The organism is Pseudocitrobacter sp. RIT415 (genome assembly GCF_003057695.2).
Classification (GTDB): Bacteria; Pseudomonadota; Gammaproteobacteria; order Enterobacterales; family Enterobacteriaceae; genus Pseudocitrobacter; species Pseudocitrobacter faecalis.
The window spans coordinates 1-56,130 of the sequence record NZ_QBJC02000017.1; the positions used below are offsets into that span (position 1 = coordinate 1).

The 56,130-nt window shown below is 53.4% G+C and carries 57 protein-coding genes, 1 pseudogene and 1 other annotated feature (1 of these 59 only partly in view); of the genes and pseudogenes, 28 read left to right on the forward strand and 30 right to left on the reverse strand.

Annotated features, from left to right (window positions below):
- Positions 1-11 precede the first annotated feature (11 nt).
- On the forward strand, positions 12-338 hold the full coding sequence (locus tag DBY68_RS16110) for a DUF1493 family protein (RefSeq protein ID WP_108475777.1): 327 nt from the start codon (positions 12-14) through the stop codon (positions 336-338).
- A gap of 62 nt (positions 339-400) precedes the next feature.
- Here DBY68_RS16110 and pncA read toward each other — a convergent pair whose 3' ends face one another.
- Genes pncA through sppA form a run of 3 tightly spaced genes read right to left on the reverse strand, consistent with a single transcriptional unit; the run spans position 401 to position 3,973 of the window.
- Positions 401-1,042 (reverse strand): bifunctional nicotinamidase/pyrazinamidase, encoded by a 642-nt coding sequence (gene pncA, locus DBY68_RS16115; RefSeq protein ID WP_108475671.1) that lies wholly within the window; start codon positions 1,040-1,042, stop codon positions 401-403.
- A gap of 9 nt (positions 1,043-1,051) precedes the next feature.
- On the reverse strand, positions 1,052-2,068 hold the full coding sequence (gene ansA, locus DBY68_RS16120) for an asparaginase (RefSeq protein ID WP_108475670.1): 1,017 nt from the start codon (positions 2,066-2,068) through the stop codon (positions 1,052-1,054).
- Between the two features lie 51 nt (positions 2,069-2,119).
- Positions 2,120-3,973: a signal peptide peptidase SppA gene (gene sppA, locus DBY68_RS16125; RefSeq protein ID WP_108475669.1), complete on the reverse strand. Its 1,854-nt coding sequence runs from the start codon at positions 3,971-3,973 to the stop codon at positions 2,120-2,122.
- Between the two features lie 164 nt (positions 3,974-4,137).
- On the opposite strand from sppA, the gene DBY68_RS16135 reads away from it, so the two are divergent.
- Positions 4,138-4,689, forward strand: coding sequence for an NAD(P)H nitroreductase (locus tag DBY68_RS16135; protein ID WP_108475668.1), 552 nt, complete (start codon positions 4,138-4,140; stop codon positions 4,687-4,689).
- Between the two features lie 41 nt (positions 4,690-4,730).
- Here DBY68_RS16135 and phoC read toward each other — a convergent pair whose 3' ends face one another.
- Entirely contained in the window at positions 4,731-5,480 is a 750-nt protein-coding gene (gene phoC, locus DBY68_RS16140) for an acid phosphatase PhoC (RefSeq protein ID WP_108475667.1), read from the reverse strand.
- 223 nt (positions 5,481-5,703) lie between these two features.
- Between phoC and selD the strand changes: the two genes are divergently transcribed.
- A complete protein-coding gene (gene selD / locus DBY68_RS16145; RefSeq protein ID WP_108475666.1) occupies positions 5,704-6,747 on the forward strand; it encodes a selenide, water dikinase SelD in 1,044 nt (347 codons plus the stop codon).
- Positions 6,748-6,751: 4 nt separating this feature from the next.
- On the forward strand, positions 6,752-8,710 hold the full coding sequence (locus DBY68_RS16150) for a DNA topoisomerase III (RefSeq protein WP_108475665.1): 1,959 nt from the start codon (positions 6,752-6,754) through the stop codon (positions 8,708-8,710).
- Between the two features lie 147 nt (positions 8,711-8,857).
- On the opposite strand, the gene gdhA is transcribed toward DBY68_RS16150, so the two are convergent.
- The gene (gene gdhA / locus DBY68_RS16155) at positions 8,858-10,201 is read right to left on the reverse strand and encodes an NADP-specific glutamate dehydrogenase (protein WP_108475664.1); all 1,344 of its coding nucleotides are present in this window, start codon (positions 10,199-10,201) and stop codon (positions 8,858-8,860) included.
- 240 nt (positions 10,202-10,441) lie between these two features.
- Here gdhA and DBY68_RS16160 point away from each other — a divergent pair, with 240 nt between their 5' ends.
- A complete protein-coding gene (locus DBY68_RS16160) occupies positions 10,442-10,705 on the forward strand; it encodes a DUF1496 domain-containing protein (protein WP_108475663.1) in 264 nt (87 codons plus the stop codon).
- Here DBY68_RS16160 and DBY68_RS16165 read toward each other — a convergent pair.
- On the reverse strand, positions 10,680-11,081 hold the full coding sequence (locus DBY68_RS16165) for a pyrimidine (deoxy)nucleoside triphosphate diphosphatase (RefSeq protein WP_108475662.1): 402 nt from the start codon (positions 11,079-11,081) through the stop codon (positions 10,680-10,682). The two genes, DBY68_RS16160 and DBY68_RS16165, sit on opposite strands and share 26 nt — an antisense overlap.
- 78 nt (positions 11,082-11,159) lie before the next feature.
- Between DBY68_RS16165 and DBY68_RS16170 the strand changes: the two genes are divergently transcribed.
- Both DBY68_RS16170 and DBY68_RS16175 read left to right on the forward strand, forming a co-directional pair.
- A complete protein-coding gene (locus tag DBY68_RS16170; RefSeq protein WP_108475661.1) occupies positions 11,160-11,726 on the forward strand; it encodes a carboxymuconolactone decarboxylase family protein in 567 nt (188 codons plus the stop codon).
- Positions 11,719-12,351, forward strand: coding sequence for a CDP-alcohol phosphatidyltransferase family protein (locus tag DBY68_RS16175; RefSeq protein ID WP_108475660.1), 633 nt, complete (start codon positions 11,719-11,721; stop codon positions 12,349-12,351). The genes DBY68_RS16170 and DBY68_RS16175 overlap by 8 nt, the downstream gene beginning before the upstream one ends.
- On the opposite strand, the gene DBY68_RS16180 is transcribed toward DBY68_RS16175, so the two are convergent.
- From DBY68_RS16180 to xthA, 7 genes are all read right to left on the reverse strand, one after another.
- Positions 12,348-13,652 carry a sulfurtransferase gene (locus DBY68_RS16180; protein WP_108475775.1) on the reverse strand — a complete coding sequence of 435 codons (1,305 nt, stop codon included), beginning with the start codon at positions 13,650-13,652 and terminating at the stop codon, positions 12,348-12,350. The two genes, DBY68_RS16175 and DBY68_RS16180, sit on opposite strands and share 4 nt — an antisense overlap.
- A 117-nt stretch (positions 13,653-13,769) precedes the next feature.
- Positions 13,770-14,411, reverse strand: a complete 642-nt coding sequence (locus tag DBY68_RS16185; protein ID WP_108475659.1) for an ATP-binding cassette domain-containing protein — start codon at positions 14,409-14,411, stop codon at positions 13,770-13,772.
- On the reverse strand, positions 14,411-15,943 hold the full coding sequence (locus DBY68_RS16190) for a thiamine ABC transporter permease (protein WP_108475658.1): 1,533 nt from the start codon (positions 15,941-15,943) through the stop codon (positions 14,411-14,413). The genes DBY68_RS16185 and DBY68_RS16190 overlap by 1 nt, the downstream gene beginning before the upstream one ends.
- The gene (locus DBY68_RS16195; protein ID WP_108475657.1) at positions 15,916-17,097 is read right to left on the reverse strand and encodes an ABC transporter substrate-binding protein; all 1,182 of its coding nucleotides are present in this window, start codon (positions 17,095-17,097) and stop codon (positions 15,916-15,918) included. The genes DBY68_RS16190 and DBY68_RS16195 overlap by 28 nt, the downstream gene beginning before the upstream one ends.
- An 18-nt stretch (positions 17,098-17,115) precedes the next feature.
- Complete coding sequence (locus DBY68_RS16200; RefSeq protein WP_108475656.1) at positions 17,116-17,808, reverse strand: TVP38/TMEM64 family protein; 693 nt, start codon at positions 17,806-17,808, stop codon at positions 17,116-17,118.
- Entirely contained in the window at positions 17,801-18,487 is a 687-nt protein-coding gene (locus DBY68_RS16205; RefSeq protein WP_108475774.1) for a TVP38/TMEM64 family protein, read from the reverse strand. The genes DBY68_RS16200 and DBY68_RS16205 overlap by 8 nt, the downstream gene beginning before the upstream one ends.
- 147 nt (positions 18,488-18,634) lie before the next feature.
- Positions 18,635-19,441 (reverse strand): exodeoxyribonuclease III, encoded by an 807-nt coding sequence (gene xthA, locus DBY68_RS16210; RefSeq protein WP_108475655.1) that lies wholly within the window; start codon positions 19,439-19,441, stop codon positions 18,635-18,637.
- Between the two features lie 310 nt (positions 19,442-19,751).
- Here xthA and DBY68_RS16215 point away from each other — a divergent pair, with 310 nt between their 5' ends.
- The 7 genes from DBY68_RS16215 (at position 19,752) to spy (ending at position 27,178) form a co-directional block, all read left to right on the forward strand.
- Positions 19,752-19,904, forward strand: coding sequence for a Hok/Gef family protein (locus DBY68_RS16215; RefSeq protein WP_015964762.1), 153 nt, complete (start codon positions 19,752-19,754; stop codon positions 19,902-19,904).
- A gap of 433 nt (positions 19,905-20,337) precedes the next feature.
- Positions 20,338-21,558, forward strand: coding sequence for an aspartate aminotransferase family protein (locus DBY68_RS16220; RefSeq protein WP_108475654.1), 1,221 nt, complete (start codon positions 20,338-20,340; stop codon positions 21,556-21,558).
- On the forward strand, positions 21,555-22,589 hold the full coding sequence (gene astA / locus DBY68_RS16225; RefSeq protein WP_108475653.1) for an arginine N-succinyltransferase: 1,035 nt from the start codon (positions 21,555-21,557) through the stop codon (positions 22,587-22,589). Before DBY68_RS16220 ends, astA begins: the two co-directional genes overlap by 4 nt.
- The gene (gene astD, locus DBY68_RS16230; RefSeq protein WP_108475652.1) at positions 22,586-24,064 is read left to right on the forward strand and encodes a succinylglutamate-semialdehyde dehydrogenase; all 1,479 of its coding nucleotides are present in this window, start codon (positions 22,586-22,588) and stop codon (positions 24,062-24,064) included. The genes astA and astD overlap by 4 nt, the downstream gene beginning before the upstream one ends.
- Positions 24,061-25,386, forward strand: coding sequence for an N-succinylarginine dihydrolase (astB, locus tag DBY68_RS16235; RefSeq protein ID WP_108475651.1), 1,326 nt, complete (start codon positions 24,061-24,063; stop codon positions 25,384-25,386). Before astD ends, astB begins: the two co-directional genes overlap by 4 nt.
- A gap of 9 nt (positions 25,387-25,395) precedes the next feature.
- Positions 25,396-26,367, forward strand: coding sequence for a succinylglutamate desuccinylase (gene astE, locus DBY68_RS16240; RefSeq protein ID WP_108475650.1), 972 nt, complete (start codon positions 25,396-25,398; stop codon positions 26,365-26,367).
- Positions 26,368-26,686: 319 nt separating this feature from the next.
- Positions 26,687-27,178: an ATP-independent periplasmic protein-refolding chaperone Spy gene (gene spy / locus DBY68_RS16245; RefSeq protein ID WP_189623261.1), complete on the forward strand. Its 492-nt coding sequence runs from the start codon at positions 26,687-26,689 to the stop codon at positions 27,176-27,178.
- Between the two features lie 78 nt (positions 27,179-27,256).
- Here spy and nadE read toward each other — a convergent pair whose 3' ends face one another.
- Positions 27,257-28,084, reverse strand: a complete 828-nt coding sequence (gene nadE / locus DBY68_RS16250; protein WP_108475648.1) for an ammonia-dependent NAD(+) synthetase — start codon at positions 28,082-28,084, stop codon at positions 27,257-27,259.
- A 233-nt stretch (positions 28,085-28,317) separates the two neighbouring features.
- Here nadE and osmE point away from each other — a divergent pair, with 233 nt between their 5' ends.
- From osmE to chbG, 7 genes are all read left to right on the forward strand, one after another.
- Positions 28,318-28,659 (forward strand): osmotically-inducible lipoprotein OsmE, encoded by a 342-nt coding sequence (osmE, locus tag DBY68_RS16255; RefSeq protein WP_108475647.1) that lies wholly within the window; start codon positions 28,318-28,320, stop codon positions 28,657-28,659.
- A 285-nt stretch (positions 28,660-28,944) separates the two neighbouring features.
- Positions 28,945-29,265, forward strand: coding sequence for a PTS sugar transporter subunit IIB (locus DBY68_RS16260; protein WP_108475646.1), 321 nt, complete (start codon positions 28,945-28,947; stop codon positions 29,263-29,265).
- 78 nt (positions 29,266-29,343) lie between these two features.
- Positions 29,344-30,702 (forward strand): PTS N,N'-diacetylchitobiose transporter subunit IIC, encoded by a 1,359-nt coding sequence (gene chbC / locus DBY68_RS16265; protein ID WP_108475645.1) that lies wholly within the window; start codon positions 29,344-29,346, stop codon positions 30,700-30,702.
- Positions 30,703-30,750: 48 nt separating this feature from the next.
- The gene (gene chbA / locus DBY68_RS16270; RefSeq protein ID WP_015964750.1) at positions 30,751-31,098 is read left to right on the forward strand and encodes a PTS N,N'-diacetylchitobiose transporter subunit IIA; all 348 of its coding nucleotides are present in this window, start codon (positions 30,751-30,753) and stop codon (positions 31,096-31,098) included.
- 12 nt (positions 31,099-31,110) lie between these two features.
- Positions 31,111-31,950: a transcriptional regulator ChbR gene (gene chbR / locus DBY68_RS16275; RefSeq protein ID WP_255415258.1), complete on the forward strand. Its 840-nt coding sequence runs from the start codon at positions 31,111-31,113 to the stop codon at positions 31,948-31,950.
- A gap of 111 nt (positions 31,951-32,061) precedes the next feature.
- On the forward strand, positions 32,062-33,408 hold the full coding sequence (locus DBY68_RS16280; RefSeq protein WP_108475643.1) for a 6-phospho-beta-glucosidase: 1,347 nt from the start codon (positions 32,062-32,064) through the stop codon (positions 33,406-33,408).
- Positions 33,409-33,419: 11 nt separating this feature from the next.
- Positions 33,420-34,175: a chitin disaccharide deacetylase gene (chbG, locus tag DBY68_RS16285; protein ID WP_108475642.1), complete on the forward strand. Its 756-nt coding sequence runs from the start codon at positions 33,420-33,422 to the stop codon at positions 34,173-34,175.
- 59 nt (positions 34,176-34,234) lie between these two features.
- Here the strand turns inward: chbG and katE are convergent, their stop codons facing one another.
- Positions 34,235-36,493, reverse strand: a complete 2,259-nt coding sequence (gene katE, locus DBY68_RS16290; RefSeq protein WP_108475641.1) for a catalase HPII — start codon at positions 36,491-36,493, stop codon at positions 34,235-34,237.
- A gap of 249 nt (positions 36,494-36,742) precedes the next feature.
- Here katE and cedA point away from each other — a divergent pair, with 249 nt between their 5' ends.
- Positions 36,743-36,997, forward strand: coding sequence for a cell division activator CedA (gene cedA, locus DBY68_RS16295; RefSeq protein WP_108475640.1), 255 nt, complete (start codon positions 36,743-36,745; stop codon positions 36,995-36,997).
- A 142-nt stretch (positions 36,998-37,139) separates the two neighbouring features.
- On the opposite strand, the gene DBY68_RS16300 is transcribed toward cedA, so the two are convergent.
- The 4 genes from DBY68_RS16300 to hxpB all read right to left on the reverse strand — a co-directional run bounded on the left by DBY68_RS16300 (position 37,140) and on the right by hxpB (position 40,926).
- Positions 37,140-38,531, reverse strand: a complete 1,392-nt coding sequence (locus DBY68_RS16300) for an L-cystine transporter (RefSeq protein WP_015964744.1) — start codon at positions 38,529-38,531, stop codon at positions 37,140-37,142.
- Between the two features lie 131 nt (positions 38,532-38,662).
- On the reverse strand, positions 38,663-39,253 hold the full coding sequence (locus DBY68_RS16305) for a metal-dependent hydrolase (protein WP_108475639.1): 591 nt from the start codon (positions 39,251-39,253) through the stop codon (positions 38,663-38,665).
- Between the two features lie 90 nt (positions 39,254-39,343).
- Positions 39,344-40,105 (reverse strand): 2-dehydro-3-deoxy-D-gluconate 5-dehydrogenase KduD, encoded by a 762-nt coding sequence (kduD, locus tag DBY68_RS16310; protein ID WP_108475638.1) that lies wholly within the window; start codon positions 40,103-40,105, stop codon positions 39,344-39,346.
- A 152-nt stretch (positions 40,106-40,257) separates the two neighbouring features.
- Positions 40,258-40,926 carry a hexitol phosphatase HxpB gene (gene hxpB / locus DBY68_RS16315; protein WP_108475637.1) on the reverse strand — a complete coding sequence of 223 codons (669 nt, stop codon included), beginning with the start codon at positions 40,924-40,926 and terminating at the stop codon, positions 40,258-40,260.
- A gap of 145 nt (positions 40,927-41,071) precedes the next feature.
- Between hxpB and DBY68_RS16320 the strand changes: the two genes are divergently transcribed.
- Entirely contained in the window at positions 41,072-41,608 is a 537-nt protein-coding gene (locus tag DBY68_RS16320) for a YniB family protein (RefSeq protein WP_108475636.1), read from the forward strand.
- Positions 41,609-41,644: 36 nt separating this feature from the next.
- Here DBY68_RS16320 and yciA read toward each other — a convergent pair whose 3' ends face one another.
- On the reverse strand, positions 41,645-42,043 hold the full coding sequence (gene yciA / locus DBY68_RS16325; RefSeq protein WP_108475635.1) for an acyl-CoA thioester hydrolase YciA: 399 nt from the start codon (positions 42,041-42,043) through the stop codon (positions 41,645-41,647).
- 214 nt (positions 42,044-42,257) lie between these two features.
- Here yciA and uraH point away from each other — a divergent pair, with 214 nt between their 5' ends.
- Complete coding sequence (uraH, locus tag DBY68_RS16330; RefSeq protein WP_108475634.1) at positions 42,258-42,668, forward strand: hydroxyisourate hydrolase; 411 nt, start codon at positions 42,258-42,260, stop codon at positions 42,666-42,668.
- 255 nt (positions 42,669-42,923) lie between these two features.
- Here uraH and DBY68_RS16335 read toward each other — a convergent pair whose 3' ends face one another.
- From DBY68_RS16335 to DBY68_RS16345, 3 genes are all read right to left on the reverse strand, one after another.
- The gene (locus DBY68_RS16335) at positions 42,924-43,460 is read right to left on the reverse strand and encodes a septation protein A (RefSeq protein ID WP_108475633.1); all 537 of its coding nucleotides are present in this window, start codon (positions 43,458-43,460) and stop codon (positions 42,924-42,926) included.
- 55 nt (positions 43,461-43,515) lie between these two features.
- A complete protein-coding gene (locus DBY68_RS16340) occupies positions 43,516-44,259 on the reverse strand; it encodes a YciC family protein (protein WP_108475632.1) in 744 nt (247 codons plus the stop codon).
- Positions 44,260-44,407: 148 nt separating this feature from the next.
- On the reverse strand, positions 44,408-44,812 hold the full coding sequence (locus tag DBY68_RS16345) for a YkgJ family cysteine cluster protein (RefSeq protein ID WP_108475631.1): 405 nt from the start codon (positions 44,810-44,812) through the stop codon (positions 44,408-44,410).
- Between the two features lie 275 nt (positions 44,813-45,087).
- Here DBY68_RS16345 and ompW point away from each other — a divergent pair, with 275 nt between their 5' ends.
- Positions 45,088-45,723, forward strand: a complete 636-nt coding sequence (ompW, locus tag DBY68_RS16355) for an outer membrane protein OmpW (RefSeq protein ID WP_108475630.1) — start codon at positions 45,088-45,090, stop codon at positions 45,721-45,723.
- 68 nt (positions 45,724-45,791) lie between these two features.
- Here ompW and DBY68_RS22920 read toward each other — a convergent pair whose 3' ends face one another.
- Positions 45,792-45,950 carry a hypothetical protein gene (locus DBY68_RS22920; RefSeq protein WP_158529120.1) on the reverse strand — a complete coding sequence of 53 codons (159 nt, stop codon included), beginning with the start codon at positions 45,948-45,950 and terminating at the stop codon, positions 45,792-45,794.
- A 552-nt stretch (positions 45,951-46,502) separates the two neighbouring features.
- Here DBY68_RS22920 and DBY68_RS16360 point away from each other — a divergent pair.
- Positions 46,503-47,399 (forward strand): diguanylate cyclase, encoded by an 897-nt coding sequence (locus tag DBY68_RS16360; protein WP_108475629.1) that lies wholly within the window; start codon positions 46,503-46,505, stop codon positions 47,397-47,399.
- Positions 47,400-47,614: 215 nt separating this feature from the next.
- Here DBY68_RS16360 and DBY68_RS23225 read toward each other — a convergent pair.
- From DBY68_RS23225 to DBY68_RS16385, 6 genes and pseudogenes are all read right to left on the reverse strand, one after another.
- A pseudogene (locus DBY68_RS23225) lies at positions 47,615-47,716 on the reverse strand (hypothetical protein); the annotation flags it as partial.
- Positions 47,717-47,839: 123 nt separating this feature from the next.
- Positions 47,840-48,649, reverse strand: a complete 810-nt coding sequence (gene trpA, locus DBY68_RS16365) for a tryptophan synthase subunit alpha (RefSeq protein ID WP_108475628.1) — start codon at positions 48,647-48,649, stop codon at positions 47,840-47,842.
- Complete coding sequence (gene trpB / locus DBY68_RS16370; RefSeq protein WP_108475627.1) at positions 48,649-49,842, reverse strand: tryptophan synthase subunit beta; 1,194 nt, start codon at positions 49,840-49,842, stop codon at positions 48,649-48,651. The genes trpA and trpB overlap by 1 nt, the downstream gene beginning before the upstream one ends.
- A gap of 18 nt (positions 49,843-49,860) precedes the next feature.
- Complete coding sequence (trpCF, locus tag DBY68_RS16375) at positions 49,861-51,219, reverse strand: bifunctional indole-3-glycerol-phosphate synthase TrpC/phosphoribosylanthranilate isomerase TrpF (protein ID WP_108475626.1); 1,359 nt, start codon at positions 51,217-51,219, stop codon at positions 49,861-49,863.
- A 3-nt stretch (positions 51,220-51,222) separates the two neighbouring features.
- On the reverse strand, positions 51,223-52,818 hold the full coding sequence (gene trpD, locus DBY68_RS16380; RefSeq protein ID WP_015964659.1) for a bifunctional anthranilate synthase glutamate amidotransferase component TrpG/anthranilate phosphoribosyltransferase TrpD: 1,596 nt from the start codon (positions 52,816-52,818) through the stop codon (positions 51,223-51,225).
- The gene (locus DBY68_RS16385) at positions 52,818-54,380 is read right to left on the reverse strand and encodes an anthranilate synthase component 1 (protein WP_108475625.1); all 1,563 of its coding nucleotides are present in this window, start codon (positions 54,378-54,380) and stop codon (positions 52,818-52,820) included. The genes trpD and DBY68_RS16385 overlap by 1 nt, the downstream gene beginning before the upstream one ends.
- A gap of 34 nt (positions 54,381-54,414) precedes the next feature.
- Positions 54,415-54,509 (reverse strand) — a sequence feature (Trp leader region).
- 163 nt (positions 54,510-54,672) lie between these two features.
- Here DBY68_RS16385 and rnm point away from each other — a divergent pair.
- Together rnm and DBY68_RS16395 are read left to right on the forward strand one after the other, a co-directional pair.
- Entirely contained in the window at positions 54,673-55,554 is an 882-nt protein-coding gene (rnm, locus tag DBY68_RS16390) for an RNase AM (RefSeq protein ID WP_108475624.1), read from the forward strand.
- A protein-coding gene (locus DBY68_RS16395; RefSeq protein WP_108475623.1) for an L-threonylcarbamoyladenylate synthase crosses the window boundary here: on the forward strand, positions 55,551-56,130 show its 5' portion. It continues 41 nt past the right edge of the window; the window shows 580 of its 621 coding nt (coding positions 1-580); the start codon lies at positions 55,551-55,553; its stop codon lies beyond the right edge, outside the window. Before rnm ends, DBY68_RS16395 begins: the two co-directional genes overlap by 4 nt.

A 56,130-nucleotide genomic window follows, 5' to 3' on the forward strand; every position in this document is an offset into this window, starting at 1 on the left:
ACGTATTTTTAATGAGGAATTTTGAGCTTGAGATAATAAACTTTATCGATCAGGGATATAATGCGAAAAGATATTATCTCTTTGGTGATAAAAAAGAGTTAAGACTCACTACCAATATCAGGGATGACCTAAACCTTGTTTATGAGGATTGTGTTGAGTTGATGGAGGAGTATTTCGAACGCTGGGCTGTTGATCCTAATGGATTTGAAATTCTGGATTATTTTAATCCGGAGTATTTAGGTTCAAAAGAACGCGATCCTCATATCCCATTGACAATAGAAATGTTAATAGAAAGCGCGAAAGCGGGTCGTTGGTTGTACGGTAGTAAACAATTTTAATAAATTTATAAGTTTGGTTATAGGAAGAATGCCGTATGAATCTATCACATACGGCATTTCTGTTACCCCTGCGTCTCTTCCCAGTCTGCCAGCGTATACAACGTTGCGCCTGCCGCCGCCATCTCCATAAACGCCTGGTTGCTGTCCTGTGGCTGAATATTCACGCCGCGACAGCCGTCGGTTATCACATTCACCCGATACCCGAGCTTCAGCGCATCCAGTACGGTGAACTTCACGCAGTAGTCGGTTGCCAGGCCGAGCACAATCAGCTCGCTGATCTCATGATGACGCAACCACGCATCCAGCGCCGTATTCTGGCGATGGCCGTTGTCAAAGAATGCGCTGTAACTGTCGATATTGACGTTTTCGCCTTTGTGAAACACCGCATCAATAGACTTCTGCGCCAACAGCGGGTGCAATTCAGCACCTTCGCTGTGTTGCACGCAGTGATCGGGCCAGAAGGTTTGCGGTAGGCCGTCGAGTTGACCTTGCGTGTAGGGCTCTACGCCGTGCTGGCTGGCAAAGCTACCGTGATTGGCCGGATGCCAGTCCTGGCTGGCAACTACGGCTTCACCACGCGCTTTGCACCAGGTTATCAGCGTATTGGCGACATCAACCGTGCTATCGCCTTCGGCAACGGCCAGCGCGCCACCGGCGCAGAAATCATTTTGCAGGTCAACCAGTAACAGTGCTCGTGCTTTCATGAAGACTCCTTAGTCGTCTGGCGTCAGCTCACCGCGCAGGTTTTGCTGCATGGCGCTACGGATGGCGTCGGCGTCAAGGTTCTGGCTTAACAGATAGTGCAGTTTGGTCAGCGTGGCTTCGACGGTCATATCCGCGCCGCCAATCACGCCTGCGTGGGCGAGGGCGTTGCCGGTAGCGTAGCCACCCATGTTGACCTTGCCCGACATACACTGTGTCAGGTTAATCACCACGATGCCGCGCTGGCTGGCTTCGGTCAGCTCTTTTAAAAACTCGCCGTTTTGCGGTGCGTTGCCGACGCCGTATGAACGCAGAATCAGCGCTTTTACCGGCTGGCGCAGGAAGTTACGCACCACGTCAGCGGAAATGCCCGGATAAATGGTCACCACGCCAATCGGCTGAGGGGTAATCGGATGGACGATCAATTCACCCGAAGTACTCGGCGCGGGTGGTGTCCCCAGACGGCGGATATGAATTCCCGCTTCCAGCAGTGGTGCCAGGTTGGGCGATGCGAAGGCATCAAAACCATCCGCATGCGCTTTGGTGGTACGGTTACCGCGATAGAGGCGATTATTGAAAAACAGCGAGACTTCGTTAATCGGGTAGTTCGCTGCGACGTACAGAGCATTCAGCAGGTTAATCTGTCCATCCGAACGTAGCTCGGCAAGCGGGATTTGTGACCCTGTCACAATGACCGGTTTGCCCAGATTTTCCAGCATGAACGACAGCGCCGAGGCGGTGAAAGCCATGGTATCCGTGCCGTGGAGGATCACAAAGCCATCATAGTCATCGTAGTGCGCTTTGATATCGTCGGCGATGTGCTGCCAGTCTTCCGGCGTCATATCGGAAGAATCCATCAGCGGCTGATATTCATGGATAGTGAAATCAGGCATCTCCGGACGATGGAATTCCGGCATCAGCGCCAGCTGGCGCTGTAGATGACCAGAGACAGGAATGTAGCCGTGTTCGGAACGCTGCATCCCGATAGTACCGCCAGTGTAGGCGACGTAAATGGATTTTTTTTGCATGGTGTCGTTTGAGTAAGCGAAAGAAAATCCCCTCCGTAGAGGGGATTATAATTATCGTATATTGGCGCAGGTCAGGCAAAACGCATAGCGATTTTGCGGGTCATTGAAAGCGGCCAACTTATCGGTTTCCGCTTTCACCTCTTTGGCGGCTGAGGCGAGCGGCGCAGGCAGATACGCCTGCAACGCCTGCGGCAGTGACGCGCGTACCGAGCCAGAAACGCTATCCATCACCATATCGAAGAATGTCGGTTCAGACTGATAGTAGTCGATGTGCCACGTTTTCAGTTTCGCCAGCTCTGCGGCTTTTGCAACAGCATCATCGAAATCGCCGAGGCTGTCGACCAGACCGTTAGCTTTCGCGTCCTGGCCGGTCCACACGTGGCCCTGTGCGATTTTATCGATCTGCTCCGGCGTGCTGTGACGTGACTGCGCGACCAGCGTGATAAAGCGCTTGTAACCGTTCTCGATGGTCAGTTGCATCATCTGCTGCACTTCTGGCGGCAGCGTTTTGGTCATCGACACATCTGCCAGCGGCGAAGTGGCAACGCCATCCGTGTGCACGCCGATGGAATCCAGCGAGTTTTCCACGGTGTTGATCACGCCGAAGATGCCGATAGAGCCAGTCAGTGTGCTCGGGTTTGCCACGATGTAGCTTGCCGGGGTGGAGATCCAGTAACCCCCGGAAGCCGCCATACCGCCCATCGACACCACCACCGGTTTCCCGGCATCTTTCGCCGCAGCCAGTTCCGCACGGATCACTTCGGAGGCGCTGACGCTGCCGCCAGGGCTGTTGACGCGCAGAACAATCGCTTTCACTTTCGGGTCGAGACGCGCATCGCGGATTTGCGCGGCTGTTGTATCGCCGCCGACGTTCCCCGGCGTTTCTTCACCGTCCATAATCGCGCCATTGGCAAAGACGACGGCAATGCTGGAACCCGTATCTGCCGGTGTTTTCAGCGCATAATCGTAGATGCTGACAGCACGATAGTTTTTATCGGCTTTGCTCCAGCCAAACGCTTTGGTCAGCGCTTTTTCGATCTCGGCGCTGCTGCCCAGAGAATCAACCAGTTTGCTGTCCAGCGCGTATTTTGCCGTATCGCCATCGACTTTGTTCAAGCCATCAAGCATTGCCTGCGCGCCAGGGAAGACCTGTTGCGCGGTGATTTTGCGGTTTGCCGCCACTGTATTGAGGTAGTTTTGCCACAGCTCGCCAATCCAGCGGCTATCGGCTTCACGCGCAGCAGGCGACATATCATCGCGAATAAACGGCTCAACGGCGGATTTATAGGTACCGACGCGGAACACATGTGTAGAGACTTTCAGCTTCTCAAGCAGAGATTTGTAGTAGAGACCGTTAGTGGCAAAACCGTGCAGGTCAACGACGCCCTGCGGCGAGAGCCAGATTTTATTGGCAAAGCTCGCGAGGTAATACTGCCCCTGGCTGTAGCTGTCGCCCACCGCGTAAACGGGTTTACCGCTGTCGCGAAACTCGCGCAGCGCTTTGCCAATATACTGCATCGACGGCTGATCGCCCCCGGCGAAGTTCTTGAGATCCAGCACGATACCGGTGATATTGCGGTCATCTTTTGCCTGACGGATGGCCTGGACGATATCGAACAGGGAGTTTTCCTGTAAACGATCGGAACTTGCGCCAAAAAGCTGGCGGCCAATCACGCCCAGCTTACTGCTGGTGGAAGGCTTATCGACGATCACGCCGCTGATGTCCATCAACAACGCGCCCCGCGTGCTGTTGCTTTCAGGCGTGCTGCTAAGCTGCATCCAGATCCCCACGCCAACCAGCACGAGGAAAATAAAGAACAGATTCAGCACCAGTTCGCGGGCAAAATTGAGTAATCGCCACGTCCATTTAAAGAATCCGGCGATAAAACGCCATAGGGTTCGCATGTTTTCTCCCTGATAAAGACAGTAAACGGTTCACCGAAAGCGGTGAAACATCTGGCTATCCTAATTACAGCGCCGCCCGTTGTCAGCAGGAATCGCCATCGACGCTGTAACAAATTCCCTGCGCATGTTAATTTTGTGAAAAATAACATGACAGGAGCGAATCAATGGACGCACTTGAATTACTGGTAAATCGCCGTAGCGCCTCCCGCCTGGCTGACCCTGCGCCAGCCGGTGAGCAACTGGAAAATATCCTCCGTGCCGGGATGCGTGCCCCGGATCACGGAACGCTGCAACCATGGCAGTTTTTTATCATCGAGGGAGAAGGCCGTGAGCGCTTCAGCCAGTTGCTGGAAAAAGGCGCGATTGACGCGGGCAGCGATGAGAAAGCGATTGAAAAAGCACGCAATGCGCCATTCCGTGCGCCGCTGATTATCGCGGTAGTGGCGAAGTGTCAGCCACATCATAAAGTGCCGAAATGGGAACAGGAGATGTCGGCGGGCTGCGCGGTGATGGCGATGCAGATGGCGGCGGTTGCGCAGGGTTTTAACGGTATCTGGCGTAGCGGCGCGTTAACCGATAGTGCCGTAGTGCGCGAAGGTCTGAAGTGCGGGGAACACGACAAAATTGTCGGTTTTCTCTACTTAGGTACACCACAACTGAAAGCGTCAACCACGGTGTCGGTGCCGGATACCGCCCCCTTTGTGGTGCGTTTCTGACAAACATACAGCCCGGCGGAAGAACCACCGGGCTTTTTTCTTTAAGACTTATGTTGTTTAGCGAATTCATCTTTCGCTTTTTGCAACTGCTGCTGGAATGCCGGGTTGGTGTGCAGCGTGGCAACAACGGCAGAACCGACAATGCGCGCGGCATCAACGTCGCTCTGCCAGTGATAACCGCATATCACGCGGCTTTCACCCAGCTCATATCCACGTTTTAAAATCTCGTTCTGACGAGCCGGATTAATCTCTGCCAGCACCAGCGCGGTGGCCCAGCCGATAGAGGTATGGCCAGACGGATAAGAACCGTTTTTCGACAGCTTATCCTGCTCGGTGGTGTTACAGGTCGGTACGCCATAGAAAGCGAACGGACGAATGCGCATGTATTTCTCTTTTGCACCACGGGTTGCGAGGTCGCCCGCATCTTCAATCATGTTGGTCAGCAGTTTGTGTAACTGCGGCGCATCTTTTTCAGTGATCGGTGACCCAAATGCGCCGGAGAAGGCGTTTGCCACACCGCCGCCACTCAGGTTGGCATCTTCCACGGCCAGCTTCCCGCGTTCGGTATTACGCAGCAGGCGACCCTGCTCATACATCGCCTGATCGTTCAGGAACGCAATGCTCCCTACGGCTGGCGGAGGTGGCAGCAGAGCGAGGCTATCAATGGCTTGCGCATTTTTCAGGTAGTAAAGATCGGGTTTAGTGGTGGCGTCGTTCCCGGCCGGAGCAAGAGCAAAAGCGCTGGACGTAAAAAGCGTTGCCAGGCAAAGGGCGATAATGCGTTTTTTCATCGATATTTCCTTGTGATTTTTATCCTGATGTGCAGGTTTTGACATTGTTATATTCATGCCACTAATTAGTAGAAGGAAAAACGCGGTAAGAAAAATTGCCCTGTGTCGCAAAACGGACAATTGCTTGCGAAGTGAGCAGTAGTGAGCGATTTCGGAGTGACGGACTTACCACGCCGCCGTTTGGGCGCTACCATAGTGGGATTGGCAAAATCAGGAGATGTCCATGAGCGAGCAAGCCATTCGTTTAACACAGTACAGCCACGGAGCCGGTTGCGGTTGTAAAATTTCCCCGAAAGTGTTGGAAACCATCCTGCACAGCGAGCAGGCGAAGTTTGTCGACCCGAACCTGCTTGTCGGCAATGAAACCCGCGATGACGCGGCGGTGTACGACCTCGGCAACGGTACATCGATAATCAGCACCACCGATTTCTTCATGCCGATCGTTGATAACCCGTTCGATTTTGGCCGTATCGCAGCCACCAACGCCATCAGCGATATCTTCGCGATGGGCGGTAAACCGATTATGGCGATTGCGATTCTCGGCTGGCCCATCAACACGCTGGCACCGGAAATCGCGCGCGACGTGATTGAAGGCGGACGTTTCGCGTGTCAACAAGCGGGTATCGCCCTGGCGGGGGGGCACTCCATTGATGCACCGGAGCCTATTTTCGGCCTGGCGGTGACGGGGGTGGTGCCAACCGAGCGCGTGAAGAAAAACAGCACCGCGCAGGCGGGCTGCAAACTGTTCCTCACCAAACCGCTGGGTATTGGCGTACTCACCACCGCCGAGAAAAAGTCGCTGCTGAAACCTGAACATCAGGGGCTGGCGACGGAAGTGATGTGCCAGATGAATCTGGCGGGTGCGGCATTCGCTAACATTGACGGCGTCAAAGCGATGACCGACGTTACCGGTTTTGGTCTGCTGGGCCACCTCAGTGAAATGTGTCAGGGCGCAGGCGTACAGGCGCAGGTGAACTTTGCCGACGTGCCAAAACTGCCTGGCGTGGAAGAATACATCGCGCAGGGCGCGGTGCCGGGAGGTACCGGGCGCAATTTCGCCAGTTATGGTCACCTGATGGGCGAGATGCCGGATGAATGGCGTTCGCTGCTGTGCGATCCGCAAACCTCTGGCGGCCTGCTGCTGGCGGTCACACCGGATGCCGAGCAAGAAGTGCAGGCTGCTGCGGCAGAATTCGGCATTACCTTAACCGCCATTGGTTCTTTGGTTGAGGCCCGAGCGGGTCGTCCGATGATTGAGATCCGCTAAACCGATGCGCCTGTTTATTGCGGAAAAACCGAGCCTGGCGCGTGCCATTGCCGATGTCTTGCCGAAACCCCACCGAAAGGGCGACGGTTATATCGAATGTGGCAACGGTCAGGTGGTGACCTGGTGTATTGGCCATCTCCTCGAACAGGCGCAGCCGGACGCGTATGACAGCCGTTATGCGCGCTGGAATTTGCAGGATTTGCCGATAGTCCCGGAGAAGTGGCAGCTTCAGCCGCGTCCTTCGGTGACAAAGCAGCTCAACGTCATTAAGCGTTTTTTGCACGAAGCCAGTGAAGTCATTCACGCCGGAGACCCCGACAGAGAAGGGCAACTGCTGGTGGATGAAGTGCTGGACTACCTCTCACTGGCTCCCGAAAAGCGCCAGCAGGTACAACGCTGTTTAATCAACGACCTCAACCCGCAGGCGGTGGAACGGGCGATTACGCGTCTGCGCGCCAACAGCGACTTCATCCCGCTGTGCGTCTCCGCGCTGGCTCGCGCCCGCGCCGACTGGCTATACGGCATCAACATGACCCGCGCTTACACTATTTTAGGACGTAACGCCGGGTATAACGGTGTACTCTCCGTGGGGCGGGTGCAAACGCCAGTGCTGGGGCTGGTGGTGCGCCGCGATGAAGAGATAGAAAACTTTGTCGCCAAAGATTTCTTCGAAGTGAAAGCGCATATCGTCACTCCGAAGGACGAGCGTTTCACCGCCGTCTGGCAGCCAAGCGAAGCCTGCGAGCCTTATCAGGACGAAGAGGGACGACTGCTGCATCGCGCGCTGGCCGATCACGTGGTCAAGCGTATTGAAGGCCAACCAGCAATTGTTACGGCCTATAACGATAAACGGGAATCAGAATCGGCCCCGCTGCCGTTTTCGCTGTCTGCGTTGCAGATTGAAGCCGCAAAACGCTTTGGGTTGAGCGCACAGAACGTCCTCGATATTTGTCAGAAGTTATATGAAACCCACAAGCTGATTACCTACCCGCGTTCGGATAGCCGCTATTTGCCGGAGGAGCACTTCGCCGGGCGACATGCGGTGCTGAATGCGATTGGCGTCCACGCGCCGGATCTCCTGCCGCAACCGGTGGTGAACCCGGACACGCGCAACCGCTGCTGGGATGACAAAAAGGTTGATGCGCACCACGCCATTATTCCCACCGCGCGTGCCAGCAACGTTAACCTGACGGAGAATGAATCAAAAATTTACACCCTGGTGGCGCGTCAGTACTTGATGCAGTTCTGCCCGGACGCAGTATTCCGTAAATGCCAGATTGACCTCGACATCGCCAACGGTAAATTTATCGCTAAGGCACGTTTTCTTGCGGAAGCAGGCTGGCGCACGCTGCTGGGCGGAAAAGAGCGCGATGAAGAGAACGACGGTACGCCGTTACCCGTGGTTGCGAAAAGCGATGAACTGCTGTGCGAAAAAGGCGAAGTGGTGGAACGGCAAACTCAGCCGCCACGTCATTTTACCGATGCAACGCTGTTGTCGGCGATGACCGGGATCGCGCGTTTTGTGCAGGACAAAGATCTGAAAAAGATCCTGCGTGCCACCGATGGTCTGGGCACCGAAGCGACGCGCGCCGGGATTATCGAACTGCTGTTTAAACGCGGCTTCCTGACAAAAAAAGGGCGCTATATTCACTCGACTGACGCAGGTAAAGCGCTGTTCCACTCCCTGCCAGAAATGGCGACACGGCCAGACATGACGGCGCATTGGGAATCGATTCTGACGCAAATCAGCGAGAAACAGTGCCGCTATCAGGACTTTATGCAGCCACTGGTGGGCACATTGTATCAACTGATTGATCAGGCTCGCAGCACGCCCGTGAGACGTTTCCGCGGCATTGTTGCGCCGGGCAGTGGAAGTGGCGATAAGAAAAAGAGCGCCCCGCGTAAACGTAGCGCGAAAAAAAGCCCACCATCGGATGAGGCGGGCAGTGGGGCGGTGGCGTAAGCGGAGGGTGCCGTGTTCAATGAATGGCACCCGTCTGTAGGCCTGATAAGCGAAGCGCATCAGGCATTTTCACCGGACTCTTGCCGGGGGCGCTACGCTTGCCCGGCCTACAAGGACATACAATTTCAATGAATTGCACGCCTCTGCTTAAATCACCCCCTGCGACAACATCGCATCCGCAACTTTAACGAAGCCCGCGATGTTAGCGCCGCGCACATAGTTGGTTTGCTTGCTTTCGCCGCCGTGCTCAACGCAGGCGTGATGGATGTCCAGCATGATGTGGTGCAGGCGCGCATCAACTTTCTCCGCTTTCCAGCCCATCCGTGCGGCGTTCTGCGCCATCTCAAGGCCGGAGGTGGCGACTCCACCCGCGTTCGCCGCTTTACCCGGGGCAAACAGCACACCCGCTTCGAGGAACAATTCAGTGGCTTCAATGGTCGTTGGCATATTCGCGCCTTCGGCGACCGCTTTGGCGCCGTTGGCAACCAGCACGCGAGCGGCATCGGTATCCAGCTCATTCTGCGTGGCGCACGGCAGGGCGATATCAACCGGTACGGACCACGGTTGCTGACCTTCCAGATACACCAGACCAAATTCTCGCGCGTAATCGGCCACGCGACCGTCACGGCTGGCTTTGATTTCAATCAGGCGCGCCAGTTTTTCTTTGGTAAAGCCGCTTTCGTCCACCACGGTACCGCTGGAGTCGGAGGCGGTAACCACGCGTGCCCCAAACTCCATCGCTTTCTCAATCGCGTATTGCGCCACGTTGCCTGAGCCAGAAACCGAAACGCGCATACCCTCAAAGCTCAGACCGTGGCGTTTGAGCATAGCTTCGGTGAAGTAGACCAGACCGTAGCCGGTGGCTTCCGGACGAATCAGGCTGCCGCCGAATGAAAGCCCTTTGCCGGTAAACACGCAGGCGGTGTTGTTGGAGAGTTTTTTCATCATCCCGGCCATAAAGCCGACTTCACGCCCGCCCACGCCGATATCGCCCGCCGGGACGTCGGTATCTGCGCCAAGGTGGCGATAGAGCTCAGTCATCAGCGCCTGACAGAAACGCATCACTTCGCCTTCGCTTTTGCCTTTCGGGTCGAAATCGCTGCCGCCTTTCCCTCCGCCCATCGGCAGAGTAGTAAGGGCATTTTTGAAGGTCTGTTCGAAACCGAGGAACTTGAGGATAGAGAGGTTAACGGAAGGGTGGAAGCGCATACCGCCCTTATATGGCCCAATAGCGGAGCTGAACTGTACGCGCCATGCGCGATTCACCTGTACCTGATTGCGATCGTCCACCCAAACCACGCGGAACTGGATCACGCGCTCTGGTTCAACCAGCCTTTCAAGCAGCGAGAGGCGACGATATTGCGGGTTCTGTTCCAGAAATGGCCATAAGGTGGTCATGACTTCGCGTACGGCCTGAGAGAATTCTGTCTGGTGTGGGTCGCGTTGCTGAACGTGGGCAAGGAAGTTTTCCAGAGAGCCAACCTGATCCATAAGTATAAGTTCCTCTTATCGTTAATGATGTATGTGCTTGTTGTGATTTATGTTTTAACGTCGTGATGCTTTTTGACTATATCATTACGTTGCTAACTTTTGACAAGCAAAATTGAGCCTGAAAGGAAAATTAATACGCCGCGGTGGGTCATAATAAAAACCGATAGGCGTTTACACTTAAGGAAAGGAGCAAGCGGGTCGATATACAGGTATACAGAAGCCGATAACAGGAGCTCGACGATGAAAATGCAATGGCTGGCAGGAGTACTGGTTGTGATGGCGGGGGCGGCATTCGCGCGCCCGCAGGTAGAGGTCAATGTGCCGCCAGAGGTCTTCAGTACCCAGGGACAACAACGACAAAACTGTAGCCAGTGCTGCGTCTATCAAAATGAATATTATTCTGAAGGTGCGGTGATTAAAACGGACGGCGGTTTACTGCAATGCCAGCGTGACGAAAAAACCATCAGCACCAACCCGCTTATCTGGCAACGCGTGAAATCATAAATGCTTCGAGCAGCGGAATGTCTGCAGGTGCGAGAGAGTAATTGAAAGCCTCTTCCGGAAAACACCACGTCAGCGCACTGTGCTCGTGAGCGACGATTTCGCCAGTGTAAACCGGGACGTGCCAGGCGTGCAGGTGAATGATTCGCCCGGAGACTTCTCGCTGATGGCTGGCGATGTAGCGAGCGGGCTGCGCTTCAATACCTAATTCTTCACGTAACTCGCGGATCAGCGCTTGCGGCTGACTCTCGCCTTGCTCGACTTTGCCCCCGGCAAATTCCCACATTCCTGCCTGATCGGCATGGGGTGGACGCTGGGCAAGCAAAATTTTCCCGTTTTGTTCAATAATGGCAGCAACAACATCGATGGTTTTCAGCATGGCGGTCAAAGATCCTGTGAATGTATTACCATAATATCCTTGCCTTTCGTTTCGCTAAAGCCTTGCCGGAGTTTTCGGGTGAAAAACAAACCATTCTGGGTGCAACCGCTGACATCATTGCCGCTGAGCCTCAAACCGATTGCCGCCATGCAGCAAAAACATTACGGAGCTGTGCTGAATCCCACGCGCTGGTGGGGGCGTATGCCACGCCTGTTTTGGCTGGTGGCGCTGTTTGTTGGCTATCTTGAGCGAAAAAAAGCACGGCTCGACCCTGGGCTGCGGGCGCTATTGATGACGCGCGTGTCCCAACAGTGCGAATGCGCATTCTGTATTGATGCCAATAGTCTACGGCTGGCGCAGCGAAGCGGCGCGATGGCGAAAGTGCAGGAAGTGGCGCAATGGCGTGATTCCGCACTGTTCAGCCCGGCGGAGCGCGTCGCGCTGGCCTATGCGGAAGCCGTTACTGCAACGCCTCCGATAGTCACCGCGGCAGAAAAAGAGTCGTTACAACGTCACTTTAATGATGCGCAAATTACGGAAATGACCGCACTGATCGCTTTTCAGAATCTCTCGGCGCGATTCAACGCCGCGCTGGATATCCCTTCTCAGGGATTATGTACCCCAACAGGAAAACCGCATGCTTGACCGACATCTTCACCCTCGACTGAAACCCTGGCTTCATCGGGCGGCGAGCGCGTTGGATCGCCCGTTAGTCACGCCCGATGGCGTCACGCTGGTTGGTTTTGCCATTGGCGTGCTGGCGCTGCCGTTTCTGGCGCTAGGGTGGTACGGCGCGGCTCTGGCGGCGATTATCCTTAACCGTCTGTGCGACGGGCTCGACGGTGCGCTGGCGCGGCGGCGCGGTTTAACCGATGCGGGCGGATTCCTCGACATCGCGCTCGATTTCCTCTTTTATGCGTTAGTACCGTTTGGTTTTGTTCTTGCGGACCCATTGAATAACGCTATAGCGGGCGCATGGCTGTTGTTTTCGTTTATTGGGACGGGTAGCAGCTTTCTGGGCTTTGCCGCGCTGGCGGCAAAATACAGTATTGATAACCCCGGCTATGCGCACAAATCGTTTTATTATCTCGGTGGTCTGACGGAAGGCAGTGAAACGATGGCATTCTTTGTACTTTGCTGCCTGTTCCCGGCGTACTTTTCCTGGCTGGCGTGGATTTTCGGCGCGCTGTGCTGGCTGACAACCTTTAATCGGGTATGGGGCGGGTATGTGACGCTGAGAGCGTGTCAGCGTCACAGAGAGAAAAATTAACGCACGCTGTCCGGTTTGCGTTCGCCCGTCGCGACCGGGTTTTTCGGGTTCGCGCTCCATTCGTACCAGCCGCCGTCGTAGACCGCAACGTTTTGCCAGCCCATGGCGCGGGCGTACATAAAGGTTTCAGATGCGCGCCAGCCGGTGCCGCAGTAAAACGCAACGTGCTGTTCAGGCAGGATATTCCAGCTTTTCCACATTTCCGCAATATCATCCGCGCTACGCATGGTGCCGTCGGGGTTGTGGAAATCTTCCATATGCGTGGAGTCGCTGCCCGCATGGCCCCATCGTGCGCCAGCGATATCGCCTTTTGGCTTGATATAGCTATAACCGCTGGTGGTGCCGATAAATTCCGGCCAGGAACGAATGCTGACCAACGACGCGTCTTTACGGTTGAGCAGGCTGCGTGCTTGCTCCATATCCAGCATGAGCTGTGGTTGCGCCGGTATAGTGACGCCAAAGTCTGGCTCCGGTTTTACTTTTGTGGCGGTGCCCCGTTCCACGGGCAGCCCCGAATCAGACCAGGTTTTCCAGCCACCGTCGAGCAGACGCACATCTTTAACCCCGGCGTAGAGCATGATTTGCGCCACGCGCGCGGCGGCGTAAACATCGCGCCCGTAGAGAATGACCGTGGTGTCGTGTCGAATGCCGTGTTTCGCCAGCATCGCTTTCAACTGTTCGTCGGAGACTTTATTCCACAACGGCTCGCTTTCGACCTCGTTGGTGTCGATGTACCCCGCGCCTGGAATGTGGCTGAGCAGATAAAGTTTTGGCGCACCCCAACCGGCCTCCAGGACTTTCCAGTCACCTGCTGGTTTTGCCGTCACGGGTTTGTTTGTCTGCAGATCGCGAAGCCACTGCGGGTAGACCAGTTGTTCAAAGTGAGGAAGTCGCTGTAGGCGATTTTGCTGTTGCAGTGCGTCGCTTAAACGTGAAATCTGCGTGTAACCGATTTTCTCTAAACGTTCAGCAACAGCCTGATTGTCTTTATCGCTGCCGTACAGTGCGATTGCGGTCTCTTTTTTCAGCTTATGCTGCTGCGCCCAGGCGGCAAGCTGCTCGTCGCTCATCGACGAAAGCCAGTTGGCCGACAGGTTCAGTGCCATCGGTTCGTGACCCTGCGGGCCATTGGCGCTTTGCGGCCAGCCGTTGTAGAACGCGCTCATCCGCGTATCAATAGCCACACCGTTTTGCTGCAGCAGGTGAGAGAAGCTCAGCGTTTTCGCCATATCAGCAGCCAAAACCGAGGTGGAAAGTCCAAGCGCGAGGGCCAGCAAAGAGAGTTGAGAAACACGTTTCATCGAATCGCCCGACATATAAAAAATGGAACGCCATTTTGAACGTCTCCCTGCGGAAATACTTTGCGTTAACGCAGTATTATCGCGCCTGAACAGTTTTCATGATGAAATATCACGCCGCTAAACAGTCTGATGCCAGCGCATCATATCCAGGCTTGGCATATTTTCAGGCGCATCTGCCGGATCGTGTGTGACCAGAATAGTCGGGATATTTTGCGCGCGAATCGTGTCAAATACCCACTGACGAAAGGAGACGCGCAAGGCGCTGTCCAGCCGGCTGAAGGGTTCGTCAAACAGGAGCGCGTCGGGCTGAGCCAGCAGCGCGCGCAACAGTGCGACACGCGCGCGCTGCCCGCCAGACAATGTTGCCGGATCGCGGGCATAAAAATCGCTCAGCCCGGCCTGTGCCAGAGCACGAAAAACGGCGGCTTTGCGCTGATGACCACGCATTGAGGCCGGGAGCGCCAGCTGCAGATTGTGGCCCACGCTCAGGTGATCAAACAGCAGCGCGTCCTGAAACAGAATCCCGATGCGTCGCCGTTCAGTAGGCAGTTGTTCAATGCGTGAGCCGTTCAACCACAGTTCGCCGCTGGCCTGAAATGCCGGGGAAAGCGCGCCAATCATCCACGAAAACAGCGTTGATTTTCCACAGCCAGAAGGCCCCATCAATGTGACTATTTCGCCTGGCTGAACGCTAAAAGAAACATTGCGCAGTAGCGGTTGTTGTCCTTTCGTCAGCGTGACGTTGTTTATCTGCAACATTAGCGTAGCCCCTGTCGATAATGGCCAATCGTGCGCGCCAGTATCGCCGTGAAGGTGAAAAACAGTACCGGCAATATGAGCTGCCAGAGCCCCTGAGTGGCAAGCTGCGCTGAAGCACTGCCGCTGGAAAGCGCCACCGCTTCTGTCGTGAGCGTCGGTATGCGTCCGGCGCCCAGCCACTGAGTGGGTAAATATTGCGCGATGCTGACTGAAAATCCGACCGCCAGCGCGGAGAGCAGCGGTTTGATAATCAGCGGACATTTGATTTGCAAAAAAATGCGCGTCTGCTGCCAGCCGAGGGTACGGGCAATCAACACCTGACGCGAGTCGATACGCTGCCAGGCCGGGCGAAGGATAAACAACATCCACGGAATGACCCACAGCAGATGCCCCCACAGTACGGTGGAAAATTGCCCATCCAGCCAGCCATATAACGCAATCTCATACTGTCCCGCCGCTAACGGCAGGGCGGGCAGAATAAGCGGCAACCACAGACAGCGCGTCAGGGCCGATGGCCCCCATTCCAGCCATAGCAGACAAAGCGCAGCACCCAGCAATGAAGCCCATAACGCCAGCCAGACACTGTTACTGAAGACGAGACCATCCGGCAGCGTAGCCCTGGCAAGTAGCACAAGCGTCAGGGTAGAAAATAATCCACTCAGTGGGATGAGCTGGCTTGCTATTGTTCCGCTCAGCAACGAGGTTTGCACGTGGCGACGGCCATGAAGCCCGGGGAAGAAACGCTGCCCTGTATGCCACAGTAGATACGCGCTAAGCGCCAGAACTGCCAGCAGCATCAGCAGTACAATGCAGGTAAGCTGACCTTTAATTTGTGCCGTTTCGTCTCCCTGATTGAGCCATTGCCACGCCAGGACGGCAAGAGTTGGTGGATTACCGGGGCCGAGTACGATTGCCACATCGACCACAGAGAGTGTCCATGCGGTCGTCGCCAGCAGGGCCATGCTCAGTGCGGGCATAAGGGTGGGCAGAATCAGATATCGCAGGCATTGTCCTCGACTGTAGCCAAGACTGCGGAGCACGATAAGCTGTTCACCGAGCTGCTTTTCACCTAACGCCGCCCAGCTAACCCAGAGCAGAAATGCACTCTCTTTGACCGCCAGTACCAGTCCCAACCCGACACCATAACGATCCGGGAGCGCATGCAAAACGGGGATTAAACGGTAGATAACGCCACCTTCAGCAAATAACAGGAGGGCACTGGTGGCAAAGGCAACATGTGGTAGCGCCAACAGCAACGGCAGACGAGCTGCAAGTCGTTCCCAGCCGGAGGAAGGCCATAGCGCGGTAATCATTATCAGTGTCAGGGTAAGCGCACCGCCTACAGCGATAAACGAAGAAATAAGTGTGGCGCTTAAGGCCTGGCTGAACTGGGGCTCATCCATTAAAAGATGCCAGTTCTCAGGTATAAACGCCGGGCGCAGAAAGGCAACCGCAGGAAACAGCGGCAGGTAGATAAGCAGCATCGCGCCGCAACACAGGGCGCTTAATGCGTACCGTAGCGGCGTAGCCATTCCTGCTCCAGTGCATTAACCCATGCAGCATGCGGCTCTGCCAGAACAGGAGGCAGATCAGCAGGGACGTGAGCCAAAAGCGCATCGCGTTGTGGGCCGTTAAGCTTGTCCGGGGCCAGCACCGTGGGATCACCCCACACCTCTGGATCGGCTTTGCGCAGTTGCGCTTCAGGCGACAGCAGGAAATTCGCCACGACCTGCGCCGCCGCGCTGGCGCGCGCGTTCGCCGGGATTGTCACAAAATGGACGTTACCCAGCATCCCGGCCTGAAACCCAAAGCCATAGCTGTCGTCCGGAAGCTCGCCGGTGGCGATTTTTTGCTGGGCATGCGAAGGATTGAACGTCAGCGATAAACGCAGCGTCCCGTTCGCCAGCATGGCATCCATTCGCGCGGGAGTCGGCGGAAAATCGCGTCCGTTACGCCACAGCAGCGGGTGAAGTTCGTCGAGATAGCGCCAGAGCGGGGCGGTAACCTGCGCGAAGTGACTCCCCTGCGGCGGTTGTTTGAGTATGTCGGGTTCGGGAGAGAGAGAAATCAATAACTGTTCAAGCAGCGCCGTCCCGGTGAAGTCTGGCGGACGCGGGTAGCTGACGGTTCCCGGATTCTGTTTTGCATATGCCAGCAGTGCCTGAGGCGACAACAGCGGTTGTGGCGTCTGCGAACGGCGAGCAATAAACGTCAATTGAGCACTGCCCCATGGTGACTCCGCGCCCTCTACCGGTACGGAAAAATCCTCTCGCACCGGTTTTTGGGTATCAACGTACTGCCAGTTGGGCAGCTGTTCGGCCCAGCCTGTACGCAGCAGGCCGCCTTCTTTCAGGGTACGGAAATTTTCCCCATTCACCCACAGGAGATCCACCGATCCGCCTGTGGTGCGCCCGGCTTTGGCTTCCGTCTGAATGCGTTTGACCGTATCGGCCGCATCGGCAATATGCACTATTCGTAGGTTTATGGCGTAATCACGTTTGACCTCGCCGCTGACCCAATCCAGATAGTGGTTGACTGCCGCATCCCCGCCCCATGCGTTAAACCAAACCGTCTGACCTTTCGCTTCTTGTTCGATACTCTGCCAACGAGCATCACCGGCATTGGCGAGTTGAGGTGCCAGCATTAGCATTCCCAGGCACAGCAGGTGGCAGCGCAGATCACGCATAATTTCTCCTGAATCGTATTAATGTTCGTTTTTTTGCCGGGCCAGCCACAGGCTCTTCACCATGATAATCAGCACGCTCAACGCAAAAAGAATAGACAAACCCGTGACAAACCAAAAGGTTCCGCCAGTGAGCATGCTGCCCACCAGGGAGTAGACGACGGTAGCGGGAAGCTGACCCAGTCCTGTTGCCAAAAAGAAGTCGCGAAAGCGTATGGCGGTGAGGCCTGCGGCATAGCTAATGGGATCGAAGGGAACAAAAGGAAGTAGCCGGCAAATAAGAATGGTGTGTTTGCCGTAGCGGGCAAAAAAACCATCCATGCTTTCAAGCACGCGTTTCCCGGTGAGCTTTTCGACCGCTTCACGCCCAAGGACGCGGGCAAGATAGAAGCACAATGTCGCTCCGGCCATGGCGCTGCTCCACGAGAGCAATCCGCCCCAGAACGCACCAAAAAGAGACGCATTGGCAAAGGTGAGGATAAACGCCGGGAGCGGGGCGATGATGGCCTGCAAAATCATCAGGAAGAATGATACGAGCGCCGCCTGAGGGCCCCACGCTCGTATAAAGTGTTCTATGCCCTGTTGGTCAAGTGACGCGAGAGCGGCTACTCCGTGATTGATGAACAACTTAACGGGGGGAATAAAGGCCCATGCCAGCACGACGATAATCGCCAGCATGATAATCCCTGCACGGCACCGACGGAGGTTACTCATGGTGATTCTCCCGGCGCAAATCAATTTTCCGGTAGCGCGCGTAGCGCTTCGCCGCCTGTATCACGATAAACAACACCCCTCCCGCAAGGCACAGCTTTGCCATAAAGAGGGCCGTTAATCCCTGGGTGACAAGTTCATTAGCCATCAGCGTATAGATGAATATTCCCGGCAATGTTGTCACTGCGGAGATCACTGTATAGCGCCAGAAAGGGATGGCCGTCAGACCATAGGCATAATTTTGGATGTTATAGGGAAACAGTGGAATCAACCGCGTCAGAATTAAGTAATCGCTGCCGCTGCGCCTGATCCCTTTTTCAATAGTCTGAAAGACGGCAGTATGGCCGAGATATTTCAGTAAGAGGTCTCGCCCCATCCAGCGGGCAACTAAAAAGGAGAGCGCCGAGGCGAGTGTTGCCGCAACCAGCGACAACAGCGTGCCTGTCACGGTGCCAAATACCAGCCCGCCGACGATCACCAATAAACTGCCCGGAAGCAGGAAAAGTGTGGCAAGAGTGAATAAGACCACGTAAAGCGTGTAGCCGCGCACGCCGTGTTGCTGAACCGCGGCCTGTAAACGTGATAAATCGCTAAGCAGTGAAAATAATCCGCAGGAGTGCAGCAGATAGCAAACCACACCGAAGAATATAAAGGCGAGAATGAACTTACTCTCTGCCTGAATTAACACTTCTTTCGCATGAGGTTTCCCTGAGTTGACGAGTAAGAAAAGAGGCGCGACGGTATAATAAATCAAGATAAACAACAAAGTGTAAGTGTGGGTTTGTTGATTTGTCGCAAAAGAAACGCTCCCCGTAGGGAGCGTTTGAACTTACTCTTTAAACGTTGCCCAAACAGGCGCATGGTCAGAAGGTTTTTCCATACTGCGGATTTCGTAATCAATCCCTGTTTCAATGCAGCGTTCCGCCAGCGGGGGGCTCGCCAGCAGCAGGTCAATGCGCAGGCCACGGTTATCATCAAAGCCTTTAGAACGGTAATCGAACCACGAGAAGCGGTCGCTGGTTTCCGGGTTGGCATGGCGGAAGGTATCGACCAACCCCCAGTTCAGCAGACGTCCCATCCACTCGCGCTCTTCCGGCAGGAAGGAACATTTACCGGTACGCAGCCAGCGTTTACGATTCTCCTCGCCGATGCCAATGTCCAGGTCCGTCGGGCTGATGTTCATGTCGCCCATAATCAGCACCGGATTGCTACTTTTCAGCTCATTCTCCAGGTAATCCTGCAGATCCTGATAAAACTTCGCTTTCGCCGGGAATTTAGTTTCGTGGTCACGACTTTCGCCCTGTGGGAAGTAACCGTTGATAACGGTGACATTCCCAAGCGGCGACGGGATCTCAGCGATGATCAGACGACGTTGCGCTTCTTCGTTATCGTTGGGAAAACCACGGCGCACGGCAATGGGCGTCTCTTTCGTCAGCAGGGCAACACCGTAGTGGCCTTTCTGCCCGTGATAGAAAATGTTGTAACCCAGTTTTGCTACCTCTTCGAGAGGGAACATATCGTCGTGAACTTTTGTCTCCTGCAAGCCGATGACATCAGGTTGATGTTTCTCAACGATGGCTTCCAGTTGATGGGGGCGTGCGCGCAGGCCGTTGATATTAAAAGAGACAAATTTCATAGTCGCTGCCACTTTGCAAGGTGAATTGTAACGGAATGGTACCAGAAATGGTGGCTTACGTGAACGATTCGTCAGAATTTGCGAGGCGCTACGAGGAACCTGCAATTGGTCGCCAAAAAGCCGAAAAGCGGGTCGATTTTGTCGGGGGATGAGCAGAGAATTCGCGTGGGTGCTTGAGGCTTTCTGGCTTCAGGCAATCGATGAGGTTCAGAAGGACGAAAGCCCCAGGAAGATGTTTAAAATCAACCTGAGGCTAGCTTCCGAACCCAACAATTCGGATGTTAGTCTCTTCTTTGCATGGAGGCAAGACATGCTGACGAAATACGCCCTTGTGGCAATCATAGTGCTATGCATAACGGCACTCGGATTCACGCTGATGGTACGAGACTCGTTATGTGAGCTGAGTATTCGGGAGCGTGGTATGGAGTTTAAGGCCATTCTCGCTTACGAACCGAAGAAGTAGCCTGACGCGCGGGGAGCACTCCCCGCGTTTCGGATGGCTGGGTTTAGCATTCAATGCACCCAATTTTCTTCATATCAGCCCATGCTCCGCAGCGTAATAGAGCAAAATCTGCACCACAATGACGCCTCTGGCCCCCAAATGGCGCATAAAAGTACGATAAATTTCGTAATGGATCACAATTCCAGAATTATATTTTATTAATGCATAATCGTTCGAATGATATCTCTGGAATCATCGATTGAATGTGTTTTATTCACTATTTATGCAAAAATAGTGAATAGTGGCTGCCTTTAACTTATTGATATTACAGAATCCTCTTCAGGTTATGCATTTTTGCCGCTGGCTGGCACAAACCGTGCAATCTACATTTACAGCGCAAACACCTATATTCATTAACATAAATGAAACCTTTCATTTACCAGAAGAGGTCGCTATGTCTCAGTCAATTACCCGTCAGGATTTCGATCAGTGGATGATGCCGGTTTACGCGCCGGCACCGTTTATTCCGGTGCGTGGCGAGGGATCACGCCTGTGGGATCAGCAGGGGAAGGAGTATATCGACTTTGCGGGGGGGATTGCGGTTAATGCATTGGGGCATGCGCATCCGGCGATGATTCAGGCGCTCACTGAACAGGCAACTAAGTTCTGGCATACGGGTAATGGCTACACCAATGAACCTGCCCTGCGTCTGGCGAAACAGCTGATTGATGCCACGTTTGCCGACCGGGTATTTTTCTGTAACTCGGGGGCGGAGGCTAACGAAGCCGCGCTGAAGCTGGCGCGCAAATATGCGCACGATAAGTTTGGCAGTCATAAAAGTGGCATTGTCGCGTTCAAAAATGCCTTCCATGGCCGCACGCTTTTCACCGTCTCGGCGGGCGGGCAGCCTGCCTATTCTCAGGATTTCGCGCCGCTGCCGCCGGACATTCGTCACGCGGTGTATAACGATCTGGCGTCCGCCAGCGCACTTATTGATGACGGCACCTGCGCGGTGATCGTCGAACCGATGCAGGGAGAAGGCGGCGTGGTGCCTGCCGATCCGGCGTTTTTACGCGGCCTGCGCGAACTGTGCGATCGCCACGACGCGTTGCTGATTTTTGATGAGGTGCAAACCGGCGTGGGCCGCACGGGCGAACTGTACGCGTATATGCACTACGGCGTGACGCCCGATCTGCTGACTACCGCGAAAGCGCTGGGTGGCGGTTTCCCGGTGGGCGCATTGTTGGCAAAAGAAACCTACGCCAGCGTGATGACCGTGGGAACCCACGGGACGACCTACGGCGGTAACCCTTTAGCCAGCGCGGTAGCGGGCGCGGTCTTTTCCATCATTAATACTCCGCAGGTACTCAACGGCGTGAAGCAGCGTCAGCAGTGGTTTAACGAGCGCTTATTGTCGATAAACGCGCGCTACAGCCTGTTTAACGAGATTCGGGGCCTGGGGCTGTTGATCGGCTGTGAGCTGAAAGCGGCGTATGCGGGGAAAGCGAAACAGATCAGTCAGCTGGCTGCGGAAGAGGGGCTGATGGTGCTGATCGCGGGGGCTAACGTCGTGCGCTTTGCGCCAGCGCTGATTATCACAGAAGAAGAGGTGACCCACGGACTTGACCGTTTTGAACGGGCCTGTGAACGTTTTCTGGCAGGAGTTTCGCCATGATGATTATCCGTCCAATCGAACGCGATGACCTGCCTGGCCTGTTACGATTAGCGGGAGAGACGGGCGGGGGGCTGACCTCTCTTCCCGCCGATGAATCTACTCTGTCGGCGCGCATCAATCGGTCATTGGCCACCTGGCGGGGTCAGCTTCCGCGCAGTGAGCAGGGTTACGTTTTTGTGCTTGAAGAGAGCGATAGCGGCAACATCGTGGGCATTTGCGCCATCGAGGTGGCGGTGGGATTGAACGATCCCTGGTACAACTACCGGGTCGGTACGCTGGTGCATGCCTCGAAGGAGCTGAATGTCTACAACGCGTTGCCAACCCTCTTTTTAAGTAACGATCACACTGGCAGTAGTGAACTTTGCTCGCTGTTCCTTGAACCTGAGTGGCGTAAAGAGAATAACGGTTACCTGTTATCGAAAGCGCGGTTTCTATTTATGGCCGCCTTCCGCGATCGTTTCAGCGAAAAAGTGGTCGCTGAGATGCGCGGTGTGATTGATGAACACGGCTACTCGCCCTTTTGGGATGCGTTGGGAAAACGCTTTTTCTCCATGGATTTCTCTCGAGCGGATTATCTGTGCGGCACGGGACAGAAGGCGTTTATTGCTGAATTGATGCCGAAGCATCCTATCTATACCGATTTTTTGTCCGACGAGGCGCGAGCGGTGATCGGCCAGGTCCATCCGCAGACCGCGCCTGCACGTAAGGTGCTGGAAAAAGAGGGTTTTCGCTACCGCGACTACGTCGATATCTTCGATGGCGGCCCGACGCTTGAGTGCGATCTCGACCGCATCCGGGCGATTCGCAAAAGTCGTCTGGTGACGGTGGCGGAAGGTCAGCCAGCCCCAGGCGAACGGCCCGTTTGTCTGGTTGCCAACGAACAGTACCAACATTTCCGCGCCATGCTGGTGGCGGCGGATCCCCATTGCGACAAGCTGTTACTCAACGCACAACAGCTTGATGCCCTGAAATGTCGCGCTGGTGATAACGTTCGCCTGGTGCGCCTTTGCCCGGAGGAGAAAAAAATATGAGTTTATGGATTGGTGGTGAATGGCTTAACGGGCTCGGCCAGGCGCGGGAGAAAACCAACCCGGTCACCCAGCAGACGCTATGGCAGGGGCGGGATGCCGATCCCGCTCAGGTTGCGCAGGCGGTCGCCGCTGCGCGTGCTGCGTTTCCTGGCTGGGCGCGTGAACCGTTTGAATTACGTCAACGTATTGCCGAAACCTTTGCTCAGTTGCTTGAAAGCCGTAAAGCGTCGCTCACCGAGGTTATCGCCAGCGAAACGGGCAAGCCGCGATGGGAAGCGGCCACAGAAGTGGCGGCGATGATCAATAAAATCGCTATCTCCGTTCGGGCGTACCACAGCCGCACCGGCGAGCAACATACGGATATGCCGGACGGCGCGGCGACGCTGCGTCATCGCCCGCACGGCGTGCTGGCGGTATTCGGCCCCTATAACTTTCCCGGGCATTTACCGAACGGGCATATCGTCCCGGCGCTGCTGGCGGGGAATACAGTGGTTTTTAAACCCAGCGAGCAGACGCCGCTGAGTGGTGAAGTGGTGATGAAATTATGGCAGGAAGCCGGGCTGCCTGCAGGCGTGCTGAATCTTGTGCAGGGTGGACGAGAAACCGGAGAAGCCTTAAGCAGCGATCCGGGTATTGATGGGCTGCTTTTTACCGGCAGCTCCCACACCGGTTTTCACCTGCATCGCCAGCTGGCGGGGCAGCCGCAGAAAATTCTTGCCCTTGAAATGGGCGGCAATAACCCACTGATTGTTGATGAGCCGGAGGATATTGATGCGGCGGTACATCTGACGATCCAGTCGGCGTTTATTACCGCCGGGCAGCGTTGTACCTGTGCGCGACGCCTGCTGGTGAGTCGCGGCGATCGTGGCGATGCGTTTTTACGCCGGCTGGTGACTGTAGCACAACGTATTATTCCCGGTGCATGGGATGCTGAGCCCCAGCCCTTTATGGGCGGCTTAATTTCGCCGCAGGCGGCACAAATGGTGCATCAGGCGTGGTTGCAGCATGTCGCCAACGGTGGCGTCACGTTGCTGGAGCCGCGTTTATTGCAAAGCGGCACGTCGTTGCTCACGCCAGGCATTGTTGACCTTACGGAGGTGAGTGCAGTGCCCGATGAAGAGGTTTTTGGCCCGTTATTGTGCGTGTGGCGCTATGACAATTTCGACGAAGCGATAGCCCTTGCCAACCACACCCGTTATGGGCTGGCAAGTGGATTAATCTCGCCCGACCGGGAAAAATTCGACCGCCTGCTGCTGGAGGCGCGTGCGGGAATTGTGAACTGGAATAAACCGCTCACCGGTGCCGCAAGCACCGCGCCATTTGGTGGCGCGGGAGCCTCGGGTAATCATCGGCCGGGTGCATGGTACGCTGCAGATTACTGCGCCTGGCCAATGGCAAGCCTGGAATCGCCGACTATCGCGTTGCCGCAAAACCTGAACCCTGGGCTTGATTTCAGCCAGGAGAGCGCATCATGAATGCCTGGGAGGTCAATTTTGATGGCCTGCCGGGCCTGACGCACCATTACGCCGGTTTATCTTTTGGCAATGAAGCCTCGACGCGCAATCAGTTTCAGATCTCGAACCCGCAGCGCGCAGCGAAACAGGGGCTGCTGAAAATGAAAGCGCTGGCGGATGCGGGATTTAAGCAGGGGATCATTCCTCCGCAGGCGCGCCCCAACGTCAGCGTGTTACGCCAACTGGGGTTCGACGGCAGCGATGAGCAGGTGGTGGCGAAAGTTGCCGCGCAGGCGCCACAACTGTTAAGTGCGGCCAGTTCCGCGTCATCCATGTGGGTCGCGAATGCGGCGACGGTGGCACCTTCAGCGGATACGTTGGATGGACGCGTGCACCTTACCGTGGCCAACCTGAACAATAAATTTCATCGCGCGACGGAAGCGCCCACCACAGAAGCGCTGCTGCGTGCGATCTTCATGGATGAAAACCGTTTCGTTGTACATCGGGCACTTCCTCAGGTGGCGATGTTCGGCGATGAGGGCGCGGCAAACCACAACCGTTTGGGTAGCGACTACGGCCAACCGGGTCTACAGCTATTTGTCTATGGGCGCGATGCGTGCCAGGAAACGCAGCCACAGCGGTATCCAGCGCGTCAGACCCTCGCGGCCAGCGAAGCCGTGGCGCGTCTGAATCAGGTCAACCCCAACCAGGTGCTGTTCGCGCAGCAAAACCCGGCGGTTATCGATCAGGGCGTTTTTCACAATGATGTTATCGCCGTGAGTAACCGTCAGGTGCTGTTGTGCCACGAGCAAGCGTTCATTAACCAGTCTGCGTTAATGACAGAACTGGCGCGCCGCGTACCCGGTTTTACGCCCATTGAAGTGCCGACATCGCGCGTGACGGTCGGCGATGCGGTCGCCACTTATCTGTTTAACAGTCAGTTATTGTCGAAACCGGATGGCAGTATGCTGTTAGTGCTACCGGCGGAATGCGAGACGAATCCGCGCGTCTGGCGCTATCTGAACGAATTACTGGAGCAGGATAACCCGATTAGCGAGCTGAAGGTTTTTGATTTACGAGAAAGCATGGCTAACGGCGGCGGCCCGGCGTGTTTACGCCTGCGCGTGGTGCTGACGGAGGAGGAGTATCACGCGGTGAATCCGGCGGTGTTGATGAATGACACCCTGTTTGCCACGCTCAATAACTGGGTTGACCGCTATTATCGCGATCGCCTGACCCAGGCCGACCTCGCTGACCCGCAGCTTTTACGGGAAGGGCGCGAAGCGCTGGATCGGTTGACGCAAATTCTGCAACTGGGATCGGTCTATGACTTCCAGCAATAAGGAGACGCCATGCAGCATTTTTTACCGCTAACGCTTGCGGGCACGCAGCCAGAGAGTGTACAGGGAGAGGGGCCATCATTTTACTGGCGTTGGCGTGGGGCGGGAATGCTTGAGCTGACACCTTACCAACCGTGTCGACGCGCGCTGGTGATTTCAGCAGGCATCCACGGTAACGAAACCGCGCCGGTAGAAATGGTTGATGCATTGCTTGCCGGGTTGCTGGCCGGAAATATTGTTCTGCGCTGGCGGCTGCTGGTGATTCTGGGGAACCCGCCCGCGCTGCGTAATAATCGACGTTACCTGCATAGTGATATGAACCGCATGTTTGGTGAGCGCTGGCAGCAGTTTCCACCTTCCGATGAAACGGCCAGAGTGGTGGAACTTGAGCAGGCGATGACGGCGTTTTACAACACCCATCCCGCCGACAGCGTGCGCTGGCATCTTGATCTGCATACGGCGATTCGCGGCTCGCATCATTTGCGTTTCGGCGTGTTGCCTGCGCGCGACGCGCCATGGGATGACAATTTCCTGAACTGGCTCGGGCGCGCAGGCTTGCAGGCGCTGGTATTCCATCAAACGCCTGGCGGAACCTTCACACATTACAGTTGTGAACGCTTTTCGGCGCTTGCCTGTACGCTGGAGCTTGGGAAGGCGCTACCGTTTGGTCACAACGATCTCTCCCGTTTTGCCCTCACGCAACAGCAACTGGGATATCTGCTGGCGGGCGAGTGGGGCGGGGGTTCATCCGATACACCGCTTCGCTATCGCGTTGTGCAACAAATTACCCGGCGCAGCGAGGCGTTCCACCTCCATATGTCGGGGCAGACGCTTAACTTTACCCCGTTTGCGCGGGGGACACTGCTTGCGGAAGATGGCGACACGCGCTACGTGGTGGAGAGGCCCTGTGAGTACGTACTGTTTCCAAATCCTGATGTGGCGTTAGGGTTGCGGGCGGGGCTGATGCTGGAGCGCTGCGGTTAATTATTCCGGCGCCGCTACAATAACGTAGCGGCATTATTTCTTCGTTTTTATTTCTGATACAGATTATTCCTATCAAACTGCTTTATTTATCGTCAGTGCTGTTTTATACTTCTTCATATTCCCTTCGTAATCAGTTGCTTGTTTATTATTGTTGCAACTCTCCATTATTTTTCCTTAATTCCTTCACAATTGGCGTAAAATTGTTTTTTACACTTTCATTGTTTTACGCACGCTCTGATTAATTGACGATAAACCCCGTAAAGTTAATCTCGTCAACACGGCAACGCGCCGTAAATAAGAACTTCAAAGTAAGGAATTAATGATGAAAAAGATGACTGCACTGTTTGTTGCCTCTACTCTGGCTCTGGGCGCGGCTAACCTGGCTCACGCGGCCGATACCTCTACTGCTCCCGCTGCACAGCCGGATGGCAAAACCATGATGCATCACCACAAAGGCAAACCTGGCCCGCGTCATCACGAAATGATGATGTTCCAGGGACTGAACCTGACCGATGCGCAGAAACAGCAGATCCGCGACATCAAGAAAGCGGAACATGACAAAATGCAGGACAATCGCCGCGCGATGCACGACCTGATCGCCAGCGACAGCTTCGACAAAGCGAAAGCGCAGGCGCAAATCGACAAAATGGATACCCAGCGTAAAGAGATGATGCTGTCTCACATGGAAACCCAGAACAAGATTTACAACATTTTAACGCCGGAACAGAAAAAACAGTTTAATGCTAATTTTGAGAAGCGTCTGACAGAACGTCACGCGCCGGAAGGTAAAATGCCGGTACCTGCTGAATAACTCAGCGCACTGACTTAAGACCGCCGGACCTGCTCATACGCCGCTTAGAGGCTGTGGGCAGGCCCGGCGGTTTTTCTTTTAGCGTTTCCAGAAATCGTCAAACACCGTAATCGGTGGGCGACGCTTGTGTTCTGTCTTCACATACCAGCCTTCGATAATCTTCGCCAGTTCAGGTGCGACAGTTTTACCTTCCAGGTAGTCGTCGATATTTTCATAGGTGACACCCAGCGCGACTTCGTCAGGCAGGGAAGGGCGATCGTCTTCCAGATCTGCCGTTGGCGCTTTCAGATAGAGATGCTCCGGGCAGCCCAACGCGGCCAGTAGCTGTTTTCCCTGACGCTTATTCAGACGGAAAAGCGGGTTTATGTCGGTACCGCCGTCACCATATTTAGTAAAGAAGCCGGTCACCGCTTCTGCCGCATGGTCGGTGCCGACCACCACACCGTTGGTCATTCCGGCGATGCTGTACTGCGCTTTCATGCGTTCACGGGCTTTTTCGTTGCCGCGAACGAAATCGCTCAGTTCAATACCCGCTTCGCGCAGGGCCTCTTCGCTGGCGAGCACTGCCCCCTTAATATTGACGGTCAGAACGCGATCCGGCTGGATAAAGGCGATAGCGTCCTGACAATCCTGCTCATCGGCCTGTACGCCGAACGGCAAACGCACGGCGATAAATTGCAGCGCGTCATCGCCGCTTTCTTTACGCAGTTCACTGATAGCCTGCTGGCACAGTTTACCGGCGAGAGTGGAGTCCTGGCCGCCGCTGATGCCTAATACCAGTGATTTAATAAACGGATAGGTTTGCAGATACGTTTTCAGGAAATCAACGCTACGGCGGATCTCCTGTTGCACATCAATCTGTGGTTTTACGCCAAGCGCCTGGATGATTTCCTGCTGTAAACTCATTTACCCCTCCAAAAGATGTTGCCGATACCCATCAGAACAAGACCTTAAAGCTACCTCTTTGAGGCTGAAACGACAAGGCGTGGCGCGCTGAGTGACGTAAATTAGTGCAATTCAGCGACTTACTTTTTTGTCAGCAGAATGTTCTTAAAACCATCCGATTTGCAGTGTAAGGTTGAAAAATAAGATCCTTTATTCCAGGCTTAAACTACACAAAACAACAAAGAGGATGTTTTATGAACAAGTACGTTACAGGATTTCTGGGTGCAGCAGCCGCTCTGACCATGTTGGCCGGGTGTACGACTTACGATCGCACGAAAGATCAGTTCACTCAGCCAGTAGTAAAAGATGTTAAGAAAGGTATGTCGCGCAGCCAGGTTGCGCAGATTGCAGGCAAGCCGTCTTCTGAAGTGAGCATGATTCATGCGCGCGGTACCTGCCAGACCTACATTTTGGGTCAACGTGATGGTAAAACTGAGACTTACTTCGTAGCCCTCGACGATACCGGTCATGTGATGAACTCTGGCTACCAGACCTGTGCTGAGTATGATACTGACCCACAGGCACCTAAACAGTAATCGTTCATTTTCCTGAGCACTACGTAAGCCCGACGAATTCGTCGGGCTTTTTTGTGGTTTCTGATGCTTATTTAATTGCGCGAATTATTTTGACTAAAATGTGAAGGGAATCATAAGGCGAGGTCAATGAGAGACAATTTTGGCTGAGGAGGAATTATCCTGGCCTGGAGAGATACCGTATACTCAACACATAAACAAAAGTGAAACATCTGATGTTGAAATGGGTTCATGGGCGGAAGGAACGAAGCCCGATGATGGCAGATTCGATAAGTTGAGGAAGCGTGAATGGAAAAGAAACATATCTATCTTTTTTGCTCTGCAGGGATGTCGACTTCATTACTGGTCTCCAAAATGCGTGCGCAGGCGGAGAAATATGAAGTACCAGTCATTATTGAAGCATTCTCAGAAAGCTTTGCCGCAGAAAAAGGCCCACAGGCCGATGTTGTATTACTGGGGCCACAAATTGCGTACATGAAGGCAGATATTCAAAAATTGCTGCCTAATAAACCGGTAGAGGTTATTGATTCAGCACTCTACGGTAAAGTCGATGGTTTAGGTGTTCTTAAAGCAGCCGTTGCTGCAATTAAAAAAGCTGCTGCGCAGTAATTTTTTATTTTTCCCGTCAAAGAGTTATTTCACATTTAACGCCGCGGTATTCGCTGCGGCCTTTAAGGGTATTTTTCTATGAGTAAAGTGATCAGTTCGCTTGAAAAGGTACTCCTTCCTTTTGCTATTAAAATAGGAAAACAGCCTCACGTTAACGCAATTAAAAACGGTTTTATTAAGCTAATGCCATTGACCCTCGCGGGTGCGATGTTTGTCTTAATTAATAACGTTTTTTTAAGCTTTGGTGAGGGATCTTTTTTCTATTCAATGGGGATTCGCCTCGACGCGTCGACCATTGAGAACTTAAATAGCTTTAAGGCCATTGGTGGTAATGTTTACAACGGTACGTTGGGCATTATGTCGCTAATGGCGCCTTTCTTTATCGGTATGGCGCTTGCGGAAGAACGTAAAGTTGATTCGCTGGCGGCAGGCCTGTTATCCGTTGCAGCCTTTATGACAGTCACCCCTTACAGCGTCGGAGAAGCCTATGCAGTAGGCGCGAACTGGCTGGGCGGGGCGAACATTATCTCCGGCATTATTATCGGCCTGGTGGTCGCGGAAATGTTCACCTTTATTGTGCATAAAAACTGGGTTATTCGCCTGCCGGATAGCGTTCCCGCGTCCGTATCCCGCTCCTTCTCGGCGGTAATTCCTGGCTTTATTATCCTCTCTATCATGGGGATCATCTCCTGGGCGCTGACGCACTGGAGCACCAACTTCCACCAGATAATCATGGACGGCATCTCCACACCGCTGGCCTCAATGGGTGCGATTGTGGGTTGGGCGTACGTTATCTTTGTTCCGCTGCTGTGGTTCTTCGGTATCCACGGTTCCCTGGCGCTGACCGCGCTGGACAGCGGCATCATGACCCCGTGGGCGCTGGAAAACATTGCAACCTATCAGCAGTACGGTTCTGTTGCCGCGGCGCTGGAAGCCGGTAAATCGTTCCATGTGTGGGCGAAACCGATGCTCGACTCCTACGTCTTCTTGGGCGGTAGTGGTGCGACTCTGGGCCTGATTATCGCTATCTTCATCGCTTCTCGTCGCGCAGATTACCGTTCTGTTGCCAAACTGGCGCTGCCATCAGGCATCTTCCAGATTAACGAGCCGATTCTGTTTGGTCTGCCAATTATCATGAACCCGGTGATGCTGATTCCGTTCGTACTGGTTCAGCCTATTCTCGCCGCCATTATGATTATCGCGTACTCACTGGGCATCATTCCGCCGATTACCAATATGGCGCCGTGGACTATGCCGACCGGCTTAGGCGCTTTCTTCAGTACCAACGGGAGTATCGCCGCTCTGCTGCTGGCGCTCTTCAACCTGGTTGTCGCCACGCTTATCTACATGCCATTTGTCATCGTAGCCAACAAAGCACAGACGGCCATTGAAGAAGAAGAGAGCGAAGAAGACATCGCGAATGCACTGAAATTCTGATGACGTGCGGTAGTGGAAACGCTACCGCCATCACTAAAAGGAAAAAGTATGTTTGATCTGGACAATATCACAGCAGAACCTGTGCAGGAAAATGACCTCGAAGAAGTGGTGATGGGCCTGATTATCAACTCCGGGCAGGCACGAAGCCTGGCGTATACGGCACTGAAGCAGGCTAAGCAAGGCGATTTTGAAACCGCCAGAGCGACGATGGAACAATCTCGCATCGCACTGAGTGAAGCGCACCGCGTGCAGACGCAACTCATCGAAAGCGATGAGGGGGAGGGGAAAATGAAGGTGAGCCTGGTATTAGTTCATGCTCAGGATCATCTTATGACCTCAATGTTGGCCCGCGAGCTGGTCGCGGAATTGATCGAGCTTCACGAGAAGGTACAATAGGTTATCCGTATTATGAGGCAGCCTAAGATGATGACCATGGAAATTAATACCGCACGAGAACAGCAACTGTTTGATGGCCGGAATTTTCATGTCTTTATCTACAATAAAACGGAGAGCGTAAGCGGCCTGCATCAGCATGATTACTATGAGTTCACGCTGGTGCTCACAGGCCGCTACTATCAGGAGATTAACGGCAAGCGCGTCCTGCTGGAACGCGGCGATTTTGTCTTCATCCCGTTGGGTTCGCATCACCAGAGCTTCTACGAGTTTGGTGCGACGCGCATCCTCAACGTCGGAATCAGCAAAGATTTTTTCGCCACGCACTATCAGCCGCTGTTGCCATTTTGCCTGGTAGCGTCGCAGGTTTACTCTGTTAAAAGTACTTTTCTCAGCTATATCGAGTCAGTTATTGCTTCGCTACATTTTCGCGAAACTGAATTCGATGAATTTATTGAATTAGTGGCTTTTTATGTGATTAACCGTCTGCGTCATCATCGTGAAGATCAAGCTCAGGATGTGATACCGCAGTGGTTAAAAGCAACGGTCGAAGCCATGCACGATAAAATGAAGTTCGGTGAAGGTGCGCTGGAAAATATGGTTTCGCTCTCCGGGAAGTCTCAGGAGTATTTAACGCGAGCGACTCAGCGCTACTATGGCAAAACACCGATGCAGATTATTAATGATATCCGCATCAACTTTGCCATGAAGCAACTGGAAATTACGAACTACTCCGTTACCGATATTGCGTATGAATCCGGGTACAGCAGCCCAAGTTTGTTTATTAAAACATTCAAAAAGCTGACCTCGTTTACCCCGAGTAATTATCGCAAGCGATTGACGGTCATTAAGTAAAATAATTCACGCACTACGGTATTTTCCGTAGTAATGCGACAGCAAATTTAATATCCGCGCTGAATGTGGAGGGTTGACTGCATTTAGCGGGTGGATCACGAGGGAGAAAGTATGAGCCAGAAATTAAAAGTTGTAACCATCGGCGGCGGCAGCAGCTATACACCAGAATTACTGGAAGGTTTTCTCAAACGTTACCATGAACTGCCGGTAAGCGAATTGTGGCTGGTTGATGTTGAAGGCGGTAAAGAGAAGCTTGATATCATTCATGCGCTGTGTGAGCGTATGGTGGAGAAAGCGGGTGTACCGATGAAAGTCTTCAAAACACTCGACCGCCGTGACGCGCTGCGTGATGCCGATTTCGTGACCACCCAATTGCGCGTCGGCCAGTTGAAAGCGCGTGAAAAAGATGAGCGTATACCGCTGAGTCACGGCTACCTTGGCCAGGAAACTAACGGCGCAGGTGGCCTGTTCAAAGGTCTGCGTACCATTCCGGTAATTTTTGACATCATTAAAGATGTTCAGGAACTGTGTCCGAACGCGTGGGTGATTAACTTCACTAACCCAGCCGGGATGGTCACCGAAGCCGTCTATCGTCACACCAATTTCAAACGCTTTATCGGTGTATGCAACATTCCGATTGGCATGAAAATGTTTATCACCGATGTGCTGAACCTTTCCGAAAAGGACGATCTTTCCATCGATCTTTTTGGCCTGAACCACATGGTGTTTATCCGCGATGTGCTGGTGAATGGCACATCGCGTTTCGTTGAGCTGATTGACGGTGTCGCTTCCGGTACCCTGACGGCCAATTCGGTGAAAAATATCTTCGACCTGCCGTTTAGCGAAGGGTTGATTCGCTCTCTGAATCTGATTCCATGCTCTTACCTGCTGTACTATTTCAAAACCAAAGAGATGCTGGCGATTGAAATGGGCGAGTACTACAAAGGCGGCGCACGTGCGCAGGTGGTGCAGAAGGTTGAAAAGCAGCTGTTCGAGTTGTACAAGAATCCAGATCTCAACGTCAAACCGAAAGAGCTGGAGCAGCGCGGTGGGGCGTATTACTCCGATGCCGCATGCGAAGTGATCAACGCTATCTACAATGATAAACAGGCTGAACACTACGTTAACTTCCCCCATAACGGCCACGTGGATAACATCCCGGCGGACTGGGCGGTAGAAATGACGGCGATTCTGGGCCGCGATGGGGCGAAACCACACCCACGCCTGACGCACTTCGATGACAAAGTGCTGGGGCTTATCCATACCATTAAAGCTTTTGAAATTCAGGCAAGCCATGCGGCACTGAGTGGCGAAATTAATGACGTTGAGCTGGCGATGAACTTAAGCCCGCTGATTGGCTCTGACAAGGACGCGGAGATCCTCGCGCGTGAAATGATCCTCGCGCACGAAGAGTGGTTGCCAAACTTTGCTGCCACAGTGGAGAAACTGAAAAAGTGACAGGAGGTACGATGGAACGACTGCTGATCGTCAATGCAGATGACTTCGGCCTGAGCAAAGGGCAGAACTACGGCATTATCGACGCCTGTAAAAATGGTGTCGTGACGTCAACCACCGCGCTGGTAAACGGCGCGGAGATTGAACATGCGGCGCAACTGAGCCGCCGTACGCCGGAGCTGGCGGTTGGGATGCACTTTGTTCTGACGCTGGGTGAACCGCTCTCAGAGATGCCGGGGCTGACCCGTGAAGGCAAACTGGGGAAATGGATCTGGCAAATGGCGGAAAACGATACGCTGCCGCTGGACGAAATTGCGCATGAGCTGGCGTGTCAGTTCGATCGTTTCGTCGCTATTTTCGATACTGCGCCAACGCACATTGATAGCCATCACCATGTGCATATGATCCCGCAGATCTATCCGCTGGTGGCGAAGTTTGCTTTAGAGAAGGGTGTGGCGCTGCGTATTGACCGCTCTCTTCCGCAGGCAGAGGGCGCGCCGGATGATGTGCGCAGTAGCGCCGGATTCAGCAGTGAGTTTTATGGTGATGAAATTTCCGAAGCGTTATTCCTGCAGGTACTGGATAAATCTGTGCAACGCGATGAACCCTCCGTTGAGGTGATGTGCCATCCGGCGTTTGTTGATAAGACAATCATGGGCAGCGCTTACTGCTACCCACGACTGGCTGAGCTGGATGTCCTCACTTCGCCATCGCTGAAATATGCCATTGCGGAACGCGGTTATCGTCTCGGCACCTATCGCGACGTCTGATTCTGCGAGTTGAGAGAATGTTGTGCTTTTCGCCCGGTTATCCGTCACCGGGCTTTTTTTTAGGCCGGTATCGCCGCCGTTTTACCTGCTCGAGACCAAACGCGATGCGCCGCGATCAGGCTGAGCAAATCTTCCACGGTTGATTTAGCGATAGCATCGCCTTCGACAATACCTTCTTCACCCTGGCTATCGACATTCAGCAGGCCTTTAAACTGGCGCGCATCGCCCGCCAGCAGGATTGGCTTAAGATGTTTGTAGGCTTCCAGTAGGTAGTATTGCGCGTCGCCACTTTTCAGCAGATCGCTAAGATCGCCGCCCGGCACCACCACCGCATCCACCGTGAGCGAAGGAGAACCCGCGAACGTTCCGGCGATAGGCAGTTCTGAACCATCATCGGCGGTCACTTCCCCCATACGCGAGTAGAGCAGTTTGGCATGCACGCCTTGTGCTTTAAGGCCCTGAAGCAGGGTCAGCACATCAGCGGATGCCGTGTTTTGATTAAGCAGAACGGCCACCACACGTCCTTTTACGCCACCGCTGGGGATAGCATATAAGCTGAGAGTGGGATCTTTATCCAGCCCATTTACATCCGCAGGCGGTTGACGATTTTGCTGCTCGTCATTGAGAGTAATACCTAAATTTTCTGCAACGGCCTGTGCCAGGCGAATATCGACGCTGACAAGTTGATCGACGACCCGTTCACGGATCCACTCGCGTGCGACTTTGCTGAGTTCAAAACTGAAGGCATCGATAATATGCTGTTGCTCAATCGGCGTCTGACTGTTCCAGAAGAGTCGCGGCTGAGCGTAATATTCAGCAAAGGACGGGCTACGTTCACGCACTTTATGCCCATCAACGCGTTCCTGGTATGATTCAAAACCACCCCGTTTCGGTGCAGGCGGCGTTTCACGCGGCCAGTTATCATTAATGGAATTGGGTTCGTAGTTGGCCGGGTTGCTATCGATATCCTGGCGATGCATGCCATCGCGCTGGAAATTGTGATACGGGCAGGTTGGGCGATTGATCGGGATTTCGTGGAAATTAGGCCCACCCAGACGGCTTATCTGCGTATCGGTGTAAGAGAACAGGCGTCCCTGAAGCAGGGGATCGTTACTGAAATCCAGGCCGGGAACAATATGCCCTGGGTGGAACGCGGCCTGCTCATTTTCGGCGAAGAAGTTGTCCGGGTTGCGGTTAAGCACCATTTTGCCGACGAGTTGCACCGGCACCAGCTCCTCGGGAATCAGCTTAGTGGGGTCGAGCAGATCGAAATCGAACTTAAATTCATCCTCTTCCGGGATAAGCTGCAAGCCCAGTTCATACTCAGGATAATCACCTGCTTCAATGGCTTCCCACAGGTCGCGACGGTGGAAGTCGGGATCGCGTCCGGTGAGCTTTTGCGATTCATCCCACACCAGAGACGCCTTACCGGCAACCGGCTTCCAGTGAAAACGAACAAACGTCGCTTTACCTTCGGCATTGATTAAGCGGAAAGTATGAATACCAAAGCCTTCCATGGTGCGATAACTGCGTGGGATCCCGCGGTCGGACATCGCCCAGAATACGTTGTGCAATGTTTCCGGTTGCAGCGAGACATAGTCCCAGAAGGTATCATGCGCGCTTTGCCCCTGCGGTATTGCGCAATGGGGTTCGGGCTTCACGGCATGCACGAAATCGGGAAATTTCAGTGCATCCTGAATAAAGAAGATAGGCGTGTTATTGCCGACCAGGTCAAAAATGCCCTCATCAGTATAGAACTTGGTGGCAAAGCCACGAATATCGCGCACAGTGTCAGCGGAACCCGCGCCACCTTGAACGGTTGAGAAACGCACGAAAACAGGCGTGATTTTCTCCTTTGAGGAGAGGAAGTCCGCTTTCGTGACATCACTCAGGCTCTTATATGGCTGAAAATAGCCGTGCGCCGCAGAGCCACGTGCATGCACGATGCGTTCAGGAATGCGTTCATGGTCAAAGTGGGTGATTTTCTCACGCAGAATAAAATCTTCCAGCAGCGTAGGGCCACGGCTACCGGCACGCAGAGAATTCTGGTCATCGGCAATACGGACGCCCTGGTTGGTTGTCAGCGGGAAGTTTTCGCCGCCTTTACGCTGCTTATCAAGCGCTTTTAATTTCTCATTGCTGGTGTTAGGCGCTTTAAGGCTCCCTGGCGCGGTAGGCTCTTCGCCGGGAGCGGTAGGTTTTGGTGTGGGTCGCCAGGAACCATCTTCAGGTGCCAGGGAATCCAGACCGGGTTTTGACTCTCTGGAATCGTGAACCGGTGATTGATGGGTTTTTGATTTATTGTGTTGATCCGACATGCTCATCTCCTGTTTTCATTACTGAAAATTGGCCGATTTTGCGGCAAACCCTTCTAACTATAGAACAATCGCCAGCCCTTACCGCTTAAAGGACGACTTTAGGACTATGTAACATTTGCGTCGGCCTGGTATGCCAGCCGTGAATGAGGGGTGCCTGCAATCAGAATCGGTAAATCGCACACACAGGACAGGACTTCGCGAGGTAAAATCGGCTAATATTACGGTTTTCGTTTTTTAAATTGGTCTTTAGTGAATCAACCCATTATGAAACCTCTTCGCCAACAAAATCGTAAGGTTATCAGCTATGTGCCTCGTGTTGAGCCTGCGCCGCCTGAACATGCGATCAAAATGGATGCGTTTCGTGACGTATGGATCCTTCGCGGGAAGTATGTCGCTTTTGTGCTAATGGGGGAGTCGTTTCAACGCTCGCCGGCGTTTACGGTGCCGGAGTCTGCACAACGCTGGGCCAACCAGATTCGTCAGGAAGATGAAGTCTCGGAGTAAATGAGTGCCACTTTTGATAAGGCCCATCGTCGGATAAACGCGCATACGTTATTGGCAGGCGTTGGCCTTTTTGGCGAAATTTTGACGTTATAAAACAAAAAACGCGCAGACAGGCTGCGCGTTTTTTATCACACCAACAGTATTAACGATGCGCCAGTTCCGCATCATCCTCACTGTTCAGAATCTCTTTATCGGTTTGGCGCAGCCATTGGCTGGTCAGGGTGCCTGCAGTCATGGAGCCACTGACGTTCAGAGCGGTACGGCCCATATCGATCAGCGGTTCAACGGAAATCAGCAACGCGACCAGCGTCACCGGCAAGCCCATCGCGGGCAGAACAATCAGCGCCGCGAAGGTTGCACCGCCGCCGACACCTGCTACGCCCGCAGAACTCACGGTGACAATGCCAACCAGAGTAGCAATCCACAGCGGATCGAGTGGGTTGATGCCCACGGTTGGCGCCACCATAACGGCGAGCATTGCCGGATACAGACCCGCACAGCCGTTCTGACCGATCGTCGCGCCGAAAGAGGCGGAGAAGCTGGCGATAGATTCCGGTACACCCAGACGGCGCGTTTGTGCTTCCACGTTTAGCGGAATCGACGCGGCGCTGGAACGGCTGGTGAAAGCGAAGGTGATAACCGGCCACACTTTACGGAAGTATTTCAGCGGGCTGACACCGTTTACGCCCAGCAGCAGGCCGTGTACGGCGAACATGATTGCCAGACCGATGTAAGAAGCCACCACGAAGCTGCCGAGTTTGATGATGTCCTGCAGGTTAGAACCCGCCACGACTTTGGTCATCAGCGCCAGTACGCCATACGGAGTCAGTTGCATCACCAGACGAACCAGTTTCATCACCCAGCTTTGCAGCGTGTCGATTGCCGCAATGACGCGCAGGCCTTTTGGCTCATCATCTTTTAACAGTTTTAACGCAGCCACGCCCAGGAAAGCGGCGAAGATAACGATGCTGATGATAGAGGTTGGGTTCGCGCCAGTCAGATCGGCAAACGGATTTTTGGGCACGAAGGAGAGCAATAACTGCGGCACATTCAGGTCAGCAACCTTTCCAGCATAGTTGCTGTGGATGGCATCAAGGCGTGCGGTTTCCGCAGTACCCTGCACCAGACCTTCTGCCGTCAGGCCAAACAGGTTGGTGACCAGTACGCCTACCAGTGCGGCAATCAGCGTAGTGAACAGCAGGGTGCCAATTGTCAGGAAGCTGATTTTACCCAGTTGTGACGCATTGTGCAGACGGGCTACCGCGCTCAGAATCGAGGCGAAAACCAGCGGCATTACGATCATTTGCAGCAGTTGCACGTAGCCGTTACCGACGACATTGAACCACTGAATAGAATCTTTAAGAATCTGGCTGTCGGAACCATAAATAAATTGTAACGCGAGGCCAAACACGACCCCCATCACCAGACCGACCAGTACTTTTTTTGCCAGACTCCACTGTTTGTGACGCGTTTGCGCCAGCAGCAACAGCAGTGCCGCGAACACGATAACGTTCGCGATTAATGGAAAGTTCATCCCCGTTCTCCTGATTTCATTATATAGCCAGCCTCACCGGGCTGGTCAGATGTGAAAAGGGTAACAGAAGTGACAATCGTCGCTTATATCCAAATGGAATGGATTATGACAAAAGTGATAGTTTTGTGTAGTTATTGTTCGATCTGGTGATTTATAAAGCGATTGAAGGTCATTTGCAGAGAATTAATCATTCCCGAAGACCAGCGTACGGCGCTGTTTTCCGGTAATGACTGCGGCATCCAGACCGCGTAGGCGAACAACGCCATGCACAGAAAACGCTCCAGTTGATTGCCTTTTTGTGGCGCCAGAATCGGCAGACGAAAACGCCAGCGACAGGGCCATAACAGTGGTACGCCCGCAGGGGTGAGCATATCGGCCAGAATATGACTGAGGTAGCCCAGCACCATCCCCTGAAGCGCGTCGGCGGGAACAAACCAACTCTCTGGCACTTTTAGATAGAAAACCGTGAGCAGGGCAAAAACGGCCAGCAGGCTATGGGTGAAGCCGCGATGACCAAATGCGCGGGCCACGGGTTTCGACAGCCAGCTTAGCCGCTGGCCGAGGAACGATTTCGGGTGGTCGATATCCGGTAGCAGGCAGGTTAGCACCGCTGACGGCACAATATGCCACCAGTCGCCTTGCGCCAGCACAGGCGTCAGCTCGGCATTTTTTGCAAATACCGCACAGGCGATGGAAAAGAGCAGGTGGCCTTCCGCCGTCATGATAAAACCCGATAAAACTGTCAATTCATACAGTATAGGGTTTTTATACAGTAGGCGGAAGAGGTTACGGTGTAACTCTTTGTTAAAAAATTAACGCGCCAGCCAGCCGCCATCCACTGCCAGCGTAAAGCCGTTGATATAGTCAGACGCGGACGATGCGAGAAATACCGCCGGGCCTTTTAAATCTTCCGGTGAACCCCAGCGTCCGGCGGGGATACGGTCGAGAATTTCTTTGCTGCGTTCGGCATCGTCACGCAGTTGCTGCGTATTATTGGTCGCCATATAACCGGGGGCGATAGCGTTGACGTTGATGTTGTACTGCGCCCATTCGTTCGCCAGCAGGCGTGTAATCCCCAGCACACCGCTTTTAGACGCAGTATAAGAGGGTACGCGGATCCCGCCCTGGAAAGAGAGCATCGAGGCAATATTAATAATTTTCCCGCCGCCGCCCTGATGTATAAACTGTTTTGCCACCGCCTGAGAGAGGAAAAATACCGACTTCAGATTCAGGTTAATCACGTCGTCCCAGTTTTTCTCGCTAAATGACAGGGCCTCTTCCCGGCGGATGGTACCGGCGTTGTTTACCAGAATATCAATACGGCCCATCGACGCGACGGCCTTTGCCACAATATCCGTAATTGCCTCCTGACGACTGAGGTCAGCCTGAATAGCGGTGAACCGCCGCCCGAGAGCCTGTACTTTGGCGGATGTTTCTTCCGGTATTTTGCGGCTAACGCTGATGATGTCGCAGCCCGCTTCTGCAAGCCCCAAAGCCATTCCTTGTCCCAAACCGGTATCGCACCCGGTGACAAGCGCAGCTTTGCCGTTCAGGTTGAAGGCGTTCAGTATCATAGTGACCTCTGTATGCGGTTATTGTCGTTATGGCTGATCTTCACGACAAGCATAGAAGGGCGTAATAAAAAACTCAAACTAAAATGAAACGTTGTTTCAATAATATGACGAGCGTTGGATTTGCGGACAACCTGGCGTTGCCCGCGAAGGGGTTAACCGCGAAGATCGCTCAGCGTTAAGTCGGCTAAGGAGTGCAATTTCACGTTAGCCAGCACAAAGCGAGGATCGTGTTGTCCTTCTTCCGCAGGCACTACGATAGAGCGCATACGTGCTGCTTTACTGGCGATCATGCCGTTTACGGAATCTTCCAGCGCCACGCAGGTGAGCGGGTCGACGCCCAGTTTCGCAGCACAGTCCAGGTAAACCTGCGGATGCGGCTTGCTGTAGGGCAGTTTTTCCGCTGATGCCAGCGCATCGAACTGGTCGCGCAGCTCAAACATGGTCAGCACCTTTTCCAGCATATGCAGCGGCGAAGCCGATGCGAGGCCAACTTTCAGACCGTTTGCTTTGCACAGGGCGACGGCTTCGCGTACGCCGGGCAGCAGCGGGCGAGTTTCCTCTACCAGACTAATGGCACGTTCGATAATGCGCGCCGTGACCTCTTCACGGCTCGGCCCGTTCCAGGGCTGCTGGGCAAACCACAGATCCACCACCATATCGATGCGCAGACCCAGAGTGTCTGGCAGCTCGTTACGGCGGTTAATATCAACGCCAAGGCTCGCGATGACCTCCAGTTCAGCACGATCCCACAACGGCTCGGAATCGATCAGTAATCCATCCATATCAAAAATAGCGGCGAGTATCTGGCGCTCTGCGGACATAACAACCTCTCTGTTGAGTAACTTAGGCGATGAATGCCGTTTAATATGGTATATCATATCGCGCGTAAAGTCGGGAAAAATGCCTGCCAGCAGGTAGACTGATAGGATATAGCCTGACAAAAAGACGTCTGAACAAGGGGAACCCATGACGTATCAACAAGCGGGACGCATCGCGATTCTGAAACGTATTTTAGGCTGGGTGATTTTCATTCCTGCGCTCATTTCAACGCTGATCTCGGTACTGAAATTTATGTACGATCACAGTGAAAAGCAGCCGGGCATCGATGCGGTGATGATGGATTTTGCGCACGTGATGATCGAAATGATGCGTTTCAATACGCCGTTTTTGAACTTCTTCTGGTATAACTCACCGACGCCAAACTTCCAGCAGGGGCTGAACGTGATGTTCTGGGTGATTTTTGCCCTGGTGTTCATCGCGTTGGCCTTGCAGGACTCTGGCGCACGGATGAGCCGTCAGGCGAAGTTTCTGCGCGAAGGCGTTAACGATCAAATGATCCTGGAAAAAGCGAAGGGCGAAGATGGAATGACGCGCGAGGCGCTGGAAGCGAAAATTAAGGTGCCGCATAACACCATTTTCCTGCAAATTTTTCCGCTCTATATCCTGCCGATTGTGGTGATCGTGATCGGTTATTTCTTCTTTAAAGTCCTCGGTTTTCTCTGATCGTTTATGTCGCCCGGTGAATGGCCGGGCGTCGTATTAGTTGGCAGGGATCGCGCGCGGTTTGCCGGATGGATCAACCGCTACGTAAATAAACAGCGCTTCAGTCGCTTTGTAACGCTGACCAATCGGCTCAGATGAGACTTTTTTCACCCACACTTCAATATTCACCGTAATCGACGTATTGCCTTTTTTAACACAGCGCGCATAGCAGCAGACAACATCGCCCACGGCAACCGGACGCAGAAAGGTCATGCCATCTACGCGCACGGTGACGACCCGGCCATGAGCAATCTCTTTTGCCAGAATCGCGCCGCCAATATCCATTTGTGACATTAACCAGCCACCAAAGATGTCTCCATTGGCGTTGGTATCCGCTGGCATGGCGAGCGTGCGTAAAACCAGTTCACCCTGCGGGGCGTCATTTTTCAGTGTCATTATAATCCCTGTGCTTATTCAAAAGACGTCGGGCGGGATGCTACTACGAAATGGGCATCGAGAATAGTCAAACGCGCGTCATACGGGGCTTACGGGAGAAAAAACAGCCAATTAAGCGCTTATCCCAGAAACAGAAATATCACAAAAAGTTGAATATTTTAAAACATAAATCGGGCTAAGCTTTCGCTGACATTTCAATAAAAGGATGAAGACAATGAAGAAAATATCAGGGCTGGTTTTACTGAGCACCCTCATCGCGGCGCCGATTGCTTACGCGGCCCCTGTCGGTACGCTCAGCGTCCATATTCTGAATCAGCAAACCGGTGTTCCGTCTAAAGATGTCGACGTGACGCTGGAAAAACAGCAACCCTCGGGATGGGTAATGCTGGCGACTCAGAAAACGGATAACGATGGGCGCATTAAGTCGCTCTATCCTGAAAAAGAGGATATGCAGCCCGGTGTTTATCGCGTGACGTTTAAAACGGGCGAGTACTTTAAGGCAGAGAAGTTGTCCTCGTTCTTCCCGGAAATTCCGGTGCTGTTTACGGTGACGAAAACGAATGAAAAGTTACATGTCCCTCTGTTACTGAGTCAGTACGGGTATTCGACCTATAAAGGGAGCTGATAATGCATGGCGGGGCGGAATTAACCAGTTTTCTCTAAGAAAACTGGACAAAGACACACTATAATTAAGATGATGGCTCGGATGGGAGACGCAAAATGTACACTCCACTCGTCGCTATTATGTTTATTCTGCTGACAGCCCAGGCGCTTATTGAAATAGGCGTGCTGCGTAGCTGAACAGAATTCCGCACTCCCCCTGGTAATAAAAAAGGCACACTGTGAGTTGTGTGCCTTTTGAGTTGCCTGCGATGGCGGCTTACTTTTCTTCCTGCGGCATATGCCGGTAGATGTAAACGCCGCTCAGTACGGTGAACAACAACGTCATCGCCGTCAGGCCAAAGACCTTGAAATTGACCCAAATGTTTTGCGGCAACCAGAACGCAATGTAGATATTAGCGAGGCCGCACAGAATAAAGAACACGGCCCAGGCGATATTCAGATTGGCCCACACTGAGGCGGGCAGTGTCAGTTCCTTACCCAGCATGCGTTGAATCAACGGTTTTTTCATCACCCACTGGCTCACCAACAGCGCACCAGCGAACAACGCGTAAATCACGGTGACTTTCCACTTGATAAATTCATCGTTGTGGAAGAAGAGCGTTAAACCGCCGAAGACCGCGACCAGCACAAAGGTGATAAGCGCCATCTTTTCAACTTTGCGGTAGCGCACCCAGCTGTAGATCAACACGATAGCGGTTGCAACGATCAGCGCTGAGGTTGCGGCATAGATGTCGTAAATCTTATAAAAGGCGAAGAAGACGACCAGCGGTAAAAAATCCAGAAACTGCTTCATACTTCGATTCCGTACTCCAGTTGCGGCCCAACGACCGTCGGGCCCGCAGGAAAAATTAGTTGCGAATAAGCATATACAAGCGGAATAAATAAATCAGCAACACGGCAGAGATAAGGTTGCTGAGCGTATTCACCACTACCGCGCCTACGTTTGGCGTCAACACGGCGAAGTTCGGTGCGAACACCAGTAACAGCGTTTTCGCCAGCAACCAGCCAATGACCGCCGGCGCCACCAGACGCATATTGGCCCACGCCAGTTTCATACTGCTACGCATCGACACGAAGATGCCCATTTTATCCTGCACTAACATGACAGGTGCGAAAGCCAGCACAATGGCCAGCAATACGCCCGGCACGACGATCAACATCACGCCCATTTGTACCATAAACGTAGTGAGGAAGATCAATATAAACAGTTTAGGCAGGACAGGCGCACTTGCACCAATAGCACGCAGTGCGCTGACGCGGTGACCGGCAGAAACCAGTTGAATCATCAGCATGACGCCGCCGGCCAGAATGGCGTTGCCAATCAGCCCGGAAAACGTTGATGCCGCTGAAGCACGCAGGAGAATTTGTTGCTGCTCCGGTGTCATGTTTTGGACCAGATCAAACAGGCCGACGCTTCCGGTGAGATTGTCACCCTGGCGCAAGAGAGCAAGCTGTTCATCGCTGGGTGTAAAGGCGTGACCAATCACCACGGTGATAAATGCGCACAGCAGCGCAATCAGCAAAATGGTTAAAAACTGATTACGGAAAAAATTACCCGTGTCACGGTATACGGACTGCGCCGTGATAGACATGCACTCTCCTTGAGTATTGCATCCGCGTCACCCTTCAGGCTGCCTCTAAGTCGGCTGCGCTTACTCGCCCGAATCTCATAGCTGGGTAGCTCATCGGGCTCGCTCGTTAACTGCCTTGATGCAGCGTGAAAGATTTTGCGTAAAGGTGTTAATTAGCCGCTGATTGTACCGCAGTTAATACACTCGTTGCAGCCTCAAGACTCGTATGGAAAAGCATATCTTTGTAAAGAGGAGGTAAGCCGTAGTGTGCCCGGGCGCGATTACAGGCGTCGTTCTCCGTACCATTATCACCGGACATGGCAAATTCGCGGCAGGGAGAGGGGCGTTCGTGGTACACAGAACAGCTGACCTTGCCGCCAATTTCGCCTTCAAGGGCAGTGCAGCGCGGATGTTTGCTGTTGGTACCCTTCATACAACGTAAAAAAGGGGTGAGGGGCTCAGTAAGCTGCGCAGGAAGCTGGCCGCCGCCATCGTTGGCTTCAGCCCAGTAAAAGGAGACACGGAAATACGCACAACAGGCCCCGCACGTCATGCACGGATTCAAATCGCTCATAGCACACCTGAAAAAACGCATCAACAGAAATTGTCGTGTCTACGTTATCCAGAGGTTTGAAAGAGAGCAAGTGGGGATCCGGACAATTTTGTTTCAGAAAAATACCGCTGAAATTGATATGGATGCGTATCCATCATCTCAACAAAGTAAGCAAAAATTAATCCAGATCAACAAATGTTAAAATTTAACATTTGGTGTGATCTGTGTTGCTACCTGATTAACTATTTGTAGGTATATTTGCCATGACTAATAAAACCCCTAAAAAAGGAGTGGGTATGAAAAAATTAGCAGTGGCAGCTTTAGCACTTTCTACGCTTTCTGGTGGCGCATGGGCCCATGACGCAGGCGAATTTTTCATTCGTGCAGGTTCCGCAACGGTGCGTCCATCAGAGGGCTCGGACAACGTTCTTGGCGCTCTCGGCGGATTTAATGTTAGCAATAACACACAGTTAGGCCTGACATTTACCTATATGGCAACCGAGAACATCGGTATTGAACTGCTGGCGGCAACGCCGTTCCGCCACAAAGTAGGTACTGGCCCAACGGGGGATATCGCCACCGTTCACCACTTACCACCAACCTTGATGGCACAATGGTACTTTGGTGATTCCAGCAGCAAACTGCGTCCGTACATTGGTGCAGGTATCAACTACACTACGTTCTTTGACAACGATTTTAACAAAACGGGTAAAGAGGCCGGGCTGTCAGACCTTAGTCTGGATGATTCCTGGGGGGCCGCCGGGCAGGTGGGGATGGACTATTTAATCAACCGTGACTGGCTGGTAAACATGTCCGTCTGGTATATGGATATCGACACCAACGTGAAATTTAAACATAACGGCGAGCGTCAAAGCGTCAGTACCCGTCTCGATCCATGGGTGTTTATGTTCTCAGCAGGTTATCGATTCTAACGGGTTGCAGGGCTGGTCTTTTGCGACCAGCCCTGGCTGAACTCCGCATCCTGACAATCTCTTCACCCTCATCCCTGCAGCATAAACAGCGTGTTATATCTGGCCCATTCTCGCAGCGCGTCCAGCCACGGATCAAACCATAGGACAATAGCGGGGACATCAATGTCCATCTCAAGAATTAAGCTGGTCACGGCGGCGGCGGCAATTACAATATAATTCGTACACATAAGAACATCCTTATTCTTATTAAATATTAAACGAATTTACAATAATTGAATAACTCTCGGCAGGCAATATCAGTCCTAATGCATTGCAGCTAATTCAATGATGATACCCTGTCAGAATGAAGGCCTGATTTGTGAAAATAGCCATAACTTTCGCCGTCAACCCAGCGGGTTTGACAGGACTCTCTGCGCAGCCGGGTAGGGCGGCAACGTATGAGAGACTCAGTAACCGTGCATCCGTAAGGAAGGTAAAACACGTTGCCGGGCGAAGAACCATCGATAAGTAAGCGTTTAATTTTAGATTTTTGTTGTAGAAAGGCTTCCTAATCAGAAAATCTTCATTTATTCTCGGCCGGTATTGTTGTAATTTTCCTGGTATTGCAAGAGTATTAGTAAGACTTATTAATTAGAATGTATTGTGTTTAGGGAAAGCTTCCCTTAAATATTAATTAAACATTTAGCGTTTGATGCTGATTTTTGTCTTTCTTGACAGAGATTTAATTTATTATTGTTAATGTTTCACATCATTCGCTTAACGTTAATGTCGGAGGCCAGATGAACAGGAAGTTAAAAGAGATAGATACGCTCCTTACGGGGTTAAATCGTTCTGTCGGAGGGCACTATCGCTGGTTGGTGCAGGCGTTACGTCTTATTGCAAAACGTGATGATAGCGTGAATGACATTACCAGCCTCGAAGCACATAATTGTTGCCAATTTGGTGGCTGGTTGAATCAATATCTGGCAACTGATACTGAAGATAAAGGTTTTTTATTAACCATTAATGATAAACATATTCGGGTGCATGAGGTTTGTCGTCAATTAGTCGATTCAGTTTTACAAGATAATATACAAGAGACATTATTTAACGATTTTGAACATGCACTCCAGGAATTTGTCGCGGCCATTACCGTTTACCAGACACATTTGTTACAGCTACGTATAAGTTATGATGCATTAACCAGTCTGCCGTTAAGAAGAATCCTGGATGAATCATTTGAAAGCCAGGTAATGGATCGCAGCAATGGTGAACTCTATGTGATGATTCTGGATATCGATCATTTTAAACGCATTAATGATACCTACGGACATATTATTGGCGATGAGGTATTGCGCGCCTTTGCGCAGAAATTGCAGAGTTGCACGCGCAATTACGAGCCAGTGTACCGATTTGGCGGCGAAGAGTTTATCGTGATCCTGAAGGCCAAGGATGAGTCAGAAGCGATGGCGGCTGGCCTGCGCATTACCCGGGCGATTGAACATCATCAAATCAGAGTTGGGCAATATGATATTCCGGTTACGGTCACCTCAGGCTTAACTCGGGCGATCCCGGGGGAATTACTGCGCATTGTGCTTGAACGTGCCGACGGTGCAATGTACGTGGGTAAGCAGTCAGGCAGGAATCGCTGCATGTATATCAATGAACAGGGCTCGATAGAGCGGGTGATTGAATAAAAAAAGCCCGCCGGAAGGCGGGCAAGTAATACTGGAAGCAATGTGAGCAATGTCGTAACGAATACCTGAGTGATTTGCTCAACTATTCGTTGATGAGAAAGATAATGGTTCTCATCTAAGATATCAACCCCACAGTTTGTGTTAATCGCTTTTTTTTCGCATCCAGAAGAAAAAGCTGCCTGTTGGCAGCTTTAAACTGATGACAAACGCAACATTGCCTGATGCGCTACGCTTATCAGGCCTACAAGGTTTCTGCAATATCTTGAATTTGGAATATTTTGTAGGCCGGATAAGGCGTTTACGCCGCATCCGGCAAGAACAAAGCGCACTTTGTCGGCGATCTGAAGCTGCCTGTTGGCAGCTTTAGTTTATTGATAACTTCATTAAAAAATATACCTGTATCTTGCCGGGGGCGCTACGCTTGCCCGGTCTACAAAGTACTACGCCTGGCGCGTTGCCGCTTTCATTGCCTGTGCAAAGGCTTTCAACTCGGCCAGCATAACGTCGGGCTTATCAAGATTCTTCTCGATAATTTTCACTGTGGCAGAGCCAGAAATCGCGCCTGCAGCCCCGGCTTCAATTGAGGCATGCACCTGCTCTGGCGTGGAAATACCAAAGCCCTGTAACGGAGGGGCGGCATGGTACTCCGCCAGTTTCTCGACGAGATGATGCAACGGCAGTGCTGCACGGCTGTCCACTCCCGTTACGCCTGCACGGGAAAGCAGATAGGTATAGCCGCGGCCATGTGAAGCAATCTGACGCAACAGCTCGTCGTCGGCGTTCGGCGGGCAGATGAAGATAGGTGCCACGTTATGGCGCATTGCCGCCTGGCGGAACGGGGCAGACTCTTCCACCGGCACATCAGCGACCAGGACTGAATCGACCCCCACGCGCGCGCATTCAGCGTAAAACTCATCAATACCGCGGTTAAATACCAGGTTCGCATACATCAGCAGGCCGATAGGCATGGTCGGATGTTTTTGGCGGATCGCCGCTAGCATCTCAAAGCACTGCGTCGGCGTGACGTTCGAGGCGAAAGCACGTAGCGTCGCGCTCTGAATGGTCGGGCCATCTGCCAGCGGGTCGGAGAAAGGGATCCCCAGTTCCAGTGCGTCTGCGCCGCCTTCAATCAGCGCGTCGATAATTTTTAACGACTGCTCCGGGTTCGGATCGCCGAGGGTGACAAAGGGGACAAATGCGCCTTCCTTGCGGGCTGTCAGTTCTGCAAACAGGTTGTCATAACGTTCCATTAGATTTCCCCTCGAGCTTTCAGAATATCGTGTACGGTGAAGATGTCTTTGTCGCCGCGGCCGGACAGGTTTACCACCAGAAGCTGCTCTTTATCCGGATTTTCACGCATCATTTTCAGCGCGTGCGCAAGAGCATGTGATGATTCCAGCGCCGGGATAATCCCTTCGTGGCGGCTGAGTTCTTTAAAGGCATCAAGCGCTTCGTTATCGGTGATAGAGACATACTCCGCACGGCCAATGCTGTTCAGATACGCATGCTGTGGCCCGACGGACGGGAAATCGAGGCCCGCAGAGATGGAGTAAGATTCTTCAATCTGCCCCTCATCGGTCTGCATCATCGGCGATTTCATACCGAAGTAGATGCCAACGCGACCATGTTTCAGCGGTGCGCCGTGTTCGCCGGTTTCAATGCCGTGACCTGCAGGCTCAACGCCAATCAAACCGACGCTGGTTTCAGTAATAAAATCGGCAAACATCCCGATGGCGTTGGAGCCGCCGCCCACACAGGCGATAACGGCGTCCGGCAGACGACCTTCTTTTTCCAGCACCTGAACTTTGGTTTCTTCGCCAATCATACGCTGGAACTCGCGTACGATGGTCGGGAACGGGTGGGGGCCTGCCGCCGTACCCAGCATATAGTGCGCGGTTTCGTAGCTGCCAGACCAGTCGCGCAGCGCTTCGTTACAGGCATCTTTCAGTGTGGCTGAACCACTGTGTACCGCAATCACTTCCGCGCCCATCAACCGCATACGAAAGACGTTCGGTGACTGGCGTTCAATATCTTTCGCACCCATATAGATACGGCACTTCAGGCCCAGCAGGGCACAGGCGAGTGCCGATGCTACACCATGTTGGCCCGCGCCGGTCTCGGCGATGATTTCGGTTTTGCCCATGCGCTTAGCCAGCAATGCCTGGCCCAGTACCTGGTTGGTTTTGTGCGCGCCGCCGTGCAGCAGATCTTCTCGTTTCAGATACAGCGTGGTTTTGGTACCCGCAGTTAAGTTACGGCATTTGGTCAGCGCGGTCGGACGACCAGCGTAGTTTTTCAGCAGGTCGGTAAATTCCGCCTGAAATTGTGGATCTTTTTGTGCGCTGACGAAGGCTTCTTCCAGTTGACGCAGCGCAGGCATCAGGATTTGCGGAACGTACATTCCGCCAAACTCGCCGAAATAGGGGTTAAGTAACGTGCTCATTGTTGCTCCTTTCATACCTTAATATGCGCGCAGTGTCTGGAAAACCGAGGCCAGTTTGCTGGCATCTTTTATACCCGGTTGCGACTCTACACCTGAATTGAAATCCAGCCCGGCGCAGCCGCTTCTGGCCGCTTCTACGCAGTTATCTGCGCCTAATCCACCTGCCAGAATCACGTTGCTGAGATCGTGACCCTGCAACAGCGTCCAGTCGAAACGTTGTCCTGTACCGCCCTGGCCGTTATCAAACACGTATTTATCTACGTGATGGAGATGACGGGCGGGCAGGGTTTCGCCTACACTGAGGGCTTTCCAGATTTGTACTGTCGTTGGCAGTTGACTGCGCAGGGCGTCGATATACGCCTGATCTTCATCGCCGTGGAGTTGAACGGCAGTGAGCGACAGTTCGTTTGCGCGTGCGACTACGTCGTGAACGGGAGCGTTGCGGAAGACGCCGACGTAGCCAAGCGGTGCGGCAGCGATGACGTCACGAGCCTGTTCAGGGGTTACCGAGCGAGGAGACGTCGCCACAAAAATCAGCCCGCCATAAATGGCCCCGGCTTCATATGCGGCCTGTGCATCCTGAGGACGAGTCAGGCCGCAAACTTTGTTTTCGCCCAGCAGCACGCGGCGGACTGCCGCATTCAGATCGTCGTGCGACATCAGAGCCGAGCCAATCAGGAAGCCATTAGCAAAGTGGCTTAACTCGCGCACCTGGGCATAGGTGTTAATCCCCGATTCGCTGATCACCGTAACGTCATGGCCCAATCGCGGCGCTAACTGACGGGTGCGATTCAGGTCGATGGAGAGATCGCGCAGATCGCGGTTGTTAATCCCGACCACCTTTGCGCCCAACGCTATCGCACGTTCCAGTTCTTCTTCATTACTCACTTCCGTCAGCACGCCCATTTTCAGGCTGTGGGCGACGGCGGCGAGCTGGCGATATTGTTCATCATCAAGAACCGAGAGCATCAGCAGACAGGCATCGGCCTGGTAAAAGCGCGCCAGGTAAATCTGATAAGGATCGATAATAAAGTCCTTACACAGAATCGGCTGGTGCGCGATTTTGCTGACGATAGGTAAAAACTCAAAGTTACCCTGGAAATATTTCTCATCCGTTAATACGGAAATTGCGGAAGCATAATGCTTGTAGACACCTGCAATACGCGCCGGGTCGAAATCATCACGGATGACACCTTTCGACGGGGAGGCTTTTTTACACTCCAGAATAAACGCGGTGCGTGTACCGCGCAGCGCATCGTAGAAACTACGTTGCGTAGGCTGAACATCATTCTGGAACGTGGCTAACGGTTGTTGTTGTTTACGGGCTTCTACCCAAATCGCTTTATCGGCTACGATTTTTGCTAATACGGTCTGCATTTTTTACCCTCTTGCCGCTAATGCGGTGACGCAATCATAGGCTGCACCGCTGCGCAGAACATCCAGTACTTTTTGTGCGTTGGCTTTTAAATCTTCATGGCCATAAAGGCGCATTAACATGGCGACGTTGGCAGCGACGGCGGACTCATGCGCTGTCTCACCTTTACCTTGTAACAAGCGCGTCAGAATGTCACGGTTTTCTTCCGGCGTGCCGCCTGCCAGCTCTTCCTGATGATAAGGCTTGAGACCAAAGTCAGCGGCGGTGAGCTGATAGCTTTTGATTTCGCCCTGATTCAGCTCGGCCACCACGGTTGGCGCATGCAGGGACACTTCATCCATGCCACCGCTGTGGACAACGGCGGCGCGTTGATAACCGAGCACCCGCAGGGTTTCAGCAATTGGCAGCACCAGCTCCGGACTGTAGACGCCAATCAGCGCCAGCGGTGGATGCGCCGGGTTAATCAGCGGCCCCAGCACATTAAACAGGGTGCGCGTTTTCAGTTGCTGACGTACCGGCATCGCGTAGCGGAACCCGGTGTGGTATTTCGGCGCGAACAGGAAACAGACGCCCAGTTCATCCAGCGCTTTACGCGATTTATCCGCATTCATATCCAGATTGATGCCGAACGCCGCCAGTAAGTCCGATGAACCAGATTTGCTGGATACACTGCGGTTACCGTGTTTCGCCACCTTCAATCCACAGGCCGCAGCGACAAAGGCGCTGGCGGTCGAAATGTTGATGCTGTTGCTGCCATCGCCGCCGGTACCGACGATATCAGCAAACGGGTAGTCCGGGCGCGGGAACGGTGCGGCGTTTTCCAGTAATGCGGTGGCCGCCCCGGCGATTTCAATCGGGCTCTCACCGCGAATTTTCATGCTAACGAGCGCGGCGGCCAATTGCTCCGGCTTCACTTCACCGCGAACCACGGCGGAGAAGAGTTGGTGGCTTTCCTGCTGTGTCAGGGTTTGTGCCTGATACAGTTTTTCCAGAATCGGTTGCAAAGTGTTGGTCTGCTCCAGTTTTTGCAGCGCCCATGCCAGGGTTTGTTCCAGCAGGCGTGCGCCCTGGGTCGTAAGAATCGATTCTGGATGGAACTGGAAACCACATACGCGATCCGCATCGTGACGAACCGCCATCACCATGCCGTTAAAGTGCGCGTTGATGGTTAAGCCCGCGGGAATATTGCTCCCTACCAGCGAGTGATAGCGGGCGACCGGCAGCGGGTTGCTCAGCCCGGCAAACATCGCCTGGCCGTCGTGTTCAATGCTGGATGCTTTCCCGTGCAGGATTTCGCCAGCCTGACCAACGTAGCCGCCATAGGCTTCAACAATCGCCTGATGACCGAGACAGATACCGATAATAGGCAGTTTGCCACGCATGCGGGTCAGTAGTTCCGGCATACAGCCGGCTTCTGACGGTGCGCCAGGGCCGGGTGAGAGCATCAGCACTGGGTTTTTCATCGTACCCAGACGCTCAATCAGCGTTTGAGCAGGCACATGGTTGCGATAAATCACGACGTTGTGACCGTTGGCGCGTAGCTGATCTGCGAGGTTATAGGTGAATGAGTCGATATTATCGAGCAGCAGAATGTCAGCCATCAGAAAATCTCCTGTGCGTGGTGTGCGGTCGCGATAGCGCGCAATACCGCGCGTGCTTTATTACGTGTTTCATCGGCTTCGGACTGGGGAACGGAATCCAGCACTACGCCTGCGCCAGCCTGAACGGTGGCGACGCCGTTTTCAACGAAGGCAGAGCGGATGACGATGCAGGTGTCCAGGTCGCCGTGAGCGGTGAAGTAGCCCACCGCGCCGCCGTAGCTGCCGCGACGTTTGCCTTCCGCGCCAGCAATAAGCTGCATCGCGCGAACCTTCGGCGCGCCGCTCAGGGTGCCCATGTTCATGCAGGCACGGTAGGCGTGCAGGACATCAAGGTCTTTACGCAACTCACCGACGACGCGTGATACCAGATGCATCACGAAGGAGTAGCGGTCGACCTTGGTGAGGTCTGCCACATAGCGGCTACCCGGCGTACAGATGCGCGCCAGGTCATTACGCGCCAGGTCAACCAGCATCAGGTGCTCGGAAAGCTCTTTATGGTCGGTGCGCATTTCAAGTTCAATGCGGCTATCAAGGTCACGATCCAGAGAACCGTCTGCGCGTCGACCACGTGGGCGAGTACCGGCAATCGGGTAGATCTCAATCTGGCGGCTGCTGGCTTCATATTTCAGCGAGCTTTCCGGTGAAGCGCCGAACAGGGTGAAATCGTTATCCTGCATAAAGAACATGTACGGGCTGGGGTTGCTCTTTTTCAGGACATCATACGCCGCCAGCGGCGACGGGCAGGGCAGTGAGAAGCGACGAGATGGCACCACCTGGAAAATTTCCCCGGCGCGAATCGCTTTTTGCATTTTACGCACCACATCACCGTACTCTTCATCGCTTTGGTTGGTCTCGCAACGCATCTGTTCAACGGTTACCACTGGCAGAGCCGCAGGGGGCTCATTCAGTTGCTGACGCAGTTGCGCAATGCGTTGCAGCAAGCGGTCTTTTTCACTCAATGATGGCGTGAACAGGCTGGCCTGAATACGCGTGTTTTTGGTCTGGTGGTCAATGACCAGCAGCGTTTCCGCCAGGTAGAAGCAGTAGTCCGGGCAGGAAGTATCGCTTTCAAGCGATGGCAGGTCTTCAAAACCGGCGACCAGGTCATAAGCGAACAGCCCGCCGAAGAACATCGCATCGCGTTCGTCTTCTGGCAGCGTCACCAGCGTTTGCAGCAGGCGAAACGCGTCAAAAACGGACAGTGAGCAAAGACGTGCATCTTCATCCAGCAACTGGCTGACCGCCGGGAAGGTCAGTACGCGGCCATTCGCTTGATGCTGGTTGTCAACGCCCGCTGGCAGCGCCGTATCCAGCAACGGGAGCAGGGACGCGCCGTTATCGGTCAGCGCCTGAATTGTGACAGTGTCACCGAGCGCAGTGATACGCAGCGCACTGTCGACCAGCAGCAGGCTTTTTAAATCGTTTTTGCTATCGATATCCGCAGATTCCAGCAGCAATGTCGCCGGGCGTGCACCGCATAGCTGGTGAAACAGCGCGGTTGGGTTTTCACGATAAATCGCGTCACTGGTCAGAAGCTCAAGCGCTGGTTTTGGTGTTTGCATTGTTTGTTTCGCCTGTTCTGTAAAATAGGTGTTCAATAAAAAGCCCGCTCAGTGGCGGGCCGGGTATCTGTTTGCAAAATGCAGACGTGATGACACTGCCCGTTATTAGGGAGTGCGCCACCAACCCTGCAGTACATTGATTTTCGTCTTCATTTGCCGATACCTTGCTTAAGTGAACTTGCGTACTAGTTAACTAGTTCGATGAGTCAAAGTCAACCCCTGATTTTAGAAATTACTCAGTAAACGTTATGATGCGTCGTCTTATACGAATATTAGCCCAACGGGAGCCGTTTTGAGCGACACAACATATGCAGTGATTTACGATCTTCACAGCCACACCACCGCCTCCGATGGCCGACTAACGCCGGAAGCGCTGGTACATCGCGCCGGAGAGATGCGCGTAGGTACGCTGGCGATCACCGATCACGACACTGTCGATGGTATCCCGCTGGCGCAGGCGGAGATCGCGCGCGCCGGGCTGGCGTTGAATTTGATCACCGGCGTTGAGATTTCGACACTGTGGGAAAATCACGAAATTCATATCGTCGGCCTGAATATTGATATTCACCATCCAGCGTTAACGGCCTTCCTGAATCAGCAAAAAGCGCGGCGAAACCAACGGGCGGCGTTGATTGCCGAACGTCTGGAAAAAGCCCACATTCCCGGCGCACTGGAAGGCGCACAGCGCCTGGCCGACGGCGGCGCTGTAACACGCGGGCATTTCGCCCGTTTCCTGGTGGAGCAGGGAAAAGCGAACACCATTGGCGATGTGTTTAAAAAATATCTCGCACGTGGGAAAACGGGATACGTTCCGCCACAGTGGTGTACAATAAGGGAAGCTATTGATGTCATTCATCATTCAGGCGGCGTGGCGGTAATGGCCCATCCGGCTCGTTACAACCTGTCGGCCAAGTGGCTGAAAAGATTGCTGGCCCACTTCAGTGAACAGGGGGGGGATGCGATGGAAGTCGCGCAGTGCCAGCAGGCGCCACACGAGCGCGCTCAGCTTGCAACCTATGCCCGTGAATATGCGTTACTGGCCTCGCAGGGTTCTGATTTTCATCAGCCCTGCCCATGGATAGAACTGGGCCGTAAGCTGTGGCTACCCGCCGGGGTAGAGGGCATCTGGCAACGCTTCGAGACGCCACAGAATTCTACTGAGAGGGAAGCATGAGTCAGTTTTTTTATATTCATCCGGATAACCCGCAGGCGCGACTGATTAACCAGGCGGTTGAAATCGTGCGCAAAGGTGGGGTGATTGTTTACCCAACCGACTCCGGCTACGCGCTGGGCTGCAAAATTGAAGATAAAGGCGCGATGGAGCGCATCTGCCGTATTCGTCATCTGCCAGATGGTCACAACTTCACGCTAATGTGCCGTGACCTGTCCGAACTGTCGACCTATTCTTACGTCGATAACGTGGCGTTTCGCCTGATGAAAAACAACACGCCGGGCAATTACACCTTTATCCTCAAAGGGACGAAAGAGGTGCCGCGCCGTCTGTTGCAGGAAAAGCGTAAAACCATCGGTATGCGTGTGCCGTCTAACCCTATCGCCCAGGCGTTGCTTGAAGCATTAGGCGAGCCAATGCTCTCAACCTCTCTGATGTTGCCGGGCAGCGAATTTACCGAATCCGATCCGGAAGAGATTAAAGATCGTCTGGAAAAAGTGGTCGATTTAATTATCCATGGCGGTTATCTGGGACAACAGCCGACAACGGTGATTGATTTAACTGACGACACGCCGGTGG

Excerpts from the sequence above, each read along its gene's own strand:
- DBY68_RS16110 (WP_108475777.1), top strand. The coding sequence starts at position 12 with ATGAGGAATTTTGAGCTTGAGATAATAAACTTTATCGATCAGGGATAT.
- pncA (WP_108475671.1), bottom strand. The coding sequence starts at position 1,042 with ATGAAAGCACGAGCACTGTTACTGGTTGACCTGCAAAATGATTTCTGC.
- ansA (WP_108475670.1), bottom strand. The coding sequence starts at position 2,068 with ATGCAAAAAAAATCCATTTACGTCGCCTACACTGGCGGTACTATCGGG.
- sppA (WP_108475669.1), bottom strand. The coding sequence starts at position 3,973 with ATGCGAACCCTATGGCGTTTTATCGCCGGATTCTTTAAATGGACGTGG.
- DBY68_RS16135 (WP_108475668.1), top strand. The coding sequence starts at position 4,138 with ATGGACGCACTTGAATTACTGGTAAATCGCCGTAGCGCCTCCCGCCTG.
- phoC (WP_108475667.1), bottom strand. The coding sequence starts at position 5,480 with ATGAAAAAACGCATTATCGCCCTTTGCCTGGCAACGCTTTTTACGTCC.
- selD (WP_108475666.1), top strand. The coding sequence starts at position 5,704 with ATGAGCGAGCAAGCCATTCGTTTAACACAGTACAGCCACGGAGCCGGT.
- DBY68_RS16150 (WP_108475665.1), top strand. The coding sequence starts at position 6,752 with ATGCGCCTGTTTATTGCGGAAAAACCGAGCCTGGCGCGTGCCATTGCC.
- gdhA (WP_108475664.1), bottom strand. The coding sequence starts at position 10,201 with ATGGATCAGGTTGGCTCTCTGGAAAACTTCCTTGCCCACGTTCAGCAA.
- DBY68_RS16160 (WP_108475663.1), top strand. The coding sequence starts at position 10,442 with ATGAAAATGCAATGGCTGGCAGGAGTACTGGTTGTGATGGCGGGGGCG.
- DBY68_RS16165 (WP_108475662.1), bottom strand. The coding sequence starts at position 11,081 with ATGCTGAAAACCATCGATGTTGTTGCTGCCATTATTGAACAAAACGGG.
- DBY68_RS16175 (WP_108475660.1), top strand. The coding sequence starts at position 11,719 with ATGCTTGACCGACATCTTCACCCTCGACTGAAACCCTGGCTTCATCGG.
- DBY68_RS16180 (WP_108475775.1), bottom strand. The coding sequence starts at position 13,652 with ATGAAACGTGTTTCTCAACTCTCTTTGCTGGCCCTCGCGCTTGGACTT.
- DBY68_RS16185 (WP_108475659.1), bottom strand. The coding sequence starts at position 14,411 with ATGTTGCAGATAAACAACGTCACGCTGACGAAAGGACAACAACCGCTA.
- DBY68_RS16190 (WP_108475658.1), bottom strand. The coding sequence starts at position 15,943 with ATGGCTACGCCGCTACGGTACGCATTAAGCGCCCTGTGTTGCGGCGCG.
- DBY68_RS16195 (WP_108475657.1), bottom strand. The coding sequence starts at position 17,097 with ATGCGTGATCTGCGCTGCCACCTGCTGTGCCTGGGAATGCTAATGCTG.
- DBY68_RS16200 (WP_108475656.1), bottom strand. The coding sequence starts at position 17,808 with ATGAGTAACCTCCGTCGGTGCCGTGCAGGGATTATCATGCTGGCGATT.
- xthA (WP_108475655.1), bottom strand. The coding sequence starts at position 19,441 with ATGAAATTTGTCTCTTTTAATATCAACGGCCTGCGCGCACGCCCCCAT.
- DBY68_RS16215 (WP_015964762.1), top strand. The coding sequence starts at position 19,752 with ATGCTGACGAAATACGCCCTTGTGGCAATCATAGTGCTATGCATAACG.
- DBY68_RS16220 (WP_108475654.1), top strand. The coding sequence starts at position 20,338 with ATGTCTCAGTCAATTACCCGTCAGGATTTCGATCAGTGGATGATGCCG.
- astA (WP_108475653.1), top strand. The coding sequence starts at position 21,555 with ATGATGATTATCCGTCCAATCGAACGCGATGACCTGCCTGGCCTGTTA.
- astD (WP_108475652.1), top strand. The coding sequence starts at position 22,586 with ATGAGTTTATGGATTGGTGGTGAATGGCTTAACGGGCTCGGCCAGGCG.
- astB (WP_108475651.1), top strand. The coding sequence starts at position 24,061 with ATGAATGCCTGGGAGGTCAATTTTGATGGCCTGCCGGGCCTGACGCAC.
- astE (WP_108475650.1), top strand. The coding sequence starts at position 25,396 with ATGCAGCATTTTTTACCGCTAACGCTTGCGGGCACGCAGCCAGAGAGT.
- spy (WP_189623261.1), top strand. The coding sequence starts at position 26,687 with ATGATGAAAAAGATGACTGCACTGTTTGTTGCCTCTACTCTGGCTCTG.
- nadE (WP_108475648.1), bottom strand. The coding sequence starts at position 28,084 with ATGAGTTTACAGCAGGAAATCATCCAGGCGCTTGGCGTAAAACCACAG.
- osmE (WP_108475647.1), top strand. The coding sequence starts at position 28,318 with ATGAACAAGTACGTTACAGGATTTCTGGGTGCAGCAGCCGCTCTGACC.
- DBY68_RS16260 (WP_108475646.1), top strand. The coding sequence starts at position 28,945 with ATGGAAAAGAAACATATCTATCTTTTTTGCTCTGCAGGGATGTCGACT.
- chbC (WP_108475645.1), top strand. The coding sequence starts at position 29,344 with ATGAGTAAAGTGATCAGTTCGCTTGAAAAGGTACTCCTTCCTTTTGCT.
- chbA (WP_015964750.1), top strand. The coding sequence starts at position 30,751 with ATGTTTGATCTGGACAATATCACAGCAGAACCTGTGCAGGAAAATGAC.
- chbR (WP_255415258.1), top strand. The coding sequence starts at position 31,111 with ATGAGGCAGCCTAAGATGATGACCATGGAAATTAATACCGCACGAGAA.
- DBY68_RS16280 (WP_108475643.1), top strand. The coding sequence starts at position 32,062 with ATGAGCCAGAAATTAAAAGTTGTAACCATCGGCGGCGGCAGCAGCTAT.
- chbG (WP_108475642.1), top strand. The coding sequence starts at position 33,420 with ATGGAACGACTGCTGATCGTCAATGCAGATGACTTCGGCCTGAGCAAA.
- katE (WP_108475641.1), bottom strand. The coding sequence starts at position 36,493 with ATGTCGGATCAACACAATAAATCAAAAACCCATCAATCACCGGTTCAC.
- DBY68_RS16300 (WP_015964744.1), bottom strand. The coding sequence starts at position 38,531 with ATGAACTTTCCATTAATCGCGAACGTTATCGTGTTCGCGGCACTGCTG.
- DBY68_RS16305 (WP_108475639.1), bottom strand. The coding sequence starts at position 39,253 with ATGACGGCGGAAGGCCACCTGCTCTTTTCCATCGCCTGTGCGGTATTT.
- kduD (WP_108475638.1), bottom strand. The coding sequence starts at position 40,105 with ATGATACTGAACGCCTTCAACCTGAACGGCAAAGCTGCGCTTGTCACC.
- hxpB (WP_108475637.1), bottom strand. The coding sequence starts at position 40,926 with ATGTCCGCAGAGCGCCAGATACTCGCCGCTATTTTTGATATGGATGGA.
- DBY68_RS16320 (WP_108475636.1), top strand. The coding sequence starts at position 41,072 with ATGACGTATCAACAAGCGGGACGCATCGCGATTCTGAAACGTATTTTA.
- yciA (WP_108475635.1), bottom strand. The coding sequence starts at position 42,043 with ATGACACTGAAAAATGACGCCCCGCAGGGTGAACTGGTTTTACGCACG.
- uraH (WP_108475634.1), top strand. The coding sequence starts at position 42,258 with ATGAAGAAAATATCAGGGCTGGTTTTACTGAGCACCCTCATCGCGGCG.
- DBY68_RS16335 (WP_108475633.1), bottom strand. The coding sequence starts at position 43,460 with ATGAAGCAGTTTCTGGATTTTTTACCGCTGGTCGTCTTCTTCGCCTTT.
- DBY68_RS16340 (WP_108475632.1), bottom strand. The coding sequence starts at position 44,259 with ATGTCTATCACGGCGCAGTCCGTATACCGTGACACGGGTAATTTTTTC.
- DBY68_RS16345 (WP_108475631.1), bottom strand. The coding sequence starts at position 44,812 with ATGAGCGATTTGAATCCGTGCATGACGTGCGGGGCCTGTTGTGCGTAT.
- ompW (WP_108475630.1), top strand. The coding sequence starts at position 45,088 with ATGAAAAAATTAGCAGTGGCAGCTTTAGCACTTTCTACGCTTTCTGGT.
- DBY68_RS22920 (WP_158529120.1), bottom strand. The coding sequence starts at position 45,950 with ATGTGTACGAATTATATTGTAATTGCCGCCGCCGCCGTGACCAGCTTA.
- DBY68_RS16360 (WP_108475629.1), top strand. The coding sequence starts at position 46,503 with ATGAACAGGAAGTTAAAAGAGATAGATACGCTCCTTACGGGGTTAAAT.
- trpA (WP_108475628.1), bottom strand. The coding sequence starts at position 48,649 with ATGGAACGTTATGACAACCTGTTTGCAGAACTGACAGCCCGCAAGGAA.
- trpB (WP_108475627.1), bottom strand. The coding sequence starts at position 49,842 with ATGAGCACGTTACTTAACCCCTATTTCGGCGAGTTTGGCGGAATGTAC.
- trpCF (WP_108475626.1), bottom strand. The coding sequence starts at position 51,219 with ATGCAGACCGTATTAGCAAAAATCGTAGCCGATAAAGCGATTTGGGTA.
- trpD (WP_015964659.1), bottom strand. The coding sequence starts at position 52,818 with ATGGCTGACATTCTGCTGCTCGATAATATCGACTCATTCACCTATAAC.
- DBY68_RS16385 (WP_108475625.1), bottom strand. The coding sequence starts at position 54,380 with ATGCAAACACCAAAACCAGCGCTTGAGCTTCTGACCAGTGACGCGATT.